The sequence below is a fragment of the Roseovarius sp. MBR-78 genome, from assembly GCF_040547535.1.
Taxonomy (GTDB): domain Bacteria; phylum Pseudomonadota; class Alphaproteobacteria; order Rhodobacterales; family Rhodobacteraceae; genus Roseovarius.
Genome location: NZ_JBEPPX010000025.1, coordinates 1 through 55,001, shown reverse-complemented (window position 1 = coordinate 55,001; position 55,001 = coordinate 1). Strand labels below are relative to the sequence as shown.

The 55,001-nt window shown below is 62.5% G+C and carries 58 protein-coding genes and 1 pseudogene (1 of these 59 running past the window's edge); 28 read left to right on the top strand and 31 right to left on the bottom strand.

What is annotated here, in order from left to right; all coding sequences use genetic code 11:
• The 4 genes in view from ABIE58_RS16780 to ABIE58_RS16765 are tightly spaced (at most 20 nt apart) and all read right to left on the bottom strand, a layout consistent with a single transcriptional unit that may run on beyond the window.
• Positions 1-720: the 5' portion of a xanthine dehydrogenase family protein molybdopterin-binding subunit gene (locus tag ABIE58_RS16780; RefSeq protein ID WP_354545854.1), read on the bottom strand. Its footprint begins 1,458 nt before the window's first position; 720 of the gene's 2,178 nt are visible here — the first part of the coding sequence; the start codon lies at positions 718-720; the stop codon falls past the left edge of the window.
• 1 nt (position 721) lies between these two features.
• Entirely contained in the window at positions 722-1,180 is a 459-nt protein-coding gene (locus ABIE58_RS16775) for a (2Fe-2S)-binding protein (protein WP_354545853.1), read from the bottom strand.
• 20 nt (positions 1,181-1,200) lie between these two features.
• Positions 1,201-1,836, bottom strand: a complete 636-nt coding sequence (locus tag ABIE58_RS16770) for a glutathione S-transferase family protein (RefSeq protein ID WP_354545852.1) — start codon at positions 1,834-1,836, stop codon at positions 1,201-1,203.
• A 7-nt stretch (positions 1,837-1,843) separates the two neighbouring features.
• Positions 1,844-2,380 carry a MarR family winged helix-turn-helix transcriptional regulator gene (locus ABIE58_RS16765; RefSeq protein ID WP_354545851.1) on the bottom strand — a complete coding sequence of 179 codons (537 nt, stop codon included), beginning with the start codon at positions 2,378-2,380 and terminating at the stop codon, positions 1,844-1,846.
• 256 nt (positions 2,381-2,636) lie between these two features.
• Between ABIE58_RS16765 and ABIE58_RS16760 the strand changes: the two genes are divergently transcribed.
• The 4 genes from ABIE58_RS16760 to ABIE58_RS16745 all read left to right on the top strand — a co-directional run bounded on the left by ABIE58_RS16760 (position 2,637) and on the right by ABIE58_RS16745 (position 6,789).
• Positions 2,637-3,305 (top strand): cupin domain-containing protein, encoded by a 669-nt coding sequence (locus ABIE58_RS16760; RefSeq protein ID WP_354545850.1) that lies wholly within the window; start codon positions 2,637-2,639, stop codon positions 3,303-3,305.
• 26 nt (positions 3,306-3,331) lie between these two features.
• Entirely contained in the window at positions 3,332-4,393 is a 1,062-nt protein-coding gene (locus tag ABIE58_RS16755; protein ID WP_354545849.1) for a flavin monoamine oxidase family protein, read from the top strand.
• Positions 4,394-4,398: 5 nt separating this feature from the next.
• Positions 4,399-4,965: a TetR/AcrR family transcriptional regulator gene (locus ABIE58_RS16750; protein ID WP_354545848.1), complete on the top strand. Its 567-nt coding sequence runs from the start codon at positions 4,399-4,401 to the stop codon at positions 4,963-4,965.
• Positions 4,966-5,172: 207 nt separating this feature from the next.
• The gene (locus ABIE58_RS16745) at positions 5,173-6,789 is read left to right on the top strand and encodes an ISL3 family transposase (RefSeq protein WP_502950113.1); all 1,617 of its coding nucleotides are present in this window, start codon (positions 5,173-5,175) and stop codon (positions 6,787-6,789) included.
• Here the strand turns inward: ABIE58_RS16745 and ABIE58_RS16740 are convergent.
• The 4 genes from ABIE58_RS16740 to ABIE58_RS16725 are packed head-to-tail and all read right to left on the bottom strand — an operon-like array spanning position 6,766 to position 11,214.
• Positions 6,766-7,623: a PCC domain-containing protein gene (locus ABIE58_RS16740; protein WP_354545847.1), complete on the bottom strand. Its 858-nt coding sequence runs from the start codon at positions 7,621-7,623 to the stop codon at positions 6,766-6,768. The genes ABIE58_RS16745 and ABIE58_RS16740 overlap by 24 nt on opposite strands.
• Positions 7,624-7,631: 8 nt before the next feature.
• Positions 7,632-9,215: an acyl-CoA synthetase gene (locus ABIE58_RS16735; protein ID WP_354545856.1), complete on the bottom strand. Its 1,584-nt coding sequence runs from the start codon at positions 9,213-9,215 to the stop codon at positions 7,632-7,634.
• A gap of 2 nt (positions 9,216-9,217) precedes the next feature.
• Positions 9,218-10,387: an acetyl-CoA acetyltransferase gene (locus ABIE58_RS16730; RefSeq protein ID WP_354545846.1), complete on the bottom strand. Its 1,170-nt coding sequence runs from the start codon at positions 10,385-10,387 to the stop codon at positions 9,218-9,220.
• Entirely contained in the window at positions 10,384-11,214 is an 831-nt protein-coding gene (locus tag ABIE58_RS16725) for an IclR family transcriptional regulator (protein WP_354545845.1), read from the bottom strand. Before ABIE58_RS16725 ends, ABIE58_RS16730 begins: the two co-directional genes overlap by 4 nt.
• 192 nt (positions 11,215-11,406) lie before the next feature.
• Here ABIE58_RS16725 and ABIE58_RS16720 point away from each other — a divergent pair, with 192 nt between their 5' ends.
• The 4 genes from ABIE58_RS16720 (at position 11,407) to ABIE58_RS16705 (ending at position 15,101) form a co-directional block, all read left to right on the top strand.
• Positions 11,407-12,411 (top strand): DctP family TRAP transporter solute-binding subunit, encoded by a 1,005-nt coding sequence (locus tag ABIE58_RS16720; protein ID WP_354545844.1) that lies wholly within the window; start codon positions 11,407-11,409, stop codon positions 12,409-12,411.
• 66 nt (positions 12,412-12,477) lie between these two features.
• Positions 12,478-12,978, top strand: a complete 501-nt coding sequence (locus tag ABIE58_RS16715; protein ID WP_354545843.1) for a TRAP transporter small permease — start codon at positions 12,478-12,480, stop codon at positions 12,976-12,978.
• Positions 12,971-14,317, top strand: a complete 1,347-nt coding sequence (locus ABIE58_RS16710) for a TRAP transporter large permease (RefSeq protein ID WP_354545842.1) — start codon at positions 12,971-12,973, stop codon at positions 14,315-14,317. Before ABIE58_RS16715 ends, ABIE58_RS16710 begins: the two co-directional genes overlap by 8 nt.
• 25 nt (positions 14,318-14,342) lie before the next feature.
• Positions 14,343-15,101 carry an SDR family NAD(P)-dependent oxidoreductase gene (locus tag ABIE58_RS16705; protein ID WP_354545841.1) on the top strand — a complete coding sequence of 253 codons (759 nt, stop codon included), beginning with the start codon at positions 14,343-14,345 and terminating at the stop codon, positions 15,099-15,101.
• A 32-nt stretch (positions 15,102-15,133) separates the two neighbouring features.
• Here ABIE58_RS16705 and ABIE58_RS16700 read toward each other — a convergent pair whose 3' ends face one another.
• Entirely contained in the window at positions 15,134-15,301 is a 168-nt protein-coding gene (locus tag ABIE58_RS16700; RefSeq protein ID WP_354545840.1) for a hypothetical protein, read from the bottom strand.
• Positions 15,302-15,433: 132 nt separating this feature from the next.
• On the opposite strand from ABIE58_RS16700, the gene ABIE58_RS16695 reads away from it, so the two are divergent.
• Positions 15,434-16,753, top strand: a complete 1,320-nt coding sequence (locus ABIE58_RS16695; protein ID WP_354545839.1) for a Fic family protein — start codon at positions 15,434-15,436, stop codon at positions 16,751-16,753.
• A 3-nt stretch (positions 16,754-16,756) separates the two neighbouring features.
• Positions 16,757-17,206 carry an AAA family ATPase gene (locus ABIE58_RS16690; protein WP_354545838.1) on the top strand — a complete coding sequence of 150 codons (450 nt, stop codon included), beginning with the start codon at positions 16,757-16,759 and terminating at the stop codon, positions 17,204-17,206.
• A gap of 365 nt (positions 17,207-17,571) precedes the next feature.
• Here ABIE58_RS16690 and ABIE58_RS16685 read toward each other — a convergent pair whose 3' ends face one another.
• From ABIE58_RS16685 to ABIE58_RS16665, 5 genes and pseudogenes are all read right to left on the bottom strand, one after another.
• Entirely contained in the window at positions 17,572-18,597 is a 1,026-nt protein-coding gene (locus tag ABIE58_RS16685; RefSeq protein WP_354545837.1) for an IS110 family RNA-guided transposase, read from the bottom strand.
• Between the two features lie 405 nt (positions 18,598-19,002).
• A pseudogene (locus ABIE58_RS16680) lies at positions 19,003-19,224 on the bottom strand (IS21 family transposase); the annotation flags it as partial.
• Positions 19,225-19,423: 199 nt separating this feature from the next.
• Positions 19,424-20,473, bottom strand: a complete 1,050-nt coding sequence (locus ABIE58_RS16675; protein ID WP_354545836.1) for a nucleotidyl transferase AbiEii/AbiGii toxin family protein — start codon at positions 20,471-20,473, stop codon at positions 19,424-19,426.
• Entirely contained in the window at positions 20,470-21,135 is a 666-nt protein-coding gene (locus ABIE58_RS16670; RefSeq protein ID WP_354545835.1) for a DUF6088 family protein, read from the bottom strand. The genes ABIE58_RS16675 and ABIE58_RS16670 overlap by 4 nt, the downstream gene beginning before the upstream one ends.
• A gap of 139 nt (positions 21,136-21,274) precedes the next feature.
• Positions 21,275-21,511, bottom strand: coding sequence for a hypothetical protein (locus ABIE58_RS16665; RefSeq protein ID WP_354545858.1), 237 nt, complete (start codon positions 21,509-21,511; stop codon positions 21,275-21,277).
• A 4-nt stretch (positions 21,512-21,515) separates the two neighbouring features.
• Here ABIE58_RS16665 and ABIE58_RS16660 point away from each other — a divergent pair, with 4 nt between their 5' ends.
• From ABIE58_RS16660 to ABIE58_RS16620, 9 genes are all read left to right on the top strand, one after another.
• Positions 21,516-21,875: a hypothetical protein gene (locus ABIE58_RS16660; protein ID WP_502950112.1), complete on the top strand. Its 360-nt coding sequence runs from the start codon at positions 21,516-21,518 to the stop codon at positions 21,873-21,875.
• A gap of 69 nt (positions 21,876-21,944) precedes the next feature.
• A complete protein-coding gene (locus ABIE58_RS16655) occupies positions 21,945-22,232 on the top strand; it encodes an ArsR/SmtB family transcription factor (RefSeq protein WP_354545834.1) in 288 nt (95 codons plus the stop codon).
• Positions 22,229-23,287 (top strand): permease, encoded by a 1,059-nt coding sequence (locus ABIE58_RS16650; RefSeq protein WP_354545833.1) that lies wholly within the window; start codon positions 22,229-22,231, stop codon positions 23,285-23,287. The genes ABIE58_RS16655 and ABIE58_RS16650 overlap by 4 nt, the downstream gene beginning before the upstream one ends.
• Before the next feature lie 11 nt (positions 23,288-23,298).
• Complete coding sequence (locus ABIE58_RS16645; RefSeq protein WP_354545832.1) at positions 23,299-23,931, top strand: class I SAM-dependent methyltransferase; 633 nt, start codon at positions 23,299-23,301, stop codon at positions 23,929-23,931.
• Positions 23,928-24,164 carry a thioredoxin family protein gene (locus tag ABIE58_RS16640; protein ID WP_354545831.1) on the top strand — a complete coding sequence of 79 codons (237 nt, stop codon included), beginning with the start codon at positions 23,928-23,930 and terminating at the stop codon, positions 24,162-24,164. The genes ABIE58_RS16645 and ABIE58_RS16640 overlap by 4 nt, the downstream gene beginning before the upstream one ends.
• 76 nt (positions 24,165-24,240) lie before the next feature.
• Entirely contained in the window at positions 24,241-25,074 is an 834-nt protein-coding gene (locus ABIE58_RS16635) for an MBL fold metallo-hydrolase (RefSeq protein WP_354545830.1), read from the top strand.
• The gene (locus ABIE58_RS16630; protein WP_354545829.1) at positions 25,065-25,478 is read left to right on the top strand and encodes an OsmC family protein; all 414 of its coding nucleotides are present in this window, start codon (positions 25,065-25,067) and stop codon (positions 25,476-25,478) included. The genes ABIE58_RS16635 and ABIE58_RS16630 overlap by 10 nt, the downstream gene beginning before the upstream one ends.
• A gap of 3 nt (positions 25,479-25,481) precedes the next feature.
• The gene (locus ABIE58_RS16625; protein ID WP_354545828.1) at positions 25,482-26,381 is read left to right on the top strand and encodes a cation diffusion facilitator family transporter; all 900 of its coding nucleotides are present in this window, start codon (positions 25,482-25,484) and stop codon (positions 26,379-26,381) included.
• Between the two features lie 83 nt (positions 26,382-26,464).
• A complete protein-coding gene (locus ABIE58_RS16620; protein WP_354545827.1) occupies positions 26,465-26,782 on the top strand; it encodes an ArsR/SmtB family transcription factor in 318 nt (105 codons plus the stop codon).
• Positions 26,783-26,900: 118 nt separating this feature from the next.
• On the opposite strand, the gene ABIE58_RS16615 is transcribed toward ABIE58_RS16620, so the two are convergent.
• Positions 26,901-27,902 carry an IS1595 family transposase gene (locus ABIE58_RS16615; protein WP_354545826.1) on the bottom strand — a complete coding sequence of 334 codons (1,002 nt, stop codon included), beginning with the start codon at positions 27,900-27,902 and terminating at the stop codon, positions 26,901-26,903.
• A gap of 42 nt (positions 27,903-27,944) precedes the next feature.
• Here ABIE58_RS16615 and ABIE58_RS16610 point away from each other — a divergent pair, with 42 nt between their 5' ends.
• Both ABIE58_RS16610 and ABIE58_RS16605 read left to right on the top strand, forming a co-directional pair.
• On the top strand, positions 27,945-28,967 hold the full coding sequence (locus ABIE58_RS16610) for a permease (protein WP_354545855.1): 1,023 nt from the start codon (positions 27,945-27,947) through the stop codon (positions 28,965-28,967).
• A 55-nt stretch (positions 28,968-29,022) separates the two neighbouring features.
• Complete coding sequence (locus ABIE58_RS16605) at positions 29,023-30,183, top strand: MFS transporter (protein WP_354545825.1); 1,161 nt, start codon at positions 29,023-29,025, stop codon at positions 30,181-30,183.
• 3 nt (positions 30,184-30,186) lie between these two features.
• Here ABIE58_RS16605 and ABIE58_RS16600 read toward each other — a convergent pair whose 3' ends face one another.
• The 14 genes from ABIE58_RS16600 to ABIE58_RS16535 all read right to left on the bottom strand — a co-directional run bounded on the left by ABIE58_RS16600 (position 30,187) and on the right by ABIE58_RS16535 (position 44,205).
• The gene (locus ABIE58_RS16600) at positions 30,187-30,774 is read right to left on the bottom strand and encodes a nitroreductase family protein (protein WP_354545824.1); all 588 of its coding nucleotides are present in this window, start codon (positions 30,772-30,774) and stop codon (positions 30,187-30,189) included.
• Entirely contained in the window at positions 30,771-32,027 is a 1,257-nt protein-coding gene (locus tag ABIE58_RS16595) for a molybdopterin molybdotransferase MoeA (RefSeq protein WP_354545823.1), read from the bottom strand. Before ABIE58_RS16595 ends, ABIE58_RS16600 begins: the two co-directional genes overlap by 4 nt.
• A gap of 66 nt (positions 32,028-32,093) precedes the next feature.
• Positions 32,094-34,559: an arsenate reductase (azurin) large subunit gene (locus ABIE58_RS16590; protein ID WP_354545822.1), complete on the bottom strand. Its 2,466-nt coding sequence runs from the start codon at positions 34,557-34,559 to the stop codon at positions 32,094-32,096.
• 13 nt (positions 34,560-34,572) lie between these two features.
• Positions 34,573-35,040, bottom strand: a complete 468-nt coding sequence (locus ABIE58_RS16585; protein ID WP_354545821.1) for an arsenate reductase (azurin) small subunit — start codon at positions 35,038-35,040, stop codon at positions 34,573-34,575.
• Between the two features lie 222 nt (positions 35,041-35,262).
• Complete coding sequence (locus tag ABIE58_RS16580; RefSeq protein ID WP_354545820.1) at positions 35,263-36,510, bottom strand: sigma-54-dependent transcriptional regulator; 1,248 nt, start codon at positions 36,508-36,510, stop codon at positions 35,263-35,265.
• Positions 36,497-37,927 (bottom strand): ATP-binding protein, encoded by a 1,431-nt coding sequence (locus ABIE58_RS16575; protein ID WP_354545819.1) that lies wholly within the window; start codon positions 37,925-37,927, stop codon positions 36,497-36,499. The genes ABIE58_RS16580 and ABIE58_RS16575 overlap by 14 nt, the downstream gene beginning before the upstream one ends.
• Before the next feature lie 3 nt (positions 37,928-37,930).
• Positions 37,931-38,674: a substrate-binding domain-containing protein gene (locus ABIE58_RS16570; protein WP_354545818.1), complete on the bottom strand. Its 744-nt coding sequence runs from the start codon at positions 38,672-38,674 to the stop codon at positions 37,931-37,933.
• Between the two features lie 151 nt (positions 38,675-38,825).
• Positions 38,826-39,575, bottom strand: coding sequence for an arsenical resistance protein ArsH (gene arsH, locus ABIE58_RS16565; protein ID WP_354545817.1), 750 nt, complete (start codon positions 39,573-39,575; stop codon positions 38,826-38,828).
• Entirely contained in the window at positions 39,550-39,972 is a 423-nt protein-coding gene (gene arsC / locus ABIE58_RS16560; RefSeq protein ID WP_354545816.1) for an arsenate reductase (glutaredoxin), read from the bottom strand. The genes arsH and arsC overlap by 26 nt, the downstream gene beginning before the upstream one ends.
• Entirely contained in the window at positions 39,969-40,988 is a 1,020-nt protein-coding gene (arsB, locus tag ABIE58_RS16555) for an ACR3 family arsenite efflux transporter (RefSeq protein ID WP_354545815.1), read from the bottom strand. The genes arsC and arsB overlap by 4 nt, the downstream gene beginning before the upstream one ends.
• A 3-nt stretch (positions 40,989-40,991) precedes the next feature.
• Positions 40,992-41,333, bottom strand: coding sequence for an ArsR/SmtB family transcription factor (locus tag ABIE58_RS16550; RefSeq protein WP_354545814.1), 342 nt, complete (start codon positions 41,331-41,333; stop codon positions 40,992-40,994).
• A gap of 263 nt (positions 41,334-41,596) precedes the next feature.
• The gene (locus tag ABIE58_RS16545; protein WP_354545813.1) at positions 41,597-42,583 is read right to left on the bottom strand and encodes a hypothetical protein; all 987 of its coding nucleotides are present in this window, start codon (positions 42,581-42,583) and stop codon (positions 41,597-41,599) included.
• Positions 42,584-42,963: 380 nt separating this feature from the next.
• The gene (locus tag ABIE58_RS16540) at positions 42,964-43,671 is read right to left on the bottom strand and encodes an anti-sigma factor family protein (RefSeq protein ID WP_354545812.1); all 708 of its coding nucleotides are present in this window, start codon (positions 43,669-43,671) and stop codon (positions 42,964-42,966) included.
• A gap of 27 nt (positions 43,672-43,698) precedes the next feature.
• Positions 43,699-44,205 carry an RNA polymerase sigma factor gene (locus ABIE58_RS16535; protein WP_354545811.1) on the bottom strand — a complete coding sequence of 169 codons (507 nt, stop codon included), beginning with the start codon at positions 44,203-44,205 and terminating at the stop codon, positions 43,699-43,701.
• Between the two features lie 101 nt (positions 44,206-44,306).
• Between ABIE58_RS16535 and ABIE58_RS16530 the strand changes: the two genes are divergently transcribed.
• The 7 genes from ABIE58_RS16530 (at position 44,307) to ABIE58_RS16500 (ending at position 53,262) form a co-directional block, all read left to right on the top strand.
• Positions 44,307-45,791, top strand: a complete 1,485-nt coding sequence (locus ABIE58_RS16530) for a S8 family serine peptidase (protein ID WP_354545810.1) — start codon at positions 44,307-44,309, stop codon at positions 45,789-45,791.
• A 99-nt stretch (positions 45,792-45,890) separates the two neighbouring features.
• Positions 45,891-46,712, top strand: a complete 822-nt coding sequence (locus ABIE58_RS16525) for an alpha/beta fold hydrolase (RefSeq protein ID WP_354545809.1) — start codon at positions 45,891-45,893, stop codon at positions 46,710-46,712.
• A gap of 39 nt (positions 46,713-46,751) precedes the next feature.
• Complete coding sequence (locus ABIE58_RS16520) at positions 46,752-47,798, top strand: hypothetical protein (RefSeq protein WP_354545808.1); 1,047 nt, start codon at positions 46,752-46,754, stop codon at positions 47,796-47,798.
• A complete protein-coding gene (locus tag ABIE58_RS16515; protein ID WP_354545807.1) occupies positions 47,798-49,363 on the top strand; it encodes an ABC transporter transmembrane domain-containing protein in 1,566 nt (521 codons plus the stop codon). The genes ABIE58_RS16520 and ABIE58_RS16515 overlap by 1 nt, the downstream gene beginning before the upstream one ends.
• Before the next feature lie 143 nt (positions 49,364-49,506).
• The gene (locus tag ABIE58_RS16510) at positions 49,507-51,372 is read left to right on the top strand and encodes a TnsB C-terminal domain-containing protein (RefSeq protein ID WP_354545806.1); all 1,866 of its coding nucleotides are present in this window, start codon (positions 49,507-49,509) and stop codon (positions 51,370-51,372) included.
• Between the two features lie 16 nt (positions 51,373-51,388).
• Positions 51,389-52,255, top strand: coding sequence for a TniB family NTP-binding protein (locus ABIE58_RS16505; protein ID WP_354545805.1), 867 nt, complete (start codon positions 51,389-51,391; stop codon positions 52,253-52,255).
• Complete coding sequence (locus ABIE58_RS16500) at positions 52,252-53,262, top strand: TniQ family protein (protein WP_354545804.1); 1,011 nt, start codon at positions 52,252-52,254, stop codon at positions 53,260-53,262. The genes ABIE58_RS16505 and ABIE58_RS16500 overlap by 4 nt, the downstream gene beginning before the upstream one ends.
• Before the next feature lie 16 nt (positions 53,263-53,278).
• Here the strand turns inward: ABIE58_RS16500 and scpB are convergent, their stop codons facing one another.
• Together scpB and ABIE58_RS16490 are read right to left on the bottom strand one after the other, a co-directional pair.
• Entirely contained in the window at positions 53,279-53,887 is a 609-nt protein-coding gene (gene scpB / locus ABIE58_RS16495) for an SMC-Scp complex subunit ScpB (RefSeq protein ID WP_354545803.1), read from the bottom strand.
• A gap of 2 nt (positions 53,888-53,889) precedes the next feature.
• Positions 53,890-54,774: a DUF1403 family protein gene (locus tag ABIE58_RS16490; RefSeq protein WP_354545802.1), complete on the bottom strand. Its 885-nt coding sequence runs from the start codon at positions 54,772-54,774 to the stop codon at positions 53,890-53,892.
• Positions 54,775-55,001: the final 227 nt, after the last annotated feature.

Genomic DNA, 55,001 nt, shown 5'->3' with positions numbered 1-55,001 from the left:
GCGCGGGCTGCGCAGGCTGACGGCATAGGCCATGTTTTCAAGCTGCACATCCATGCCGAACATGCCGACCGCGCCTTCTGTCTTGCGCGCCATATCGACGCGCGGGAAAGATTTGCCGATATGGACCCATTGATCCGGCGTCTTTAGCGTCACGCTTTCGGGCACCGCCTGTGTGGCGGCAACCTCGGCCATCTCGCCAAAGCTGGCGCTGCGATCCCCGGCGCTGATCCGGCCGCCCGAGATGCTGACATTGGCGGGATCGACGCCCCAGGTTTTGGCTGCGGCGGCGACCAGCATCGCACGCGCGGTGGCCCCGGCCTCGCGGTATTGCTGCCACGAATTGGCCATCGCGGTGGACCCGCCAGTGCCCTGCACGCCCAGAAGCGTGTTGACGTAAAGTTCGGCATTGGCGGGCGCGAATTCGGTCGTGACCTGGGCGGCATCGGCGTCCAGCTCGTCTGCCATCAGCGTGGCAAGGCCGGTGGCAGACCCCTGCCCCATGTCGAGGTGCTTGACGATCACCACCACGGTGTTGTCGGGGCGGATATGGACGAAGGGCATGGCAAGCACGCCATCAGCGCCGCCCTGTGCGTGGGCCAGTTTGGGCTGCAATGCAGCGCCCAGCATCAGGCCGCCCGTGGCCCCGGCAGAGAGTTTCAGAAAGCCCCGGCGCGACAGGGGCGCGGACGGGGCAGCGTTAGCAAGCAATCGGTCCAGCATCTCAGCCCTCCATGATTTCGGATGCGCGATGGATCGCCTTGCGGATGCGCACATAGGTGGCGCAGCGGCACAGGTTGCCATCCATCGCCGCGTCGATGTCGTCATCGGTTGGTTTCGGCGTCTCGCGCAGCAACGAGGCCGCTGAGATGATTTGCCCCGACTGGCAATAACCGCATTGCGGCACCTCGAGCTCGCCCCAAGCCTTGCGGATCGCCTGCGCGGCGGCATCCTGCGCGCCCTCGATCGTCGTCACCTCGGCCCCGTCAAGATCGCCTACAAAGGTCTGGCACGAACGCACCGGCGTCCCGTCCAGAAGCACCGTGCAGGCCCCGCAGGATGCGACCCCGCAGCCAAACTTGGTGCCGGTCAGGCCCAGCTCGTCGCGCAGCGCCCACAAAAGCGGCGTGCCCGCATCCGCCGCGATCTCGCGCGGGGTTCCGTTCACTGTCAATTTGATCATCGCTCTGGTCTCCTTTTCCGTCAGCCCAGATCCGGCGCGGTCGCCGCGAAGGTCTCATCCGCGCTCAGCCGGTCCCACCAGGATTGCATCCCGTCCACCGACAACAGCGCCGGGCCATCCTCGGTCATGGTCGCGTAGGCCACAAGCGGCCCCAACAGGTAATCCGCATAACCGGGCGCATCGCCGCCACCGATGAAGGGGGCATCGCCCTTGTTCTCGATCACGAGCTTCGCCATCGTCTGGGCAGCCTCGATGCTGGCCTTTCGCGCCTCTTCATCCTTGCCCCCGACCAGATCGGGGAACAGGTGATAGGCGACGAAACCGATAATCGCCCCATAGCCATAGCTGTTGATGAGGGCTGCGTTTTCATCGGCCTTGGCGCGCGCCCTGGCGTCAGCCGGGAACATCGCCGGTTCGGGAGTGCGCGCCTCGAGATAGCGCACGATGGCATCAGTCTCGCGCAGGCGCATCCCGTCGATGTCCAGCACCGGCACCTTGCCGAAAGGGTGGCGGGCCAGATGCTCGGGCTGGCGCGTCTCGCCTGCCAGCACGTTGACCGGCACTTGGTTATAGGCAATGCCCTTGCGCGCCAAGACGCAGCGCAGCGTCCGCACATAGGTCGATCCGTCGAAGCCGTAGAGTGTCGTATCCGTCATGATTGCCTCATTTTTTTGGAAGTGTTGAAGAAGGTGTGTCTGCCAGCGCGCAGGACTCCGACGATGGGCCATCAACCAGATCCGAAAGGATCACAAGAAGCCGCCGCGTCTCCGTGCGCAGGTTTTCCGCCGCATCGGCGCCGAAACGTTGAAGGATCCGATCGGCAAGCGCTTCGGGCACCTGTGCGGCGCGTTCCCGCAAGGCCTCGCCCCGGGGCGTCGGCCGCACGACAACGCGCCGTTCGTCATCCGTGTCGCGGGTGCGGGTCAGAAAGCCAAGTTTTTCCATGCGTTGAAGAAGGGGGGTGATCGTGCCGCTGTCGAGGTGGAGCCGCCTTGCCAGATCGCCAACATGGACCGGAGCCGCCTGCCACAGCGCCAGCATCACCAGATACTGCGAATAGGTCAGCCCGAGCGGCTCGAGAAGCGGGCGATAGGCGCGCCCCAGCAGGTTGGTCGCGGCATAAAGCGGAAAACAGATCTGTGCGTCAAGGCACAGCATGTCGGGGCCGGTCGTCCCGTTATCAGACTGCGTGGCAAACATGCCATCCCCTTGCCCGTTTTTGCGTTCTCTGCACTTACATAATCCGCAATTTTTATCTGGCAAGCATATTTCTTGTTAGCCAGATATATTTCCGGCGGCTGGTATGGATCCAATCGAAAGCCGTGCGCGATGATTGATGGCTTGCCTTTCGGCACAAACACCTATCTACTGGTAGGTAAGATCAATCACAAGACCCATTTGCATCTCGTGCTGCCGGGTCATGGCAAGAAAATGGCAAGAAACAGGAGAAGATTTTATGGAAATCAACGCGGATTTTTCCCAACCTATAGTGGTGCATTCGGACCGGCTTGACTGGCAGCCTTCGCCGATGACGGGCGTGGACCGGCGGATGCTGGACCGGATCGGCAACGAGGTGGCGCGCGCCACGACGATCGTGCGCTATGCGCCGGGCAGCAATTTTTCGGCGCATACCCATGGCGGCGGCGAGGAATTCATCGTGCTGGACGGCGTGTTCCAGGACGAGCACGGCGATTACCCGGTTGGCACCTATGTGCGCAATCCGCCGACCACTTCGCACACGCCGCGCTCGGACCAAGGCTGCACCATTTTCGTCAAGTTGTGGCAGTTCGACATGGCCGACCGCACCCAAATCCGCAAGGACATGGAGGCCGGGCTTGGCGCCCCGGTCGATGGCGTGGCCAGCGCGAGGCTGCATGAGGATGATCGTGAGGTCGTGACTTTTCACAGGCTCGATCCCGGCGCAACGCTGACATCCAAGGTGCCCGGCGGGATAGAGATGCTGGTCATCGACGGCGGCGTCGTGGTGCAGGGCGAGAATATGGAAAGAAACGGCTGGCTGCGCCTGCCTGATGGCGCGACGCTGTCCGCGACGGCGGGCGCAGCAGGGGCGAAGCTCTGGATCAAAACCGGCCATCTGCGCCATGCCCGGGCGCCGCAACAATGACCCGCGCCGGGACGGTGGTCTGAGACATGCAGACCGACACCCTCATCATCGGCGGCGGGCTGTCCGGGCTGAGCCTTGCCGCACGCCTTGCCGCCGAAGGGCACGATTTTCTTCTGGCGGAGGCCAGGGATCGCCTGGGCGGGCGTATTCTGACCGAACGGCTCGACGCGGCGTCTTTCGATCTTGGCCCGGCCTGGTTCTGGCCCGGACAGCCGCGCATCGCGGCGCTGATCGAGCAGTTGAACCTATCCCGGTTCGAACAGTTTTCCAACGGGGAACTGACCTATGAGGACGAGCAGCGTCAAGTTCTTCGCGGGCGAGGCCACGCCTCGATGGAAGGGTCGTGGCGGCTTCACGGCGGGCTGGCGGCGCTGATCGACGCGCTTGCACAGGGCATCCCGGCCGAGCGGATACACATGGCGACCCCGGTCAAGGCCCTCGCCCGAAGCGGCGGACACATCACCGCAAGCACACGGGACGGCACGCAGATCCGCGCGCGCCGCGTTGTGCTGGCCCTGCCGCCCCGGGTGGCGGCAGGGCTTTCGTTTTTGCCCGATCTGCCCGGCGAGGCGCGCACGGCGATGCAGGGCATTGCCACCTGGATGGCCGGGCAGGCCAAGGCGCTCGCCGTCTATGATCGTCCCTTCTGGCGCGAGGCGGGCCTGTCGGGCGACGCGATGAGCCGGGTTGGCCCGATAGTGGAGATCCACGATGCCAGCCCCGCCGAGGGCGGGCCATATGCCCTGTTCGGATTCATCGGCGTGCCACCCCTTGCCCGGTCCGATGCGCAATTGCTGCGCCAGCAGGTGCGGGCGCAGCTGGGCCGCCTGTTCGGGCCTGCCGCCACCGCGCCCCGGCAGCTTTTTCTAAAGGACTGGGCCTTTGACCCCTTCACCGCAACCGATCAGGACCAGCAACCGCTTTACGCGCATCCCCGATATGGCCTGCCCCGCGCGCTGTCACGGCTTTGGGACGGGAGGCTGATCCTCGCCGGAACCGAGGTCGCCCCGCAATTCGGCGGCTATCTGGAAGGGGCGCTGGAAGCGGCCGAGCTTGCCCACCTACATCTCAACGCCGTGGAGAGTTGAGCCCGATGGTCAGTGACACCAAAACCGCCCTGATGGATATCGCCGAGCACGCGGCTCGGTCGCGAGGAGTCGACGGGTTCAGCTATGCCGACCTCGCAGGGGCCATCGGTATTCGCAAGGCCTCGGTTCATTACCATTTTCCCACCAAGGACGATCTGGTCAAGGCTCTCGTTACTCGATACGAGGCCATGCTTTGCGCTGAATGCAACGCCATCGATGCTGTCCATACAACCGGCGGCGCGCGCCTTCGGGCAGTGATCGCGTTTTACCGCTCGGCCCTGGCGGACGGCAAAGAGGTCTGCCTGTGCGTGGCCCTTTCCACCAGCCGCGAAAGCCTGTCCGAGCCTGTGACCGAAAGGATCGGTGACATAAGGGCCATGATGGTCAGCTGGCTCAAGACAGTTTATCTGCGCGGGGCAGACGATCATACCATCGAGTGTGTGCAGGACCCGCTGGCTGAAGCGTACGCGACGCTTGCGCTGCTTGAAGGGGCGCATCTCGCCGCACGAACGGACGGAACCATCCTCACATTTGATGTCGTAACCGAACTGATAAGTAACCGGTGCCGATAGGAGACATGTCGCCTTTGCTATGCATTTGACCCTGAGGTTGATCTTACCCCCGGAATACGGACCGGCGCGATTTAGAAGGTCGAGGCATCGAACACCTGATCCGTCAGCCGCAGAGGTGGTCCTGCTGTCACGTTGTCCTTAAATCGACTCTGCCTCAATTTGTGTGGCGGAACTATCCTGAAACTGGAAAATTCAGGAGGGATAGTTGTGAGTTCGAAGAAGCACTGGTCGCCTGGGGGCGAAGTTTCGATTCAAAGCGTCGAGCGAAGTGATTCCGGCGGGTGGATTGTATCGGGCAGTCTGACACCAAACGGCATCTGCCCAGACTGTGGATTGCATTCACGCCGACGTCACGGCTGGCGACGTCGGCGGCTGCAGGATTATCCCGCCCATGGAGACGAGGTGACGGTTGATCTCGCGGTTTGCCGTTGGCGATGTCAGGCACCCGCTTGCCCACGTCGGACTTTTTCGGACCAGATCGCATGGATTGCGCGTCCTTTTGCGCGGCGGACCTCGCGTGTCGGGGAGATTGTCAGCCATCTTGGGCATGCGACCGGCGGACGGCCTGCCGAGCGGCTCTTGCACCGTTTGGGCCTTGGGATCAGCGATGACACGGTGCTCAGGCAGTTAAAGAAGCGTGCTCAAGGCACCGCCGAGGCGCCGACGGTCATCGGGATCGACGACTGGAGCTGGCGGAAGTCGCAAACCTACGGCACGATCATTGTGGATCTGGAGCGTCGTGTGGTGATCGACATTCTTGAGGATCGAGATGTCGTCACCTGTACCAACTGGCTGAAGCGACACCCCGAGGTGGAAGTGATCAGCAGAGATCGGTGCGGTCTCTACGCCCAGGCTGCCCGGCAAGGGGCACCGCAGGCAAAGCAGGTCGCCGACCGGTTCCATATCGTGCAGGACCTGCGGCAGGCCATCGAGGAGCAAATGAACCTTCACGGCCGTGCGACCGGCAGGGCGCTGCTGTCCGACGCCGACAACATCACCGCAGCCGGAAGCCTTCTGAAGTCCCGCCTTGCGCACAGGACGTCTCGGGAAGAGATTTTCACCACCATCCATGCGCTCCGAAATCAGGGGCTTTCCTGCAGCGAGATCGGGCGGCGAACAGGGTTCCCGCGTCGTAGCATCGCGAAATGGCTGCAGTTCGAGACACCCCCGGACCGCAGGCGGGCCGCTTTGAAGCCGACATCGCCGTGGTATTTTGAAGAGTTCCTGAGCCAAAGTTGGAAGGACGGCATTCGAACTGGAAGCGCTCTGTTCCGTATGCTCCAAGAGCGGGGTTACGAGGGGAGTCAAACGCATCTGCAGCGGTTGCTGGCGGGGTGGCGCAGAGCCGAAAAGCAAACGAAGAGCCCCACCGTCGAGCACCAGATCCTGGAGCCGGTCCGGGACCCGGAAACGGGGCACGCGATCTCCCCGGTCATTGCGGGTGCGCTGTGCATCAAACCCCGCGGAAAGCTCACCTCGGATCAGGCGCAGAAAGTCGACGCTCTCAAGGCCGGTTCTCCCGCCTTCGCAACGATGCGCAGCCTCGCCATGCGATTCAACGGTATCCTGCGTGGCCGCCAAGCAGACCCGCTCCCTGCATGGATCGACGACGCGATCGAAACTGACCTGGCGCCCATCGTGCGCTTCGCCCGCACCTTGAACCGGGACTTCGATGCGGTCAAAAACGCCATCGAGATGCCCTGGAGCAACGGCCAGGCGGAAGGTCAGATCAACCGACTGAAGACCTTGAAGCGCGCCATGTACGGTCGGGCCGGTCCAGAATTGTTGCGAGCGAGAATGCTACCGTTCCGCCACACACAGTGAGGCAGAGCCTGTAATCACAAGAATTTCGGCCGTGACGCAGATGGCATTCGCGTCACGCGCCAAGCGACCGGTACAGCTCCGCCCATCGAAACCGACCGAGGTAATCCGCAGATCAATCCCGCTGTCCTGCAACTGTCCATTGAGGATCAGGATTTCGGTCGCATAGCTCTCGATTTTTTGGCCATCGTGGAAGGCGGTTCCTACAAGACTTCCAATGCCCTCCAGCCGGGCGGAGGCGATGCCATGGCGATGCCCAAAGGTAAGCAAGGCAGACCCGATGTCCTGATTAGGTCGTAATGTCACCAGAAAGGCATTCGTTTTGACCGGAGCATCCGTGGCCTGCGGCTGGAAAAGGATGAAATTCGTCTCGGGATCGTGGCAGGACACAAGTCCCGCGCCTTTCAGACCCCATCCCGACGCCTCGATATCCTGCGACAAGATACTGTCGTCGCACAGCATGTGCCCGGCGTCCGGCAGAGCTGTCGCCTCGTCCCACAGCCCGTGACAATGCAGGAACGCCAGCCCCTCACGCTGGCCCAGATGCACGCCCGCATGTCTGGCTCGCACCGGTGCGGTCCTTTCATGTGTCGCGCTATACCACGCGGCATGGTCATCGCCGGGCGAGGGGGCGGGGGTGACAAAGCGCAAGGGGGCGAAGCTGGCCCCATCAAGCCGCAGATAGCCGAAGTCAAACCCCAGCTTGGCAAAAGCTGACTGCACCGCCTGTGTCAGGCTTTGCCCGGCGACCAGCGTGACGCGCACAGGGACAGCCTCGCAGGGCACGGCGCGCAAACGCTCCTCGGCGACCTTGCCGGGATGCTGTATCCGTCGCATCTTTTCCGTCACGCCACCGGGTCCGGCAACTGACCACGGGCCAGAAGTTCGTCGCGGATCATTTTCTTGGTGATCTTGCCATAGGCCGATTTGGGCAAGGCATCCCACATCACGACGTAGCGCGGCAGCTTGTAGCGTGCCACCTGCGGGGAAAGCCATGCCAGTATGTCACCGGGACTTGGTGCCGACTGTGGGTTCGGCACGCACACGGCCATGCCCACCTCGCCCCAGACCGGATCGGGGACACCCAGCACCGCGACTTCGGACAGGTCGGGATGCAGAAGCAGTTTTTCCTCGATCTCACGGGGATAGATGTTCGAGCCGCCGGAGATGTACATGTCCGACGCGCGCCCGGTCAGATAGACAAAGCCCTGCGGGTCCATATGGCCCAGATCGCCGGTCAGGAACCAACCGTCGCGGAAATTTTTCTCATTGGCCGTGGGATTGTCGAAGTAGCCCGCAAACACGGCAGGACCGATCACCGCGATCTCGCCGGTTTCGCCGAAGCCAACCTCCTCGCCCTGCGGGTTCTGGATCTGCACCTGCATCCCCGTACGGGCAAAGCCGCAGGTGCCGATGCGCATCCTGTCATCATCGGCGTGATGATGCGCGGGTGGCAGGACGGTGATGTTCCCTGTCACTTCACCAAGGCCGAAATATTGCACCAGCACCGGCCCCAGTTTGTCCAGCGCGCGGCGTTGGTCGGCGCGATACATCGGAGCCCCCGCATAGATGACATAGCGCAGGCTGGAGTGGTCGTGCTGATCGACGCTTGGGTCCTCGACCAGCAGTTTCACGATCGTCGGCACGGTGAACATATTGGTCACGCGCCAGCGCGCGACCAGCGCCCATATCTGAGTGGGGTCGAACTTTTCGCCCGCAGGAAGGATGGTTTTCACCCCATGCGCCACCTGCGCCAATTGGTGAATGCCTGCGCCATGCGACAAGGGGGCCACCACGAGCGAGGCGTCTTCGGGTCCTGTCGCAGGCATCAGATCGCACAGGTGGTTGGTGATCACAAAGGCCAGTTGGCCATGGGTCAGCACGGCAGCCTTGGGTTTGCCCGTGGTGCCGGAGGTGAAGAAGAACCACGCTGGATCATCACGCTGCACCGCCACGGCGGCTGGCGCCGCTCCGCGATGGCGGGCGATCAGCGCCTCATACTCTGGCCCGATGCAGATCATCGCATCCACATGTGGCGCGCATGCGGCGGCGTGGTCGGGAAACTGCGCCCCGCAGAGCAAGAGCCTTGCACCGGACGAGCCTGCCAGCCATGCCAGATCGTCAGGCGAGAGGCGGAAGTTCGCGGGTACCCAGACGGCTCCCACACGCCAGCAGGCGAACATCGCCTCGAACATCTGGTTGCAATTGGACGATTGCACCAGAACGCGGTCTCCCTTGGCGATGCCGTAGTCCTGCACCAAAGCCTGCGCGAAGGCCGAGGCGCGGGCCTCGATTTCGGCCCAGCTCCAGGTTTGGTCGCCCCAAACAAAGCCGATGTCGTCCCCCAGCCGCCGCGCGCTTTCGGTCAGAAAATGCGACAGGTTCATGACCCGCGTGGAAAAGGGTGTGACACCCTGCGACAGATCCATTCTCATTTGACGCGTTCCAGGATCGAGACATAATTGGCCACGGCAGCGCCGCCCATGTTGAACACGCCTGCGAGCGTGGCACCGGGGATCTGCATCCCTTCGGCCTGACCTGCCAGTTGCATCGCTGCCATGACATGCATCGACACACCCGTGGCCCCGATGGGGTGGCCTTTGGATTTCAGCCCACCAGAGGCGTTGACCGGCAGTCGCCCGTCCTTTTGCGTGATCCCCTCGCGGATGATGCGGTGCCCTTGGCCGGGTTCAGCCAGTCCCATCGCTTCGTATTCCAGCATCTCGGCGATGGTGAAACAGTCATGCGTCTCGACAAGGCTTAGGTCGTCCAGCGTCAGGCCGGATTCTGCCAAAGCCTTTGACCAGGCCATGCGCGCGCCGCGAAACTCCAGCACATCGCGCCGCGACAGGGCCATGATGTCATTGGCCTGTACCCGCGCCCGAAAGCCGATGGCGCGCTGCATGGTTGCCGCTGTCTCGGCATCCGCTAAGACCAGCACCGCCGCACCATCCGAGACAAGCGAGCAATCGGTGCGCCGCAAGGGACCCGCCACGCGGGGGTTCTTGTCCGAGACGGTGTTGCAGAAGGCCAGACCGAAATCCTTGCGCATATGGGCGTAAGGATTGGCCATTCCATTGGCATGGTTCTTGGCGGCGATCATGGCTAGCTCTTCCGAACGGTCGCCGTAACGCTGGAAATAGCTTTGCGCGATCTGTCCGAACAGGCCGGCAAAGCCGCCGTCAACAGCCGCTTCCTCTGCGCGGTAACTGGCACCCGACAGGATGTCGCCCACTTCGGCCGTGGGGGTGGCGGTCATCTTTTCTGCTCCGACGACTAAGGCGATGCGCCCGCGTCCTGCCTGGATAAAATCCATCGCGCCGAACAGTGCAGCCGATCCGGTGGCACAGGCATTCTCGAACCGGGTCGCTGGTGTATGGTCCAAGCCATCGGTCCCCATGGCGACCAAGGCACCCTGAAAATCCTGCTTGGAAAACCCGTTATTGAAGACGCCCACGAAAATGCCGTCCACATCCTGCGCGCCGATCTGCGCGTGAACCAGTGCCTGTGACACGGCCTCGGCCATCAGGCTCTCCGTATCGGAGTGTTCAGATTTGCCGAAGGCCGTATGGCCCCAGCCGACGATCTGTGCGTGTGTCATGGTGTGTTTCCTTTCCGTGGCCTGCTGTTTTGCCGACCGATGTTCGGGGCTGTGGCGAGGCGTGTTTCAATCAGGCGCGCTTCGGCTTGCAGTTTCTGCGCAAGCTCGCTGCGGCGGGGTTCCTTCATCCGGCTTTCGATGGCGGCCAGCGACACGGCGCCGACAAGCTGGCCCTGCTGTCCGCGCAAGGCGACGCCAAGGCCCCATGAGTCCTCGAAGATCAGACCGGGGTTCAGGGCCACGCCACTCACCCGCGTCTGCTCGAGATAGGCGCGCAATGTCTCGGGGGGCAGGCGGGGATAGTTACTGATTAACTCTGCATGGTTGGAGGCCAACACAGCCTCGGCCTCGGCCGCGGGCAGAGCGGCCAGCAAGGCCAGCGATCCCGCCCCCACGCCCAGCGGATGATGCCCGCCGGGCATCAGCGCATAGGTGCGGATCGGATGGGTGCCTTCCTCGCGGTGCAGGCAGACCGAATATCGCCCGCGCCGCACAGACAGAAAGGCGGCATCCCCTGTCGCGCGTGCAAGACGTTGCAGACTGTCGATGGTCTGGGACAAAAGTCCGTGACGATCCTGCGCCAGAAGGCCCAGAAGATAGGCTTCTTCCCCCAGATGATAGGTGCGGGTGGTTTCTGACTGTTCGACCAGCCGCGCCCGCATTAGGGCCAGCACGAGGCGTCGGACGGTGGCCTTGTTCAGCCCGGTTTCCGCAACAAGGCCCGATAACGTGATGCCGGCTGCCGAGTGCTGTCCGATCAGGGATAGCAGTGCAAGCGCCCGGTCCACGCTTTGTGCGCCGCCAAGCGGCGAATCTTGTTCATCCATTTTCACAATATGAACCAAAAACAAGGGGTCTTTCTTGCTGTAGTTTGTGTATTTCCTGATATTCTGATTTTATCTTGGGCGCTTTGCAAGTTTTTGTTGCAATTCGGAAAACCAGAGGTCCACTATTTGAGCAGCCCGGCGGCGGCGTGAGGACGGTGCCGGTGAGCGAAGGATATTCCAAGGGAGGGACGAATGAAATTTTTTAACATCACAGGCGCGGCACTGGCGGCAAGCCTTGCGGTCGCACTCAATATCGGTGCGGCAAGCGCGCAGGAACTGCGACTGTCGCACAACACGGGCGACACGACGACGTGGCACAAGGGAGCCGAACGTTTTGCGGAACTTTTGGCCGAACGATCAGGCGGCGATGTGACGGTGCGCGTCTTCCCCAACGCGCAGCTTTCGGGCGGCGATCAGATGCGTCAGGCCGAAATGGTCGGCCGCGGCGCGCTTGATCTGGTGGTGACATCGGCCATCAACGTAACGCCGCTGGTGCCCGAGATGGCGGTTTTCTCGCTGCCCTATCTCTACTCCAATTATGAGCAGGTCGATGCGACCACACAGGGCGCGCCCGGGCAGATATTGTCCGATATTCTGCTGGAAAAAGGCATTGTCGTACTGGCGTGGGGCGAAAACGGTTTCCGGGAAGTGACCAACAATACACGCCCGATCCGCACCCCTGATGACATGCGCGGTCTGAACATGCGCGTGGCAGGCCCGATGTATATCGACGTGATGAACGCCCTGGGCGCCAACCCCCAGCAGATGCAGTGGGGCGAGACGATGTCGGCGCTGCAGCAAGGCGTTGTGGACGGGCAGGAAAACCCCATTGGTGCAGTGATCATTCCGCAGCAGGTCTATGAGGTGCAGAAATATCTGACCGCGTGGCACTATTCCTATGACCCGATCTTCCTTGGTGTTTCCAAGGATGTCTGGGACAAGTTCGACGCCGACAAGCAGACAATGCTGCGTGAGGCAGCCCAGGAGGCGATGGACTACCAGCGTGAGATCACCCGCGAGGGGACGGCCAAGGGGATCGACTTCCTGCGTGAGAAGGGCATGGAGGTCTATGAACCGACCGACGCGGAACTGGCTGCCTTCCGAACGGCCACGCAACCCGCCTTCGACCAGTGGGCTGCGAAGGTGGGCCCCGAGATCGTGGGTGCGTTCCAGGACGCTATTGCCGCCGCCAACTGAGGCGTAACCTCGGCGCCCGTGGCCACCGGACAGGGTCACGGGCGTTTGCTGTCAGGGTTTCCATTGATGATACGTCTGCTGTTGCGCGACTTTGAAAAAATCGTCTGCGCCATTCTGTTTGTTGTCATGACGGGCATCGGCTTTGTGAATGTCGTTGTCCGCTATGGCACCAACTTCTCCTTCGCCGCGAATGAGGAACTGCTGGTTAACGGCTTTCTGCTGCTGACGGTGTTTGGTGCCGCCATCGCCGCACGGCGCGGAGAGCATCTGGCCGTGACGATGGCGCATGACATGTTACCGCGTTGGCTGTGGTCGCCGGTGTTCCTGATGTCCGTCGCCTTGTCTGTGGCCTTACTGGCGTTCTCGGCCTGGTTTTCCTGGGAAGCGATGATGAATATCAAGCGGGTTGGCATGCGCTCTTACGGTCTGGGGTTGCCTGCATGGTATTATCAGGCCGCTTTGCCCTTGGGGTTCGCGCTGATCATCGTGCGTTACCTTCAGCATGCTTGGACCGTCCTGCGCGCGGGGCCTGATGGCAAAGCGGTAGACGAGGGCGGCCATGTTTGAGCTGCTCGGCATCTCATCGGCCGGAACGCAGATGATCATCGTCTTTTTCCTGCTGCTGGCGCTGCGGGTGCCTGTGGCCTTCGCGCTTGGCCTGTCGGCGCTTTATGCAATGTGGATCATCGGTTTTGGTCTGGAGCTTGCCGGAGATCTGATCGCCACTGGCATCACCAAATTTTCGCTTCTGGCGATCCCGTTTTTCATTCTGGCAGGCACCCTGATGGGCAGTCTTGGTATTGCCGAACGGATGATCCGTTTCTTCCGGGTTGCCGTAGGCGATCTTCCGGGGGGAATGGGCACGGTGGGCACCATCGTCTGCCTGTTCTGGGGCGCGGTCAGCGGATCGGGTCCCGCATCCGTCGCGGCCATCGGCCCCATGATCATCAAGGGCATGGAGGAGGACGGCTATGACCGCGCCTTTGCAGCCGGACTGGTGGTGACCGGAGCGGCCTTCTCGATCGTGATCCCGCCGTCGATCGGGTTGGTGATCTATGGTGTCATCGCCGAAACCTCGATCTCGCAACTGTTCATCGCGGCCATCATACCGGGTATTTTCATGGCGCTGATCATGGTTCTGGTGTTGCCGTTCGCGCCGCGCCGTATCGGGACGGATGGAGGGGTCGGAACTAGCAATGCTTTGCATGCCCTTAGCCCGCATCCCTACGCCGATGTGCCGCGGCGGGTGGCTCTGTGGCAGTCATTCCGGGACAGTTTTTGGGGGCTGATGACACCGGTGGTCATCCTGGGCGGCATCTATTCCGGCATATTCACCCCGACCGAGGCCGCCATCGTCGCCACAGTCTACGCGCTTGCGGTGGGTGCTTTCGCCTATCGCACCCTGAACGCGAAGGCGCTTTTTGATGCGCTGGGGGATGCGGCGGCATCCTCCGCAGTCGTAATGCTGATCGTTGCCTATGCCAGCCTGTTTGGCTGGGTGGTGACGGTCGATGATCTGGTGGGCAGCTATTCCAGCGCGCTTTTGGGACTGAGCGAGAATGGCTGGGTGATCTTGATGGTGGTCATGGTGATCCTTCTGATTGCGGGCATGTTCATGGACCCAGTCACCGTCATGTTTATCGCCCTGCCGATTTTCCTGCCGGTGGCACGTGAAATGGGATGGGATCCGGTCTGGTTCGGGGTGCTGGTTATGGTCAATCTGGCCATCGGACTTATCACCCCGCCGGTGGGGATAAACCTCTATGTGGCGGCCAATGTGACAAAACTCAGCATCGAGCAGGTGGCGCGGGGCACAATGCCGTTCCTGCTGGCAAGTCTGGTCGGTTTGATCGTGGTGGCGACAGTGCCGCAAATGTCGCTGATACTGGTGGAATGGTTGCGGTAAGCGACCGCAAGGCAAGGGTTTGGACATGCAGACAGCAATCGTAACGGGTTCCGCGCGCGGCATCGGACTTGCCACAACGCAGCTGATGTTGGCTGAGGGCTGGCAGGTCGCCATGATCGACCGCGATGTGGAGGCACTGAAGGCCGCGGCCGAAGGGTTGGAGAACGTAATTCCCGTGGTCTGCGATGTTTCTCACCCGGAACAGGTCAGCGCCATGACAGCCAAGGTGGTCGAACGCTTCGGACGCATCGACGCCTTGGTTAACAACGCAGGTGTGGCCGACTTCCGACCATTGGCGGATACCGATCTCACGATCTGGCGTGAGGTGATGGCCACAAATCTGGACGGCGTGTTTATGACCAGCCAAGCGGTCTTGCCCCATCTCAAAGCTACACAGGGCGCGATCGTCAATATCGCCTCGATCTCCGGGCTGCGGGCCAGCACCTTGCGGGTCGCTTATGGAACCTCGAAAGCCGCCGTGATCCATCTAACGCGTCAACAGGCGGCCGAGTTGGGGGAATGGGGCGTGCGGGCCAATTGCGTGGCGCCAGGCCCTGTGGATACCAAACTGGCACTTTCTGTTCATTCGCCTGCTATTCGCGCCGCCTATCACGACGCCATTCCATTGAACCGCTATGGCCGTGAACACGAGATTGCTGAGGCGATCGTTTTTCCATGCTCGAAACGGTCCAGCTATGTCACCGGGCAGGTGATCGCCGTTGACGGCGGGTTCGATGCGGTAGGCGTCGGGCTGCCGGCGCTCCGGGACCACCAGCCGACCTGAAAGTGACGTCTCCATACGGTCGTTTTTATGGATTATATCGCGCGGACAGATGTACTGACGCCAACGCGCATCGCATGATCATCCATAATCCGGTCCGTCAGGCGATCAGCAAGGAAAAGCTGATCGCCTGTTGAGCTTGGCGTCGCCGGGTCGGCTGTTCGGGCTCCGTTGATCTGTGCCCTCCTGAATTTATCCTTCATTCATTCAGGAACGGATGTCTGGAGAAGAATGATTTTATTACAGTGCCTTGAGAGACGTGATAGTTTCACGGGCCTTGTATGGATGTCGGAACTGCGCTACATGAATAAATAATGAATATATGAGTTAGCCCCATGCATGCCATCCTCGAGATCCGAATTCTGACCCCGCAGGAACGCGCCGTCATGGACGCTCTACTGCGCAGCCCGGGCCCTGTCAGCCAGCGCGAGCTGATGTCCCGCATGCGCGACGCCCCCAGTCAGGCGACGATGTCCCGCGTGATGTCAGGGCTGATCGGCAGGGGACTCCTCATCAAGGAGGGGGAGACCCGGGGTGCCCGGTTCTCACTCACCCCGGACGCGCGACGCGTGGCGATGGACCCTCGGCGGCGCACTCCGATCCCCTACGACCCCGACCGGATCAGCGGCTATGTGCCAAACCATTCACATTGGCTCCCCGAGGAGGCAGCCGCCCGGATGCGGGACGCCGTGGAACAGGCAGGGGGACAGCGACTTGATGCTTCCACATACAGTCGGGCGATCGCGGAGAGATTTCTGATCGACCTATCGTGGGCGTCCTCGAACCTGGAGGGGAACACCTATGATCACCTCGCGACGGAGATGCTGATCAAGTACGGCGAAAGCGCCTCCGGTCGGGACCGTTTGGAGACGGCGATGATCCTCAACCACAAGGCGGCCATCTCCTTGATGATGGAGGGACTCGATGTCGCGTTCCCGGACGCCGGGTCCGTTCAGCGCCGACACGTCCTCATGATGCGGGACCTGCTGGACCCTGCTGACCTCGGCACGGTCCGGAGAAATGCGGTGCAGATCTCTGCGACCAGCTACCGCCCCTCCTCCGACTATGTTCTGCTCACAGCCGGCCTCAGCGACCTTCTGGCCAAGGCCGGTCAGGTGGAGGACCCGTTCGAGGCGTCGTTCCTCCTGCTCGCGGGCCTCTCCTACCTGCAAGCGTTCGGGGACGGGAACAAACGGATGGGGCGGCTCCTTTCGAACGAGCCGCTGCTCCGGGCGGGTCTGCCCCCGCTCTCCTTCATCGGGATCGACAAGACCCCCTACATCCTTGGGTTGATCGAGTTCTATGAGGTCGGTTCAACCGGTCTACTCGGGGAGGCGATCGCAGCGTCCTATGAGATGACGACGCCGGACTACATCCAGGCGGTGACCGTCCAGCGGGTTCCGCATGGGTTGGAGTTGCGTGAACGGGGCCGTATCGCGGACGCGTTGGGGCGGCTGTTTCGCGACAGGACCCCGGATGCGGGGATCGCGGACCTGGTCAACGAGATTTTCGGGGACCTGAACGAAGCGGATAGGGGCAAGATGGCGGAGATCGTCACCGTTACGGCGGATCGGGCCTCTCCCGCCTCCGCCTTCCTTTATGGGGTGACTGAGGAGGACATCCGGGAGCGAAACGCTGCCAACCGAGGCGCCTGATTGATGACGCTTGCGTGTCTGGAGCACATCCGGGCACCGTCGACAGGAAAGAGGTGTCAAACATGTGTCGGTCCGAAAGGGTGCGGGAAGTCGACCTACGCGGCAAAACTGGCGCATTTGGCCGGCGTGCCGTTCCTGCGCATCGACGCGGCGTCGGGCCTCGCCTCTTTCGCTGTCGCAGGCGTCGAGGCCGGGTGGCGTTCCGCGAAACTCGGCTCGCCGATCAGCCTGATGGCGGAGGAGCGGGTCGGGAACCCGATCATCCTCATCGACGAGGTGGACAAATGCGCGCAGCCCGACAGCGCCGCGACGCTTGATCAGGCGCTCTTGCCGCTTCTGAAGCCCGGAACGGCCGAGACCTGGGTCTGTCCGTTCCTCGGCGTCCAGCGAAATCGCTCGTCAGCTACCAGACCTATCGACAACTATCTGGGTGGATCCTTCCTCCACTGGTGAAACGCGCCATCGGGGCGCACTGAATTATCCGGGCTAATTGGCCTAGCTGGCCCGAAGCTGTGTGTGGACGCCTCCGGGAACGCAAGCAGAATCTTTTGGCGGTTTGGGAAATGCGGTCGAGTTCCTACGTGTGTCCGGCCTCTGGTTGCAGCGCATGTGGCCGCGGGCCCTTATGGATAGTTCGAAGATCGGGTCCAAATCATATTTGCGGGGTTTTTACTCCACACAGCTTCCCTGGTTTTCCCATATTTGCGGGGTTTTTACTCCACACAGCTTCCCTGGTTTTCCCAATCCCGTCATTCTCGACTGTTCGCCCATAATCCTCCGCTGAGATCTACCGCATTCCGGCTTACAACTGGCCTCCCTCAGGCCGCCAGCTGAACTCGATACACATCCTCATTCTTCATAACTGCCCACGCCATTCGGGCCATTTTGTTTGCCAGGGCAATGGCTATAAGTAGTTTGGGTTTGCGTTTCAACATCCGGTCAAGCCATGAACCATCAGGTGCCCCGCCTTTCCGTTCTGCCGACTGGATGACGGACATTGCGCCCAGGATGAGCAATCTTCTGATATCCTTCTGTCCCATTTTCGAGGTTCGCCCCAGTCGGGTTTTCCCGCCCGTCGAATTCTGTTTCGGGGTCAGCCCTGCCCAGGCAGAAAAATCACGCCCCTTCCGAAAACTCTCGCGTGGAGGTGCCAGCGTCGCGATCGCCATGGCGCACATTGGGCCAATACCAGGTATCGTCATCAGTCGACGTGCCGTCTCATTTTGCTGGGCGGCTGCCTCGATCCGCGATGTCAGGTTATCAATCTGCCAATCCAGAACGTGGATGTGGTCAAAGAGACGGATGCACATATTGCGCGTGGTCAAGGGAAGAATGCTGGTCTCACCATCGGCAACAATGGCTTCAAGCTTTCTGATATGGGATGGACCCTGAGGTGCCACGATCCCATACTCGGCCAAGTGGCCGCGCAACATGTTGATGACCTGCGTTCGTTGGTCGATGAATAGCTCTCGCGTTTTCAGCAGCATAGACTGAGATTGCTGTTCGGCTGACTTCACGGCAACAAACCGCATTTCGGGGCGGGCTGCAGCCTCAGTGATCGCTTCAGCATCGGCAGCATCGTTCTTCTGCCGTTTCACGAACGGTTTGACATACTGCGGTGGGATCAACCTGACATCATGCCCAAGCCGCTCAATCTCCCGGCCCCAATGGTGCGAACTTGCACAAGCTTCCATCGCGACAAGGCATCGTGGTTGACCTGCTAGAAAATCCAGTACGCCCGCGCGACGGATCTTGCGGCGAAATACCACCGATCCATCTACAGATGCCCCATGAAGCTGGAACACATTCTTGGCAATATCGATCCCGATTATGCTAACTTCCATCGTGGTCGTCTCCTCTGTAGCTACGTTCAACACCGCTACCTTGGCACAAAGCGATGCCGCGAGGAGGCGTCCACTCCATCATATATGAGCACCAAGAAGAACAAAACCTGATCACATCAACATCGCGGCATGTCGAAAAGCTAAGAACATCAGGCAGTGACCTATCCAAACGCGTCACTATAGGTGAACCCATAATGACGTTGGGCGTGAACACTCAAACCTACCGATTTGGTGTTCATTTTGGATTGGATTCGGGTTAATGTACACGTTATGCTACAGGCACACCCAAAATGAACAAATCATTCAAATTCACACCGTCTGTCAGAGACTTACCCAACCAAGGCTGCCAACTCGGGTCTGTTATGTGCTTGGCGAAGCCCAATTGTGCAGCTTCGGGCCGGTTGGGCCGTAATGGGTGCATAGCCCTTCCATGCTGTCCGTCAGATCTTTCTCGGCCGACGGCTCCAGATTCTTGAACGCTGCCGAGAGGCTATCGGTGCGATGCTCTGCGGGCACGCCGCCGAGCGACCACAGGGCATTCTGCAGGCCTTCCGCTAGCGCGACAAAGCTCTCGCCACCCAAGACAACATGGGCATGCTGGAACCCCGAATAGGCCAGCCGGAAGTGAGACCGGGCGACCCCGGGATAGCGCTCTGACGGACCAGCAGGTCAACTGAAAGGAGTGAACGAGGCAGGAGCGTGAAACATCGTCACCCGGTGCAAAGCCCTGGCCATGGGCTTCGCTCCTTGACCAAGCGAAGAGATGCGGTCACCCAAACATCGTTGCCAGACCGGCCTCACGGCAAGGGTGTCGCACCAAGTTGACTCAGCTTTGCTCGGGGCGGTTCAGCTGAACTTCTATGGCGGCAATCGACTTCAGTATGTCCTGAAAGGTCGGTGCCTCACCGAAGATCATGGCTTCTGTATTCTTGTAGTCGGCGATTAGTCGCACGGCCATTTCGCCCGATGGCACGAGTGAAAAACTTCCCGGGTTTGCAATGTCGAGATTGAAATCAGGCCGGTTAAAGAACATCTTCGCATGAGCTACACAATCATCACCGAGCGCAAGATCCGCCATTGCAGCCCTTCCGGTTTCTGTCTCAAGCATGCAATGCAAATCGTAGTAATGGCGCGATATGCGCTGCCCATCTTGCTTCAGTTCGCCGCGCATATCGAACCAGTTTCGCAATCCGTGCAAGATGACGACTTTGTCCCAAAACGTGCGTTCGGCATCTATCGTTCGTACGTCAGGAATGTCCAAATCCACATCAGCCAACTCGTCTGAGATGTAGGGACGGATCAGTCGAGGACTGTTGGGGTCGAGGGCGGATTTCGCGCCGGATTCAATTTTTACCGCAGCTTGAACATACCCGGTGTCGGAACCATCGACCCTCGGATACCAGACAAGGAGCGTCTGCCCGGTGCCATCAGCGGGGTCAACTTCGATCCGTCCTTCGCCACCCGTGTCATCGGCGATGAGCTGAGAAAGCGCCTCGAGAAGCGGGCCCGTAATGTAGGCTTGGCAGTCGTTCTGGATCGCTTCAATTTCGGCTTTACGTTTCTTGCCCGAGAGCGCGGCCAACGCCTCTGGCGTTGCCGCGTGACCGAGGTCATCACGGAAGACGGTGACGTCGATGTCTTCGGAAAACCGATTGATCAGGCCATAGGCTTTTGACAGAGAGGTGCCACCTTTGAACAAAAGCCGGGGCCCGCCAGCGGGGAGGCGGTGGTAAAGGGCATTCAGGGTCCAACAGACCCAGAAGTCTTTCTCGACGTTGATCAGCGGCGCACCGAGCCGGCTCGCTGTCGAAAGAAAGAGATCAGACCGATCCGCAACGCTGGCCGTAATGATCGTCTGGAAACCTTCCGTGCTCATCCCTGATCTCCCTCGACCGCTTCAAACAGTGGCTTTCGCAAAATGTCCTGCATCCAGATCGGCATGGCCGACAGGCCTGCCTTCAAATCATCTGCGAGGCGCGGACCCGTCTTCTCGTCGCGAAGCATGCGACGCAGTGTTTTTCGAACAGCGTCACCTTCGATGTCGTTCGATATGACATCATGGAGCCAGTGCAAGGCCTGAACGAGATACATGCCAGGTCGCCCGGCCCAGTAGAGTCGGCTGGGAGCCGCATGTTTGAAGACAATCTTTTGATTGCCCAGAGTGATGGGCTTGAGCCGCGCATCGACCAGTACCTCGATTTTGGCCGGCACCGCGTTGGTGAGACCAAGGGTGTTTGCTGCAGTCATGCCATCAATCAACCATCGGACCTGATCACGGCGGGCGATCGCGTCGATGATGGACCGATAGTCTGGCACTGTAGGCTTGCCTGTGAGAGCGTTCTGAGACGGCTTGTCGTAGAGCCCACGCTCAATACGCCGCAGTTGACCCGATTCAACCATGCGCTGCAGAGCCTTGTCGACCGCATCGCGGCCGCCGATGTCGGCAAAATCTGCGGGCGTCCAGACCTGTCGCGGCGCATCATTGATGCGCGCGCGGACGCGGTCTGGCAGCGTTTTGGTTTGAGTGACGGCTGTCATGTCCGAAATATGCCACAAGTTTCGGACAAACGCGAGTCCGAAGATTACTACATATTTCGGACATCCATACTTCATGCGAGGTCGAAATCTCGCCTCGGAACGAAGTAAGCCAGACCACGGAAGCGGTCTGGCTTGTTTGTCAGGCGGCGTCCTTCGGACCCCAGGGGATGATGGCCTGCAGGGAAATGTCATCCTGGTTCGCGGCCTTGCCGAGGTTGGCGTTGAAGCCGTGGTCGCGGATGGTCAGCGTGTAGTAGTCGGTGCCGGTATTCTCCGGACATATCAACATTAATGCAGTTTCGAACGTGTTCCAGACTTGCTGGGCCGACTTGATTAATGCTGCGAAGACCGTGCTTCCATGCTGGAATGTCGACACGCAAGTGATCTGGGATCGCTTCCTTGCGTTCAACCGCGCGCGCGGCAACGAGAAGGTTCCGGCGGGTTTCTTGCTCGGATTCATGCGCAGGTGGCGCACCGCGCCGGGCACGGCAGCTCAGCCGAAAGAAGCGCCAACGCCACAGCGCACGCCTGATCCAAAAGAGCGCGAACTGCACGATCAGATCAAGGCTGCACCGAGTTCGAACCGGCAGTTTCACGCGTCTGACCTGTGTCGGCTCATCGGGCAGGCTGCCTACAACGCGCGGGTCCTAGATGTCATCCGGCAGTTCGGCTGTCCAAGGTTTACGGCCACCCTTGCGGTGCATGGTCAGGCCGTGATGGCTGGAGAAATTCAGCGATGAACGAAAATGCACTGGATGGATTGACATGGATCAAGGCGCATATGCGCTGTGACGCATAATCATTTGACCATGCAGGATGTACTGACCGCCATTTGCGACCCGACCCGCCGCGCAGCACTCGCCCTTCTCTGGGATGGGGGCGAGCATTGCGTCTGCGAATTGATGGCGAGGCTCGACGCGAGCCAGAGCCGGATGTCACGGCACATGAAGGTGCTGCGCGAGGCCGGTCTCGTGCTGGACAGGCGCGACGCGCAATGGGTGCGCTACCGCCGGAACCCCGACCTCGCGCCGGAATTCGCAGCCGTGATCGACGCTGTGCTGACCGCCGAACTCAAATTTGAAAGGAAGGTCGCATGACGGCTCAAACGCATGACCCCGCACCGCATCGCGACGCTCCCAACTGGCTCTGGTATGTCGGTGTGCCCGTCGTGGGTGTGGTCCTTTACCTGCTCTACGGTCAGCTGATCCCGATCTCGGAATGGGTGACGGCGCTGTTTCCAGTGGCGCGCGACAGCCATACCGGCGAGGCCATCGCCTTTTTCGTCTACGACGTACCCAAGGTGCTGTTGCTGCTGACGGGTATCGTCTTCGTCACCGGCGTGCTGCGCAGCTGGTTCAGCCCGGAAAAGACCCGGGCGATCTTGGCGGGCAAGCGGCAGATCTGGGGCTATCCGCTGGCCTCGCTTCTGGGCGTGCTGACGCCGTTCTGCTCGTGCTCCTCGGTGCCGCTCTTCATCGGCTTTGTCTCGGCAGGCATTCCGCTGGGCGTGACGTTTTCCTTCCTGATCGCCGGGCCGATGGTCGGGCCGGTGGGCCTCGGGTTGCTCTACGGCCTCGTCGGCTGGCAGATCGCCACGATCTATCTCGTCTTCGGGTTCACCATCGGAACGGTCGCAGGGTTCGTCCTCGCGCGCATGCGGCTGGAGCGCTACCTGCAGGACTGGGTGCGCGAGCTGAACGCGGGCCCAGTGGGCGATCTGCCCGAGGAACGGCTGACGCTCGTGGACCGGCTGAAAGTCGGTGTCGAACAGGTGCGCGAGATCGTCGGCAAGGTTTGGATCTGGGTGCTGGTCGGCATCGGTATCGGCGCCCTGATCCACGGATACGTCCCCGAGACGGTGATGCTGCGGATCATGGGCGGCGAGGCGTGGTGGTCAGTGCCCGCCGCCGTCGTCGTGGGCGTGCCGATGTACACCAACGCAGCGGGCGTAATCCCGATCGTCGAGGCGCTGCTGGGCAAGGGCGCGGCGCTTGGCACGACACTGGCCTTCATGATGTCGGTGATCGCGCTGTCGCTGCCCGAGATGATAATCCTCAAGCAGGTGCTGAAACTGCGCCTGATCGCAATCTTCATCGCGGTCGTGGCGGCGGGCATTCTAGCCACCGGCTATCTCTTCAACGTTCTGCTGTGAGAGGCGAAGGCATGGATGTTCCGCAGCATTGGGACAAGGCCTATCAGGCGCGCAACGAGGACGAACTGACCTGGTTCGAGGACGTGCCGGAGGTCTCGCTGCGGCTCGTTCGCCGTCACCTGCCGCGCGGCGGGGCGGTGATCGATGTCGGCGGCGGTGCGTCCCGTCTGGTCGATCATTTGCTGGGCGAGGAACCGGCCGCGATCACAGTGCTGGACCTGTCGGCTGAAGCGCTGGGGATCACGCGCGCGCGGTTGGGCGCGCGCGCCGCCGATGTGGCGTTGATCGTGGCGGATGTCTGCGTCTGGACGCCCGACAGGGCATATGACGTCTGGCATGACCGGGCGGTGTTCCATTTCCTGACCGATCCCGCCGACCAGCGGCGCTACCTCGAAACTCTGCGCGCCAGCCTGCGCCCGGGCGGCGTGGCGATCATCGCCACGTTCGATCTTGCTGGCCCCGAGCGGTGTTCCAATCTTCCGGTGCAGCGGTATTCACCCGAAACGCTCTCGGCGCGGCTTGAAGGGCTGATGCCGGGTGTACTGGCCCCGGTCCATGCAGAGCATCACGCCCACCGGACGCCCAAGGGCAACGTCCAGAATTTTCAGATTTCGATCTTCCAGAAAAGGGAAACACCGGCATGAAAACGATCAAGGTCTACGGCCCCGGCTGCGCACGCTGTGCCACCACAGAAAAAATGGTCAAGGACGTCGCCGCAAAGCTGGGCGTCGCGGTCGAGGTCGAAAAGGTGACTGATGCGAAATCCATCGCGATGGCGGGCGTCATGTCCACGCCGGGCATCTCTGTCGACGGCAAGCTCGTTCATGCCGGCGGACTGCCGGATGCAGCGAAACTCGAAGGCTGGCTCCGAGCATGATCCGCGCCATCATCGCTGGAGTCATCCTCGCCGCGCCGTCCTTCGCGGCAGCCGAAGTCCTGGACGTGCGGCCCCCGTGGCCGAGGGCGTGTGGGCCATCGTTGGCGAGAAGGAACAGCGCAGCCCCGAAAACCTCGGCAACAACGCGACTTTCGGACTGGTCGTTACCGAGGCGGGCGCGGTGCTGATCGATCCAGGCGGCTCGTGGCGCGGCGCGGAGACGCTGCACGATGCAATCCGCAGCGTGACCGACCAGCCGGTGGTCCATGTCATCAACACCGGCGGGCAGGATCACCGCTGGCTCGGCAACGGCTACTGGCAGGCGCAGGGCGCCACGGCGATCGCATCCGACGCGGCGGTGGAAGACCAGCAGGCCCGCGCCTCGATGCAAATGACGGCGCTGTCGCAGCTCATCGGCGCGGCGCTGGAGGGCACCGAGCCGAGCTTCGCGGACGTGACCTTCGCCGATGCCTATTCGCTGGACGTCGGCGGGCTGACCTTCGAGATCGTGCATCCGGGCCCCGCGCACACGCCCGGCGACAGCTTTGTCTGGGTGCCAGCGCGCGACACGGTGTTCACCGGCGACATCGTCTATGTCGAGCGCATCCTTGGCGTGGGCGATCAGAGTTCGATCACCCGCTGGCCCAATGCCTATCTCGCGGTGGAGGCGACGGGCGCTGCCCATATCGTGCCGGGCCACGGCGGGCCGACGACGATGGCGCGCGCCCGCGCCGACACCTACGACTACCTGATGAACCTGCGCGCGCAAATCGAGGCGCTGCTGGACGAGGGCGGCGACATCATGGCCGCGCCGCAGGTGAACCAGGCGGCCTTCTCGTATCTCGAGCAGTTCGACAGCCTTGCCGGTCGCAACGCCCAGACCGCCTTTCAGCAGATGGAATGGGAATGATGCTGGAGTATCGCGTCACCGCCCGCCGCATCGACAGCCACGGCGCGCAAGCCGAGACGAAGGCGGCGCGTCTCATGCTCGACACCGACATGGCCGGTCGTGACGATGCGTTCAACCCGGCCGAGATGCTGCTGGCCAGCCTTGCCGCATGCCTACTCAAGGGCGCCGAGCGGGTGACGCCGATGCTCAACTTCGACCTGCGCGGCATCGAGGTCAGCCTGCATGGGGTCCGGCAGGACAGCCCGCCGAAGATGGTCCGCATCGACTACGAGATCGTGGTCGATACCGACGAAACCGACCAGCGGCTGGATCTTCTGCACCGCAACCTGCGCAAATACGGCACCATCTCGAACACGCTGGCCGAGGCGACCGAGCTTGTCGGCACGATCCGGCGGAAAGTCTGATCCGTGCCCGAGACCCACGCCCACCATCACGCGCCGCCTGCTGATCTTGGCCCGGCCTTTCGTTGGGCCGTTGGGCTCAACACCGCCTATGTGATCGTCGAGGCCATCGCGGGGTTCCTGACCGGATCGCTGGCGCTGCTGGCGGATGCCGCGCACAACCTGACCGACGTGGCGGGGCTGCTGATCGCATGGGCGGCGGCGGTTCTGGCGAACCGTGTGGCGACGCGAGCCCACAGCTGGGGGCTGGGCCGCGCCACGATCATGGCGGCGATGCTGAACGCGTTCGCCATCCTGATCGGCGTCGTCTGGGTGATCTGGGAGGCGGCGCAGCGCTTCCAGACGCCGGTCGAAGTGCCGGGGCTGACGATCCTTATCGTGGCGCTGGTGGGGATCGGCGTGAACACCGGCTCGGCACTGTTGTTCATGCGGGCGCAGAAGGACGACCTGAACGCCAAGGGGGCGTTTCTGCACATGGCGGCCGATGCGGCGGTTTCGGGCGCCGTGGTGCTTGCCGCCATCGGGATCATGCTGACCGGCTGGACATGGCTCGATCCGGCCGTCGCCATGGCTGTCAGCCTGCTGATCGCCGTGACGGCGGCGGGCCTGTTCCGCGAAGCGCTGCACCTCAGCCTCGATGGCGTCCCCGACCGGGTGGACCTGGGCGAGGTCACCGCGTGGCTTGCCCGGCAGGAGGGCATTCGCGACGTGCATGACATGCATATCTGGCCGCTCTCGACCACCCGCACGGCGCTCGCGGTGCATGTGGTCACAGAGATGCAGGACACCGATGCGATGCTGCAAGACCTTGCCGAGGGGTTGGAGCACGGGTTCGGGATCGCGCACAGCACGATTCAGGTCGAGCGCGAGCCCTGCGGCGCGAGCTGCCTTCGGGCCCACGCGTAACGCTGGGCGTCCATTCCGGGCGCAGCACCAAGTCCGTCCAGAAGAATCATTTACAAAACTAGGATTATGGTTATTTTGACGTCATGACCACGACCAGTCCTAACGCCCGCGCCCTTGCCGCCCTTGGCCATGATGCCCGCCTGTCGATCTTTCGCCTGCTGGTGAAGGCCGGGGACGACGGGCTGCGGGTCAGTGATATCGGCGAGCACCTCGGACTCGCCCCGTCGACCTTGGCGCATCACCTCTCGACACTGGTCGATGCGGGATTGGTGCTCCAGGACAAGCAGGGACGCGAAGTGTTCAACCGGGTCGATTTCCCCGCGATGCACCGGGTGGTCGGCTTCTTGACGTCCGAATGTTGCGCTGGCGTTGCGGTCGGCCGGTCGGAGGATGCGGCGTGAGATATGTGCCACGTTTTTCATGTTCCAAAACAACTGCAATTCCGGAAATTTGGTGATGACTGATACAACACTTCCTGTGCCCGGCCTCCGGTCGACGCTGCGCAGTTTATGGAAGGCTCTATTCGCGATTCGTATTGATACTCATGCCGCCCATGGCGGCGGCGAGGCAGTAGCGCGGGGCGGGGTCGGGGTGGAGGCCGATGAGGTGGAACCAGCGCAGGTAACTGTCGAGGTAGCGAGTGGCGATGCCGCGGCGGGCGCGAAGGAAATCCTTGAGGCGGGAATGGCGGTTGTTGACGGTCTGGATGTGGAGTTCGCCACGGACACGCTCACCGGCCGACTGGTTGAGCACCTCGTGGCTGACGCCCAGGGCGGCTGCACACGGCGGATAACCGGTGCCGCCGTCGGTGACCAACAGCGCGTCCTTGTCCAGCACCGGCGCCAGGATCGCGCGGATGGCGTCGGCGGTGACCGCCGGCAACACCGCGCTGACGGTGGCGCCGGACCGATCCGCCGCCACTAGGACCGGCACCTGCTCGTCGGACAGGCCGCGCTTCTTCGCCTTGCCGCCCCGCTTGCGCGCCTTGCGATCCGGCAGACCGGGGGCGGATTTGCCGTCCCTGGCCCGCGTCCACACCCGATCGCCCTTGCGGCTGGCCAGGACGAAGGTCTCGTCGGCCTCGACGATGCCCCGCAGCTTGCCGGCGCTGGCCTCGATCGCTGCAAGGAAGCGATGCCGCCAGCGGAAGGCGGTGCTCACGGCGACGCCGCACCGTTCCGCCGACGCCTTCACTGTGTCGCCATCGGCCAGGCACGCGCCGAACGTCAGCCACGCTTGCTTGTGGTGCAGGCCGGACAACCGCGTGCCGGTCAACGCGCCGAAGGTCCGCTTGCACGCCCGGCACAGGTAGCGCTGCATCCCCCGCGCCTTGCCGTTGGCCACCGCCCCGGGCGTACCGCAGTGAGGGCAGCACCGGTCATCGCCGATGCCCAACTCGATCGCGGCCAATGAGGCTTCGCCGGCCGGACGACCGGCCAGGATCTCCCCGGCCTCCGCCTTCTGCGCCTCGCTCAGCGTGTCCACCGCCGACAGCCACGCTTGAAATTCTTTCCGCTCCATCGCGCAATACCTCCAGCGTTTCCGCCATCCTACACCAGATCAATACGAATCGCGAATAGAGCCTTATGGAAAGATCAACGGGTCTGGCTCGCCTCGGCGCTGATCCTTGGCGCGCTGGCGGTCTTCGACACGCCCCAGGCCGCCGATTCTGCGCTCTTCGCGGGCACCGCGCTCTTGAACACGGCGCCGTTCCTGATCCTGTCGATCGCCATCGCTGCGTGGGCCAACGCTACCGGCGCCGACAACCTGATCGCCAAGGCCTTCACCGGCGCCCCGGTCCTGATGATCGGGCTGGGCGCACTTGCGGGGGGCATCTCCCCCTTCTGCTCCTGCGGGGTGATCCCGCTGATCGCGGCGCTGCTGGCGATGGGGGTGCCGCTTTCAGCCGTCATGGCTTTCTGGCTGGCCTCGCCGATCATGGACCCGTCGATGTTCGTGCTGACGGCGGGCGTGCTCGACCTCGAGTTCGCTGTGGCCAAGACTCTTGCCGCCATCGGGCTGGGCGTGTTCGGCGGGACGGTGGTGCACCTGATGATGAAGGGCGGCGCCTTCGCTGATCCGCTGCGCGACGGGATCGGGAACGGCGGCTGCGGCGGCGCGAAGATCCGCGCGCCGAAGCCGGTGGTGTGGCGCTTCTGGACCGATGCGGACCGCCGGGCGAAGTTCGGCAAGACGGCGCTGACCACGACGCTATTCCTCGCCAAGTGGCTGACGCTGGCCTTCATCCTCGAGAGTCTCATGCTGGCGTGGATCCCGGCGGAAACCGTCACCGCCGCACTCGGGGGCGAGGGGCTGCTGCCCATCGTGACCGCCACTCTGGTGGGTGTGCCCGCCTATCTGAACGGCTACGCGGCCCTGCCGCTGGTCGGCGGGCTGATCGAACACGGCATGGCGCCGGGGGCAGGAATGGCCTTTCTCGTCGCGGGGGGCGTCACCTCGACCCCGGCGGCGATGGCGGTCTGGGCGCTGGCGCGGCCGCAGGTCTTTGCGCTCTACATCGGGCTGTCGCTGTCCGGCGCCTTCGCATCGGGGTTGCTGTTCCAGCTGTGGACGCAGATGGCATGAACACCTGCGGCGGGGCGAATTGCCTCGCCGCCTTCTTCCTGATCGAAGCCCCATCATGATCCCAAGACTATCCCCGGCACGACGCGGGCTGATCGTCGCCGCGCTCGGCTCGTCCCTCACCGTGAGCTGGGCCTCCAGCTACTACATCCCCGCCGTTCTGGCGGTGCCCATGGCAGAAGACCTCGGACTGTCGCCGGTCTGGGTGTTCGGCGCGTTTTCCATGGCGATGGTGGTTTCGGCAATGGTCGGGCCCTGGGCCGGGGCGCGGATCGACGGCTTTGGCGGCCGGGGCGTGCTGATGCTGTCGAACCTCGTCTTCGCGGCGGGCCTTGGGCTGCTCGCCGTGGCGCCGTCGCCCCTCGTCCTCGTCGCGGGCTGGGCTGTCATCGGGCTCGGCATGGGGATCGGGCTTTACGAGGCTGGGTTCGCCACGCTGGCCGGGATCTATGGCAAGGAAGCGCGTGGCCCGATCACCGGCATCACACTCATCGCCGGGTTCGCGAGCACTGTCGGCTGGCCCCTCTCCGGATTGATGCTGGCGACGTGGGGCTGGCGGGAAGCCTGTATCGGATGGGCGCTGATCCATCTGGCCGTGGCCTTGCCGCTGAATGCGTGGCTGCCAAAGGGCACCAAGGCGGTAACCACACCGGAGACGCCGGTCGAGGACGGTCCGCCACCATCCCGCCTTGCGCTCTGGCTGCTGGCTTTCGTCTTTGCCGCCACCTGGTTCAACTCGACCGCCATGGCCGCGCATCTGCCGGGGCTGCTGCAAGCCGCAGGGGCAAGCACGGCGGTCGCAATCGCGGCGGGCGCGCTCATCGGTCCGGCGCAGGTCGCGGCACGGGTGCTGGAGTTCGGCCTGCTGCGCCGGTTCCATCCGCTTGTCTCGACACGCGTGGCGGCTGCGGCGCATCCCATGGCCGCCGTGGCGTTGGTGGGTTTCGGGGGACCGGCTGCCTATGCCTTCGCCCTCCTGCACGGGGCGGGAAACGGCATCCTCACCATCGCCAAGGGCACCCTGCCGCTGGCGCTGTTCGGCGCGGCCGGATACGGGCGGCGGATAGGCTGGCTCAATGCTCCGGCGCGCATCCTGCAAGCGGCGGCCCCACTCATCTTCGGTGCGGCGCTCACGGCATGGGGGCTTTCCGCTATCTGGCTGACCGCAGGCATCGGTGTCGCTTCGCTCATCGCACTGCTTCTCCTGAGGCGAAGCTGATTTCTAGTCAAGGCACCATGTCTGCAAGATTTCCGAAGCATTGCGCCTAGGCCTCTCAGCTCGTGGGCCATTATGGCGACCGAGAACAACAAAGGCGGCCAGATGCTTGTCGGCAGACAAGTAAGCAGACAAGTAAAAGGCGTCCCGGAGTGCTCTGGAACGCATTCTCTTGCCGCTCAACGGCTTGGCATGCAGGTCGAGTGACAAAGCGGCCAGCAGCAGGTTCTGCAGCCCCGCCCCGACGCTGATCCATTGCTCCTCTACGGGGACAACGGGGTGGTCTGGCGTCAGACTCGCCAGAATCGCGATAAGACACGGCCCCGCCATTGCGCGATCCCGCGCGGATTGCAGTGTCGCAGCATCGGCGGCAGGATCAGTCTCAAGTGCCGCATTCGCAAAAACCTCGCCCAAGGCCGCCCGCTGATGGGCGGGGACATGAACGAGTTGCAAAGGGTATAGACCACCATGATCGGGCGCTGCGGCCGCAGCACTCGCCAAGACTGCAAGTTCTTCAGGCGAAAGGTCCGGTCCGGTCAGATGCCGTGGCCCGACGGATCGGCGGGACAGGATTTGCCCCAGTATATCCGTCATTCGCACAATGGCTCGACAGTCAGCGACTGGCCAGGTCTGACCACTTCGATTTCCGGAGGGATGACGGCGATCCCCATGGCCAGTGCAATGGGCGACATCGAGGCTGAGGCACCCTGTCCAAGCCGAACTAAGACCGGGCGCCCGAAGGCGTCGCGGGAATCCCACCTGACGGGCACATATTCCCGCCGTCCCGTCGCCCGAACATAGTTGAAGCCTGCGACGGCGGGTAGCCAGGTGTCCGGTTCTTCCGTCAGCCCTGCAGCCCGGCGCAAGGCAGGCTTGGCGATCTGGGAAAAGGTGATGGCGGCAGCGTAAGGGTTGCCGGGCAGTCCGAAATACAGCGCCTGACCAAGCCGACCGACGGTCAGCGGCTTGCCGGGGCGGATCGCGACCTTGAGCACGTCAAGCTCGGCGGCCTCGAGACGTAACGCGTCAAGGATGTGATCTTCTTCACCCGCCGATACGCCGCCCGAGGAAATTACCACGTCATTGGTCTGCGCGGCATGACGGATGGCTGATCGGATGCTGGCGGGATCGTCCGGCACGATGCCGAGATCCGTCAGGTCGACCCACGGAAAACGCGACAGGGTTGCGCGCAGAAGCACCCGGTTGGAGTTGTAGATCTGCCCTGGCCCAAGGGTGCTGCCAGGCTCGGACAGCTCATCTCCGGTGGACAAAATGGCCACACGTACACGTGGGCGCACGGCGACAGAGGCCACGCCACAACCTGCCATCAGCGCCAGACGCGGCGGGGTCAGCGCAAGCCCGGCGGCCAAAGCCTGCGCTCCTTGCGCCATATCCTCACCCCGGCGGCGGATGTTCCGCCCAGGGCGGGGGCGCTCTGTCAGTGATATCTTGTCGCCGATCCGCGTGACCTGTTCCTGCATCACGACCGCATCGGCCCCGAAAGGCACCGGCGCGCCGGTGAAGATTCGGGCAGCTGCACCTTCGGCAAGAGTTAGAGCGCGGGCGTCGCCCGCCGCGATGCGGGCGGACACGGGCAGGTGCCATGGGCCGTCACCGGTCAGATCCGACAGGCGCAAGGCATAACCATCCATGGCGGAATTGTCGAAAGGCGGCAGAGCGTGGACGGCCATGATCGGGGCAGCTATTACACGACCGACCGCCTGATCTATGGGCAGCAACTCTTGCCCGGCAACTGGGCAGGCCGCAGCGATGGCACGTAGGCGTGCAGCGTCGACGGAAAGCGTTGGCCCGGATTTGCCCGTTGAACAGACCGTAAGACTCGACATGGCTTTTCCCCCTCCCAAAGGAAAAAGGCCCGCCCCGAGTGTCGGGGGCGGGCCGGTATTGTCAGGTCAGAGCATGATCTCGTGCGACTTGAACGAAATGCCCCGGGTCTGGGCAGTCGCATCCGAGATCTTGCGGATGTCGCCCCAGCAGTGCTTGTAATCCGGCAGCACCAACTCATTCACGCCCGGATTCACCACGTTGCCCTGGCTGCCCGCGGGCGAGCCGAAGACCATCGCCACCGTGTTCCGCTTCAGTGTCGGCATGGGATAGGCCATGCCCTGCGTCACCCCATTGTCGTTGATGATTTCGAGCAGGTCGCCGGGGTTCAGTCCCAGGTCGACCATGTCATCGGGATGCATCTCGACGAACGGGTGCGGGTAGCGATCCTGGACGAAATCGTTGTCCTGGTCGAGGGACTGGTTCTGCCAGAAGATGTTGGCGCGGACGTTGTTGATCCAGAACCGGTGCGCGGCCTGTTCGCGGGCCTTGCCCGGGGCCTGCCAGCCTCGCCAGCCCGCCGCACAAAACAGCGCCTTGCCGTCCTCGCGCCCGTGCCGGGTGAACACGCCATCGGTGTAAAGGCGCGTTGTACCGACAAGCTGGCCGTTCTCGTAACCAACGACCGGTTCCTGCACACCGTTGTTGCCCGCAGCGCGCAGACGATCGTAGGTCACTGCCGTATGAGCGGCGCCGTAGCCATCCATGAAGGCGTCTTCCTCGGTTTCCCAGTCGTAGCCCTGGAACTGGTCGGCATAGGCATCTTCACCCATCTCGCGCAGAACGCGTTCCATGTGCTGGGCGATCCGTGCTGCAATCAGCGCATCGGGCAGGGAGTTGCCGAACGGGTCCATGTACTTCTCGGACAACCGCAAGCGCCGTTCGCCGTTCATCGAGGTGAGGTTCATCTCGTTGGCTTCGCAGGCGGGCAAAATGACATGGGCATTCTGGCCGATCTGGCTGTGAATGATGTCGACGTCCACAACGAAGAGGCCACCGGCGTTGATCGCCGAGACGATGGCATCGACCACCTGCTCGCGCGTGCCGCCAGCGGCCATGTCGATCGCATCCTTGACCATGTCCGAGCGCCGCTTGTGGACCCGCTTGAACTCGGACGCGTTGAGCGTGGTCTTGTAGTGATCGCAGGCCCAGATGTGGTGCACGCCGCCAAGCCCTCGGATCAGGAACTGGTCCACATATTCTGAGGGGCGCCCGACATGCGCTTCGGACGGACGGAAGTAGCCTTCCTGATGGCCGCCCAGACGGCAGACTCCACCGCCTTCGCGGCCCACATTTCCTGTCGCCAGCGCGATGTTCACCAGAGCGCCGATGGTGCGGTAGTTGTCGTTGCCCCAGATGATGCCCTTTTCGTAAGCCGTCACGCATTTGCGGCGGCTGCCGTCGTCATGGGGCTGGGCGATCCACTCGGCAGCCTTTTGAATGTCGGCCGCCGATACACCGCAGATTTCCGCCGCCTCGTCCAGAGTGGTGCGGCAGGTCTGCATTGCGTAGTCGAGGCTACCAAGGCCCGCCGGATGGGCGGAACCCTGCGCCACCGCTTCGCCGCCCTGAAAGGTCGATGCGGCGATGAAGTCGGCATCGACCCAGCCCTGATCGACGATATGGGTGAGCAGCGCATTGAACAGCACCATGTCCGTGCCTTCGGCAATCGCCAAGTGAAGCACGTTTTCCGGCCCGGCATATTGTTCGGACGAGGCGATGGTCAGCGTGCGGCGCGGATCGACCACGATCATCTTTGCGCCACCCTGCAGGCCCGGGACCATGTGGTTCAGGTAGAGATTGGTCTGGGTCTCCATCGAGTTGGCGCCGACCATGAAGATCGTGTCGGTCAGCGTGTAGTCCTCGTAGGCGTAGTTCAACTCGTCCACGCCCATGTCGCGGGTGGAATGGACTTCGGAATTATAGGCTGGGCGGTTGTGGATGCGGCAGTTCTTGATCTTCATGCTCTCGAAGTAGAGCTTTCCGGTGCCCCATGTGTTCTCGTAGCCGCCGGCACTGCCGCCGTGGTCGAACATCGACACCACGATGTCGTCCTCGGACCCCTCCACGGCTACTTTCGCCGTCACCCGTGCCACGAGGTCAAGTGCATCGTCCCAAGACGTCGGTTGCCAGACACCGTTGCGCCAGACCATCGGATCAGAGAGACGTTGCTGCTGTGTGCCGGTCACCTTGGAGGGCCGGTTTTCGGCCATGCGTGCTCCGCGGATTGACCCCAGGCCCGAGTTGACGACGCAATTGGCATCAGGCTTGACCACCAGATGCACGTCGCGGCCGTTCTGGCGGACGACGTTGTACATCGAGGGGGCGTACCACGCCTCCGTCTCCATGAACTGCTGTTCGCTCAGGTCGACGCCGAACTTGTTCTGGCTCGGAGCCGTACCGCCCTGCCGGTTCATCGGCCAAGTGTAAGCCTTGTAGCCGCAACCCACGATGCAGTAGTGGCAGGTGACGTTGAATTCCTCTGCATCTGCGGGGATGATCGGCAGCCGGTCGATCTGTCTCTTGTATGCCATTGCTCTCTCTCCCTTATGCCAGAACGTTCGACAGGCGACCGTAAATCAGCTCGTCCACACCTTCGGCATGGATGTCGCCCTGATCGCCGACCCGCAGCAGAAATTGCGCGAGATTGCTGGTCGCATGGCCCCAGATCTGCTGGCCTCCGGCTTCGCAATCGAAGCGGGAATGATGGCCGGGGCAGTTGAGCGTCATGTCCTCGGCGGAATAGCTCATCAGCCAGCCCTTATGCGGACAGAGAACGGAAAACGCCACGATATCGCCATCCGGGCCGACGCCGCCCTCGACCGCCTGGCCGAGCTTGAGCAGCACACCCGGGCTATCCGCATCGGGATAGGAGATGTCCATCGGTTCGTTCACCACCAGATCAGCGATGTTGGCAAGGCGGTTCGCAGGATAATCGACGCGTGCCAGTGCCTGCGCTTTGGCCTGTTCCGGTGTCATGACGGTGGCAGCGACGGCCCCCGCTGTGGCGGCCATGCCGCCCCTCAGAAACTGTCGACGTCCCGCGTCGACCAATTTATTGCACTTCATTGGCTGGACTCCTCCCTGGCTCATCAAGTGATGGATGATTGCGGTCAGCCTAGTCCTTGCATCTGGCGCGCGCGATAGCACAACCAGGGATGCTGCACTGCGGCTATCCTATGATTTCAAAAGGGGAAATTTGATGTTCGGAAATCCGAACATGGGTAGTGGGGGTAATCAGTGCCCCGACAGGCCGAGTTTTTGCATTTTTTCCCAAAGCGTCGTGCGGGCGACCCGCAAGAGCTTGGCCGCCGCGCCAATCTGCCCATCTGTCCGGTCGAGGGCAGCGATGATCTGCGCCTTTTCTGCTACCTCACGGGCCTCGGCGAGCGACATCATGTCGTCGGGCTCAGCGAGACGTTCGGGAAAGAGATCGGATGGCTGCAACAGCGGCCCTGTCGCCATCGCCAGCCCGCGCAGCAGTCTTGCCCGCAGGTCGCGGCCGCCGCCCGGCCAGTCATGGGTGCGCACAGCCTCTTCGCAAAGCGCGCCAATCCCGGTGAGCCCCGGTGCATGGAGCGGCGCCAGCTTACGAAAAAGCTGCTGAAGCAGCCAGACGGCATCTTCGGGTCGTGTGCCGAGCGGCGGTATTGGGATTTCGATCCGTGCTAACCTGTAGAAAAGTTCAGAATTGAAAGTGCGTTGCTTGATGAGCGCCTCAAGGTCATTGCCACAGGCCGCTATGAGCCGGCCGTCGAAGTCTTGATCCAGCCGCTCCAACAGGCGAGTCTGGACCTGTGTCGTCATCTTGCTGATAGAGTTGATGAACAAGGTTCCTTCGCCCACAGTATCAACTCCGCCGCCGGGGCTGAACAAGGCCGCCTCCGCGTCGGCTTCGCGCGCGAGATTAACCGAAACGAATGGCGCAGCTGACCGGTCCGACAGGTCATGGATACGTCGGGCCACAAGGTCCTTGCCAGTTCCCGGCCCGCCCCGGATCAGCACGGGATCGCTTGCCTGTGCAGCTTTGACGATCAGCGCTTCAACACGGTGCGCCGTGACCGAGACCCCCATCAATGGTGGAAAGTCATCATCCTGAAACGGCTTCTCGCGGTTTCCGACGAGCAGGCTGAGGCGTTCGAGGAAGACAGACATTTCGAACGGTTTGGTCACGTAGTCCGCGGCCCCCGATTTGATCAGCCGGACCGCCTGACCGATCCCACCTTGCCCGGTGATGAACAGGAAAGGCGGGGGTGTCCCGGTGCGCAGAAGCGTTGAAAACAGCTCCTCTCCCGACCCGTCCGGCAGGCCGATATCACAGATTACTGCGTCGATTGGCTTCTTGGGGGTGCGGATTGCGCCGAGCGCCCGCACCATCTGCTTCAGCCAGAGAACCTTCGCCCCTTCCAGTTCCAACCGCTGCAGCAGCGACCCGCCCATGATCTCGTCGTCCTCGACAAGAACGATGTATCTATCTTTTAGCATCGCGCGCCTCCCATGACACAGGCAGGGTGACAGTCACGCTCGTTACGCCATTTTCTTGCGCATGGCAGACAGCGCCACCCATTGTTTTCGCGAGATCACGGACCAGCCGCAGCCCGACGCCGCCACCGGGCAAGAGCGGACCGTCCCCGAGCAAGCGATCCAACGCGGCCTGCGGCATGGACGCGCCCGTGTTCGTGATCTGAAGGCTGAGGTTGCCGTCCGTTGTACGGGCCATCAGGCCGACGCAGCCGTTTTGGCCAGCAGCCGCGCAGGCGTTCAGCAGCAGGTTGAGCGCGATCTGCCGCACGGGCCCGGCGGACAGGCTGCACTCCGTGACTGCCGCCGGATCGACAGACCACTCCAGATCCAATGCCAATCGCGAGACCTCGGGTTGGATCAACAGCTTGATGTCCTCGAAGTCATCGGGTGTCAGCGCGCGGGTCTCGGGGTCCATTCGGTTCTGGTCAAGCGTTGCCCGGGTCACATCACGCAAATGGCGCAATCCCCGGTCGAGCAGATCGGCGGACTGCCGCACCACCTCGGGGCGATCGGGATAGCTGCGGATCGTATCCGTCGCGTTCAGCAAGCCGCCGAGCGGGTTGTTGATCTCGTGGGCCAGCGACGAAGACAGGCGGCCAAGGGCTACGAACCGTTCCCGTTCCGCCAACCGCCGCTCGGCTTCGGCCTTGGCGGCCACGGCGCCGACCATCGAATTATACGTACGTGCCAGCTGTGCCAGCTCGCCATCGCCGCGCGGGATGTCCGCGGCCGGGATGGGATGCGGCTCGCCTTTCGTTTCGGTCATCTGGCGTTCGAGCGTCGTGACCGGCTGCAGCATCTTCCGGATCGCCAGAAACCCCGCCAGCGACAGAAGGCCGATGGCAAACGCGTTGCCCACGATCAGGTAGATCAGCGCCTGCCTGCGCTCCGACAGCAGGTCCGACACGTCCAGCTCCGTCGCGATCTGCCCGACGGTGCGTCCTTGGTAGGTCAAGGGCGCAAGCAGGCTGAGGATGTTTGACGCGCCATCCACTGACAGGTCATCCAGCGCCACCGCATCACTGGCAAGGGCTGCGATATCGCTGTCCATGGGAACTCGTCTGGGGTCAGTCGCCGCCAGAACCCTTCCGCGCTCGTCCGCCACGGCGGTCAGGACCATCCGCCGCCCCTCGCTCCCTTGGGCGGCCCGGTCGAGAGTGTCGTAGACCTCCCAGATATCATGACGCAGGACCAGTGGGCCAAGGGCCACGGACAATCCCTCGACATGCATCCGTGCCAGTTCCTGAATCCGCGCGTCCTGAACCTGCGCCAGCGACCGCAGGACCTGTTGGGATGCCACCGTGCCCACAAGGACCATCATCGCCGCCGCAAGAAGCGGGAGCTTGATCGACAGGGGGATGGGGGCAAACCACTTCATGCCTCAGGGGTCCAGATCGGCCATGCGGTCGGCGATCCCGTCGAACAGCGCAGGGGTCGCCTGCTGGAACCCGTCCAGTTGCAGCGACGCCAGCGCCTGTTGGCCTTCCTCCGTCTCGGCGAGGTTCATCAAAGCGGTTTGCAGAGCCTGAACCGGCTCAGAAGCCAGGCTGTCGCGCCGCGCGCAAACAGGGGGAAACCCCAGCCATTCCGACCGGGCGATCACGCGTGTACGCGCGGTCAGACCCGGCTCGATCACCGCCAGCGCTTCCCAGACATAGCCATCGACGCTGCCGGATCGCACCAGGCCATCCGCGACCGCGCGCACCACGTTACGGTGGCCAAAGGTGAAAATGGATCTACTGAAGAAGCCGTCGACCTGTTCCCCCATCCGGCGCAGATCGGTCGCGGTCACAAGGTAGCCAGAGTTCGAATCCGGGTCGGAAAATGCATGCGTGCCACCGCGTAGGTCAGACAGTGCTTCCGCTCCGTCTTCAGCCCCGACAATGAGGTAGGACTGGTATCGCGGGCTGCCTCGCCACTGAGGCACGGCGACAAGATCCAGCAAATCGGCGTGCTGGAGATAGGGATAGCCGCAAAGCCAAGCCGCATCGACACTGCGTTCCAGCAGAAGGCCAGTGATTTCCTGATAGGTGCGGCGCTGAACCAGTTCGATCTCACGCCCCATCCCGCGCGACAAGGCGCGCCGCAGGCCGTCAATCACCGCAGCATCGTTGTCGAGAAACACCGGCGTCAGTCCAAGGCGAAAGACAGGCTGCGCCGCTGCACGACTAGCAATGAAGGCTGCAAATCCCGCTCCGACAAAAGTGCGTCGCCTGATTGAATACTCCATGATCTCAGGCCCCTCCCCTGGCCGGGATCCAGTCCTTTGCTACCGATCACAGACCGGATTGATTGACCCGCGCCGACAGTTGAGCCGCGCTTTCGCGGCGTTCGGAATAGCGATCCACAAGATAGTCCGCAGAGTCACGCGTCAGAAGCGTGAACTTCATAAGCTCCTCCATCACATCGACGATGCGGTCGTAATAAGCTGACGGCTTCATGCGGCCCGCCTCGTCAAATTCGAGAAATGCCTTTGCGACCGAGGATTGGTTGGGGATGGTCAGCATCCGCATCCAACGCCCAAGCAGCCGCATCTGGTTCACAGCGTTGAAGCTTTGCGATCCGCCCGACACCTGCATCACCGCCAGCGTCTTTCCCTGCGTCGGGCGCACGGCGCCCTCGGACAGCGGGATCCAGTCGATCTGCGTCTTCATCAACCCGGTCATGGCGCCGTGACGTTCGGGGCTTGACCAGACCATGCCTTCGCACCAGGCCACCAGATCTCGCAGCTCGCGGACTTTCGGGTGGCTGGCATCGACCCCGTCATCAACCAGCGGCAGGCCGGACGGATGGAAAAACCGCACTTCCGCCCCCAGCCGCGTCAGGATGCGCCCGGCCTCTTCCGCGGACAGCCGGCTGAATGAGCGGGCCCGCAGCGAGCCATAGAGGATCAGAATACGCGGCGGATGCGTTCGGACGGTTGTAGGCCGCAGCCGTTCGCAGTCGATTGAAGCGAAGTGCTGCTCATCAAGCTGAGGGGTGGTCAGGTTCGTCAGGTCGTCAGGCAATTCGTTTTCCCCGATCATCAATAATGAGCTGACCGTCTTCCTTCGCAAGCGGCCCCGGCGGCAGCGTATCAAGCAGGTCTAGAACGGTTTCAGATGGGCGGCAGAGCCGAACGCCCTTATGCGTGCAGACGAAAGGGCGGTTGACCAGGATCGGATGTTCCACCATCGCAGAGAGGAGAACCTCGTCCGACACACCGGGCACGGTAAGCCCCATTGCTTCTGCCGGGCTTCGCGCAACGCGCAGTGCCTCCCGTGGGGTTACGCCGGCCGCAGCGAACAGACCTAAGAGCTGCGCACGCGTCCAACCCGTTTCCAAGTAGTTGATCACCGTTGGCAGGGTGCCCGCAGCGTGCAGGATCGCCAAAGTGTTGCGCGATGTCCCGCAGTCCGGATTGTGGTAGATGACGACACTCATGCCGGAAAGCGCTCCCTTGTGCGGTTGGCGAACCAGACGAGTGAAAGCATCACGGGAACCTCCACCAGAACGCCGACCACCGTCACAAGCGCAGCCCCGGAATTGAGACCGAACAGGCCAATGGCCACAGCAACGGCCAGCTCGAAGAAATTCGATGTGCCGATCAGCGCGCAGGGGGCGGCCACCTTGTGCGGCACTTTCCAGCGCCACGCCCAGAAATAGGCGATGGCAAAGATCCCGTAGGACTGGATCAGGATCGGCGTGGCCAGCAGGACGATCAGGAACGGGTTTTCGGTGATGACGCTGCCCTGAAACCCGAACAACAGCACCACTGTCAGGAGCAACCCCAGAACCGAGGCGGGCTTGATCCGCGCGGTGAAAGCAGAAACTGCTGCTTCTCCACCCCGGGTCATCAGTCTGGACCGGGTGAAGATGCCGGCAGCAAGCGGCAGAACGACATACAGAACAACGGAAAGAACCAGCGTTTCCCAAGGAACGGCGATATCTGTCACGCCAAGCAGCAGAGCCACGATGGGCGCAAAGGCGAAAACCATGATCACATCGTTCAGTGACACCTGGACCAGCGTGTAATTCGGATCCCCTTTGGTCAGTTGCGACCAGACGAACACCATCGCCGTACAGGGTGCCGCGCCTAGCAGGATCAGCCCGGCGATGTACTGGCCTGCATCCGCCGGGTCGATCAGGTCCGCAAAGACGTACTCGAAGAACAGGACGCCGAGGGCGGCCATGGTGAAGGGCTTGATCAGCCAATTCACGACCACGGTGATGATCAGGCCTTTGAGGCGCTTGCCCACGCCTTTCAGCGCGCTCAGATCCACGGCGACCATCATCGGGTAGACCATCGCCCAGATCAGGACGGCGACAACGAAATTTACCGAGGCGTACTCGAGCGCTGCCAGTGCTGCAAACAGGCCGGGCAGTAACGAGGCCAGCACGATGCCCGCGACGATGCACAACAGCACCCAGACAGACAGATAGCGTTCAAAAAGGGACATTGATCAACCTTGGGCTCTAGCAGGGTTTACGCAGCAGGCAGACTCGCTGCGAATGACGTCGAGTTCTTCAATCAGCGCCGAGAGGGGCTGCAAGGCCCCAGGGCTGAGTGAATAGCAGACCCGCGGCGGGTCGATCTGCCCTTCGATCACGCCCGCCTCCTTCAGGATGCGGAGATGCTCGGACACCGTGGACTGCGCGAGGCCAACGGCCTCGACGATATCGCCGCCGATACAACCCGGTGTGTGCGCCAGCAGCCGCAAGATCCGCAATCGCGCCGGATGGCCCAGGGCCTTGGCAGTCGCCGCCATTCTCATGTCCTCAAGGTCTTGCTGGACTTCCGTCATCTTGGCCTCATCTAAAATCGGCTATCGTCGTTTACCGATATGATTTCGTAGCTGCCGACGCAAGCGAATTCATTGGCGAGTGGCTTGGGGGGCTCGGTACGCGGATAGTCAATCACCGCGGTTTCCGTAGAATAGTGCCGCGCCCGGCACCTGATCCTCTACCGCAACGGTGCTATCCGGATCACCATCTTCCACAGCTTGAGCAAAGCCATGAATGTCGGGGCGATCCTGTTCCCCGACGGGTGAAGGACCGTTCATTGCCGTCAGTTCGTGGCGCGCCACATCCTGTACCGCCCCTGCCCTGTCACTTCGCGGATTAGCCCATGCGCTTCCATCCAGGCAAGGTTTCGCTGGACTGCAGCGCGACTGGCGCCGGTTAAGGCCTCGGCCATCGGAGCGGATACAAGGGGCCATTCGGTCAATACGGCGCGTAAGGCGCGCGGGGTCTTGCCCGAGAGCGAGGTCATGTCGGCTTCAGCCCTTGCTGACCATGCCTCGATATCGTCTAGGTGGCGCACGGCGGTCAGGCAGGCGGTCTCCATCCCGTCAAGCCATCGCGCCAGACGGTCAGCGGGTGGGCCGCCGGCGCGCAGTCCCCCTGCCCCGCCCATGGCCAGAGGTGCAAAGACTGCTCCCTTGCCCTCGCTGGCCGCGATCCGCGCAGCTGTGACGGCCGCCTCCATTCGATCGCCTTGCTGCCCGAGTCCCGCGAGGCTCCAGAGGTGAAAGCCCAAGCAAGCACGGGTGATCGGGTGCAACTCGGAAGCTTGCGCCGTAAGGTCCAGCCAACCGCCTGCGCGATCCGCAAAAGGTTCGGCCTCATCCGCGAGGTTCTCGGGGTCGCGGCGGTCAAGGAAGGCGGAAAGGTCTACCTCCGGTCCTGGCCCACCGGATAGCCGCCGCACCGCCCAACCGACACGCGCGAGCGCGGCAGTGTCGTCCTGTACGCCGGACAAGCGCATGGAGATCCAGAGCGTCAGCCTATCCGGTCCAATGCGGTCGCCCGCGAACCAACTCAGATCGGCAGCCTCGATCAGGGCCAGCCTGTGGCGCCAACCCTCCGGGCCGCGCCGCAGCCTATCATCAAGCGCGCCGAGCCGACCTGCGGCGCGGGCGAGACGCGCGGCATGACCCGCCTCTGCTTTCCGCCATTCCTCGAGGACTTCGGTTTCACACGGTTCGGCCCGTGGTCCGGGCGGCAAATAATCCGGTTCCTCTTCCATCGGACCGGGCAGAAACCACTGTCGCATTTTCTTCGCCATTTCATCACATGATTATTACGTGATTTCTAGAAGATGCCGCGATATCGCACATCATTTTTCAGCTAAGGACTTCAATTTTGGTTCCGTATTTCAGTGAGTGGCAGCACAGGTGGTATATGGCCGAACAGAGTTCCGAAATTTGCATATTGATGACGTCCGACGGCTTGGGCCTGGGCAACAAGGATCGCGTGTGAGTTGGACCGGTGGCGCGTTGCCCTTAAATCTATGGCTCGTCGGGATAGAGCAAGCATGTCATCAACAGAGACATGGCTCTCACAAAGGCTCCTCCCATTGTCCTGTTGTTCTATAACCGAAAGATACCGGTGCCGCTGGGTCCGCTTCTGTGAGGCGGCGTGCGGCGTGCGCAGTCAGTTCAGATAATCTCGCTCTGCCTCTGCGGACAGCGGCTCTGATGCGCCAGTTGCCGCATAGAATGCGTCGAGTGTCTCGAGCGACGAGGCAGGCGCATAACCTTCGTTTGCGCGGGCCGTTGCCATTGCAAACCGAAGCGACCAGTTGTCTCCATTCCTACAGGCCACACCGACATGCCTACCTCTTCCCTCGATAGCGGCTTCGTATTCGCGGCAGAACGAGCCCGCGCCATCGGTGAAGGACGCGACGACATTGATGCGCCGTCCGTCTGGCAGCTCGGTCTCTGCGCCCGAAGGCAACGTGCCCAGCTGCTCTTGCATCGCGGCATTAAGTAGGGGCGTACCCGTCTCCGGCGTGCCGGGCGCAAGCAAAAGCCCTGCTGACAGACCGACCGCCAGCGCAAGTGAAGCGGCGATTGCCATAGGCTGCCATCGAGGTATTGAGCGGCGCAGTGGCACCACGTTCTCGGGCTCAGACGGTGTGGTCGCACCCATCTCGCGAATGCGAGCCTCCAAATCAGGCGAAACTACTGCGTGCGGATCGGCGATTGCGGCCGCTCTGGCCCAGTCTGATGTCTGCTTGAACAAAGCGTAGCGTGCGGCAAGGTCGGGATCAGCCTCGATTTTCGCATGCAGGCGCGCGGCTTTTTGGCTGTCGATCTCGCCATCGGCGAGTTGCATCAGTGTTTCATCCTCAATCGTCATCTTTGCGATCCCTTGCGTTGCATGACGTCAACGGCCCGCCGCGCCATTTATTCCCACTTTTTCGGCAAGTGCCCGCCGGGCACGGCTTAACCGGCTCATCACAGTGCCCTGCGGGATACCCAGCGTCTGCGCGGCTTCGGCATAGCTCAGACCTTCGACGCAGACGAGGTGCAGCACCGCGCGCTGATCTTCGGGCAATGTCGCCATCGCCGCCCGTACCGATTGCAGCATCAGCCGGTCATCGGTCTGCGCCGCACTGTCTACCGGATCAGCCTGTGGAGTGTCGTGGATATCAACCGTCTCGCCCCGCGTCGCATCGCGCCGGACCATGTCGATCCAGGCATTGCGCAGAATGCGAAACAGCCACGCCTCCAGCCGGGTCGCCGGATCAAATTGATGACGCGCGCGAAAGGCACGCTCTGCAGTGATTTGCACAAGGTCGTCCGCCAGATCCGGCCGGCGGCACAGCGAAAGTGCAAACCGTTTGAGGTTCGGCAACAGCACGACGATGTCCTCGACAAAAGAATCTTGCATGCGGCCCACTTACTCTATGTGTGCAATTTCAGGAATAAGTCTTGGACTGGAACGTTGAAACCCAGATGACTCTGTCTTGGCGATAATTGAAAGGGGAACGCATGATGCGCGTGTTGGCGGCGCAGGCTTTGGTCGTGATTACATGGCTGTTCGTGGTCGGTGTGACGTCAGCGGTGTCAACCGGCCTTGCGACCACTGTGGCCCTCGCTGACGATGGCGATGGTGATGGCGGCGATGACGGAGACGATGGTGGAGACGATGACAGTGACGACGACGACAGCGATGACGACGGATCTCCGTCTGCCCGAAGCAGCGATGGACGCCATGGCGGCACCGGGGCAGTAAACAGCCCGGGTGATTTCTTGCGCAATCTGTTTGGCGGGCAAACCGCGCAGGAGCGGCGCGTGCAAAGACCGCCTGCACCCCAACCCATCCCCCGCCCGGCCTTCGCACCCGATGAAATCGTGACCCGCGGTTTGACGGATGATCAGACGGCCCAGCTCGAGGCACAGGGCTTCGTTGTTCTGGAACGGGCGGACCTCGCCGTTCTTGGGACCACCGTGCGTCGTTTCCAGGTGCCGAACGGTGTGTCGTTGCAAGAGGCCCGCGACACCATCCGCGCCCTTCCGAATGGCGAGACGGCGGACTTCAATCATTTCTACCGCACCGGGCAGGACGACCCGGCGAACGTGGCGGTGCCGGATGGCGCACCGGCTTGCGACGGTCTGCATTGTCCGGCCCGAAAACTCATCGACTGGCCCGCTGGTCTGGCTCCGAACGGATGTGGCGCCCCCGTCACAATGGGGATTGTCGATACAGGCTTGAATATCGATCACGAAGTTCTGGCAGGGGCCGAGATCAACCTGACCCGTATTGCACCTGAAGACTATTCGGCTTCCGGCGCAGTCCACGGCACGGCGGTGGCCGCCATTCTCGTGGGCGATCCGGAAAGCCGCGTACCAGGCCTTTTGCCCGGCTTGCCGCTGGTGGCCGTGGATGCGTTTCACAAGAGTGCAGGCGACGAGCGAGCCGACGCCTTTACCCTCGTCCGCGCCGTCGATTATCTTGCTGAAAACGGTGCTCAGGTGATCAATCTCAGCCTTGCGGGGCCGCCCAACACGGTGCTCGAAGACACGCTGTTGCAACTGACCCGCGACCGTCGGATCCCCGTAATCGCTGCCGTGGGCAACGATGGCCCTCGCGCCGAGGCGGCTTACCCGGCGGCCTATGACAATGTGATCGCCGTCACGGCGGTCGATCGCAGCGGCATGGTCTACCGCCGGGCCATTCGCGGGCCGCACGTCGAGCTGGCTGCCCAAGGTGTCGAGGTCTGGACCGCTGCGTCGGTCGAAGGGGCGCGCTGGAAGACCGGCACATCCTTTGCCGCGCCTTACGTAACGGCGGCGGCAGTGCTTTTGCTGCAACAAGACCCCACGCTCACACCAGAGGAGATCCGCGCGAGGCTGGCAACCTCTGCTCGTGATCTTGGCACCGAAGGGTTTGACGGCACCTACGGCCACGGTCTTTTGGATCTTGGTGGCGTTTGCACGGGTGAAGCTATGGTGACGCCTGTTTCCCTGGAGTGACGTCCTTTCATCCCCGGCAAAGAAAAAATCGACGCGCCGGGAATAAGTCCCGGCGCGTTCCGTTTTCCAGAGAACGGATTGGAAATCGGGAGAGAAAAGATGAAAGACACCTTGATCGCAGATCGGCCCGCAACATCGACCTTGGTGACCGCATGCAGTGCGGCAGGTCGGTTGAGCGCACGCATTATAAGGCCTGCCGCAGTCTCGGACGCGCCGCCGCTGGTGGTGCTGCACGGCATTTCACGCAATGCAGGTACGCTCGCCGGGCTCTTCGCCCCAGAGGCCGAACGCACAGGACGTACGGTCATCGTCCCGCATTTCTCGTCAGAGAAATGGCCCAATTTTCAGCGCCCAAGCAAGGCCGCTCGCCCCGATCTGGCGCTTCTTGCCCTGCTTGACCTGATGGCGGCCGAATATCCGGATGTCTCGGGGCCAGTGGATATCTTCGGCCATTCTGGCGGCGCACAACTCGCTCACCGTCTGGCCATGCTTTATCCGCACCGTGTCGCCGCTCTCCATCTGGCGGCAGCGGGGTGGTATTGCCTGCCCGAAAGCAGCATGCCCTATCCCTACGGTCTCGCGCCCGGCAAGGATACGTTTTCCGCCAAACTGCTCCGTCAGAACAGGACCGCGTTGCGCGATTTTCTCCATATCCCGGCATGGATCTATGTCGGCACCGAAGACGTCACGCGCGACGACGCGCTGCGCAAGACTCCCGAACTCGACGCAGGTCAAGGTCTGCACCGCCGCGCCCGCGCTCGTACCTATGTTGATGCACTAAACGCCGCCGCGAGTTCCGCGGGCTTTTCGCCCCGCGCCAGTCTGATCGAACTTCCGGGCTGCGACCACGACGTGGTGTGCGCGATTACCCGGAACAACCTTGCCGCCCGCGTTCTTGAAGCGCGCGAACCCCGCATCTGAACCCCTTTGAAAATTGCCCAAGACCTATGGAGACTTGAAATGACACTTTCCGACACACTCGATCAGGCCAAATGGACCTTTTCCACACGCCGCGTGGACCGCGCGCGCGTAGCTGCGACAGACACTGATTTTGCCGCCGCCAAGCCAGGCGACCTTATCCTTGCCCATGTGGAAAAGCTGGGACAGCACCAGCGCGTTCAATTGACTTCGGGGCGCCCCTCGTTGATCTTTCCGGGCGATGCGGTGGTGATGGCCTGCGGCGCGCGCTATGCCCCCGATCAGTTCGAAGGGATTGCCGAGATCGACCATGCAGGCGCTGACCTGCTTGCCGGGGGTGGCTGCATCGGACGCATGGTTGCGCGCAACAGCCGGATCAAATCGGCCACACGTTTGGTGCCGGCGGCCCGCTTGCTGGATGCAAGCGGATATGCGGTCAACCTTTCGCAATTCGCGCTCAGCCCCCGCCCGGCAGCCCCGCGCCCGCCGGTGATCGGTGTTCTTGGCACCTCGATGAATTCCGGCAAGACGCTGGCCACCGCGCGGCTTGTGCTGGGCCTGCGGCGCGCGGGCTTCCGCGTCGGAGCGATCAAGGCCACCGGAACCGGCGCGTTTGGTGATTTCAACGAATACAGTGACAGCGGCGCGTATTACGTGGGCGACTTCACTGATGCGGGCATGGTCACCACCTACCTGGAGCCTCTGGACCGGATCAAGGCTGCGATCGAGACGCTCATCGCCGAGGCCGGGCATCGCGGCTGCGATATCGTGGTGATGGAAGTGGCCGATGGCCTTTTGCAACGAGAAACGGCTGCGATCATCGCCGACCCGTGGTTTGCTGGGTTGATCTCTGGGCTTGTCTTCGCCTGTGGTGACGCAGTGGCGGCGGCGGGCGGCGTGGCGCATCTGGCGCGGCTGGGTCTCGTGCCCGATGCGCTGACCGGTCTGGTAAGTTGCTCGCCCATGGCGTCCGCCGAGGCGCAGGCGGCCACTGGCCTGACGGTGCTGACCAAGGAGGATCTGAGCGACCCGGCCGAGGCAACCGGCTTTGCCCTGCGTGCGGGCCTTGGCCGGAGGGAGGCCGCGTAATGCCCATGCCGCACCTGACGGAGAACGGCCGCCGGCGCGGACTGTTCGCCGTCAGCCTTGTGACGCTGGTGCAAGGGGTGGCTGCCGGGGTGGCTGCCCTCGCCACCCGCGGTCTCTTTGAGGCTATGCAAGCGGGATCACCCTTGCCCCCCGGTCTGCTCGCTGCGCTGATCGGATCGGGCCTTGTTATCGCCGGGGCGCGGGTTCTGTCGCGTCTGATGGGCGAACGGCTGGGACAGAGCTATGCACTCGACATCCGTCTGGCCCTGTTCGATCACGCCTCGGGCATGCCCGCGAGCGCTGTTGCCAAGCGGCGCAGTGGCTACATGAGCTTGCGGTTCGTTGGCGACATGACGGCCTTTCGCAACTGGCTCGGCAAAGGGCTGCCTCGGCTGATTGCGGCGGTGGTAATGATCCCCACCGCCTGTACAGTCCTCTGGCTGCTCGAGCCACGCTTTGCACTTGTCGTCGCGCCGTTATTCGCGGTCATGCTCGTCACTCTGGCCATCGCCGGGCCAAAGCTCGAGCCGTTGCACCGCCGCTTGCGGGCGCGCCGCGCGCGGATCGCCGCCGAAATGGCTGAACGTATGCCACTTGCACCCGAGCTTGACCGCATAGGACGTCGTCCGACCGAACTGCGTCAATTGCGCAAGCGCACCGAGAAGATGATCCATGCTGCCCTGCATCGATTGTTTTGGGCGGAAATGCTCAAGGCGTTGCCTGATGCCGTGGCGGGCGTCGCCGCCTGCGCCGTGATCGTCACGGGCGCGCAAACCGGCACCAGTTCTGGCACCATCGCAGGCGCGCTTGCGGCCATCGGCCTCGTGCTGACCCCGCTGCGCGATCTTGCCAGTGTTTGGAATTTCCGCGCGGCCTATCTCGCGGCGCGCAAGAAATGCCTGGCAGCCTTGGCGCGTGAACAGCGCGAGACCGGACAGGGCGACACCCGCCTGCCGCACAGCCCGCTGAGCGTGGTGATCCAGAATTTGCCGACATCAGAGGGGACCACGATCTCGCTCAACATTCCGGCAGGCGAGACATGCGCCCTGCCCTGCGCACCAGGGGACGCCGACGTCCTATTTGCCGCACTTTGCGGGTTGGAGCCGGTGCCTCGCGATCATATTACCCTGTCGGGCCTGTGCCTTACCGACCTCTCGCGCGGCAGCCTGCGGCGCGGTGTGCATCGCTTGACCAGCACACCCGTAGTGCTGAAGGGATCGTTGCGGCGCAACCTTACCCTCGGCCTTCTGAATCGGCCGTCAGAGGCCAAGCTCGAAAAAGCTGCCCAGACCGCCGGGCTGAGCGCTCTGATGGACCGGATCGGCGGCCTCGATGGAGCCTTGTCCGAAGGTGGCCGCGATTTGTCCGCAGCAAATCGCAGCGCGCTTTCGCTTGCACGTATCCTGTTGGGCAAACCGCAGCTTGTCTTGCTGGAAGATGGCGTTTGGCATCTCGAACAAACAGCCCACGACGCCCTTGCTGCGCATCTCGGCACAGCGGGTGCGACGATCCTGCGCCATCCCGTCTTGGCGAAAGCAGACACGGAGGGGCCCCGGGCTGCATGATCGTCGCCGATGAGATGGGAAGAAACTAATTCGCCAGCATAACGGTGGTATCTTCTCGGGCGTTCGCAATGGCGTTGCGCACCACTTAGTGACTGATGGCTGGTACCGGTAGGATCAAGGATATGTCTGGTTAGAGAAGTCCGATGTCTTCCGTCTTGGTATCGTTGGTGCTTGGCGATTACCCTCACCTAAAACCCGACGATTGTCGTCGCATTTATTTCACCATTTCAGCACATGATCATCATGTGATTTCTGGAAGATACCGCGACATCGCACATCATTTTTCAGTTAAGGGCTTCAATTTTGTTTCCGTTCTTCAGCAAGTGACCGCCCTGTTGGCGCATGACACAGCCGGTCTCGAAAGTTTCATATCGATGACGTCCGGCGGAGGGCATGCCTCGGATGCAGCGTGGGCCAAAGCAACGCGGATCGCGCGTGAGCTGGACCGAGTTCTTGACGGAGCGGCGCCAGTGCGTGAGGCCGTGATGCGCGCGGCATCCGAGCTGCGGCTCTCGACACGCCAAGTCTACAACTATCTGGCGCGGTATCGGGAAGAGCGCAGGGTATCGGCCCTTCTGCCGCGAAGGAGTGGAACAAGAAAACCAAGGATCAACCCCGCAGTCGAGAACATCATCGCGGTGACCCTGCAGGAGATGTGGTTGCGCCCTGAGCAGCCGGACCTTGCACCGATCGTCGAAGAGATCCGCGCCCGCTGCGCAGAGGAAGGGCACACTCCACCCGCCTATGTCACTGTCGCCCGGCGCATTCCCATCCTGTTTGCCCCGGAAGAAATTGCCCGCCGCCGCCTGTCAAATGGTAAACACCTGCACCGGCTGAAGCCGCGACCGGGCTACATCCGGGCTAACCACGCGCTCGACGTTGTCCAGATCGATCACACGCCGGCAGACATCCAATTTGTCGAGGTGATTGATGACTACGGTGTTTTCGTTGGTCGTCCCTATCTGACCATCGCTGCAGATGTGGCCACGAGCGCGATCATCGGCTTCTGCCTGACCCTCGAGCGGCCGTCACGACTGTCTGTCGCGCTTTGTCTGGCGCACGCGATGTGCTGCAAGATTGACTGGCTGGCAGAACGCGGTATCGATCATGCTTGGCCGATGCACGGTCGCCCGAAGCAAATCGTCGTCGATTCCGCCAAGGAGTTCCAGAGCAGCACCTTCAGCAGAGGATGCGCGGACTATGGCATTTCCATTCGCATGCGGAACAAGGGCACCGTGCATCGGGGCGGAGTCGTCGAACGCCTGCTGGGGAAAGTGAACACGGCGCTACGCGCCTTGCCGGGCAAGACGGGGCGTTCCATCGCGGATCGGGGCGACTATGCCTCGGAAGCGCGGGCACGGCTCAGCTTCGCGGATCTTGAACGCTGCATCGCGCTCGCGATCATCGACCACAACCTGAGCCAGAATGCGCGCAAGCTGACCGTTCCGGCGAAAGAGTGGGAAGATCGGTTCCAGCCGAAAGACCAGCCGATCGATGCACCTGTCGATGTGCTGCTAAATTTCCTGCCGCGCAAGACGCGAAAAATTTCACCTCAGGGCATCAGTCTCTTCGCAATCGACTATTTCGAGCCTTGGCTTGGCCCGCTGGTTGCGCGCCGTGACCGGCTGGAGCCGCTGGATCTGTGCTATGATCCTCGCGACATCAGCCATGTCTACGTCAAGGATCCGGATACCCAGGCTTGGCGGCCGGTCAGGCGACGGGACGGACTGGCCGAGCCGATCACGCTCTGGCAGCACCAGGCGGATCGACAGCGGCGGCGCGAAATCCAGCGGCGCCCTGTGCAGGAGGCGTCAGCCATCCGACGCGAAATCGCCGCAACTGTTGCCGCCGCCAAAACCCCCAAAAGCAGGTTGAAGGAGATGACCCGCGCCCGGCATGCCACCGAGGCAAAGAAGCCTTATGCCGACTTCGCCGCGCCTTCCGTCCCGACCCAAGAAAAGCTCGATCCGGATCGTCCGCGGCGGGTCTTCCCGGTCGAGGATTGGTAAGGTGCCGGACCACCTCATGTCCGCCACCGTCCCACTCTTGCAGGCCGATGACGCAGTGCGGATCGCCCATGTGCGCGCGCCGCGCTGGATCAGCCATCCGGCGGCCGGCGCGGCGCATGACGCGATGCGACTGCTGCTCGAGCGACCGCGATCCCTGCGCCCACGCGGTTTGCTGCTTGCCGGTCCCTACCACAACGGCAAGACCATGATCGCCGAACGCTTCGCCGTCGAACATCTGCGTGCCGCCGACCAACAAAAGGTGTGGGTGATCCAGACCCGGGAAGGTGCAGGGCTGTCGCATTTCTATGCCAGCATCCTGTCCGGATTGCGCGCGCCACAAGCCGCGGGCTGGCGCAGCCTGTCCCGCGCCGGCGATCAGGTCGATCATCTTCTGGAGCGCCTGAAGCCGCGCCTTTTGATATTCGACGAGTTCCACAGCGCGTTGCGCGGGCGGCGCCAGGATGTGAAGGCCATCTTCTCGTTCTTGCGGCGGATCGCACGAGTGCATGACATCTCACCCGTTCTTGTCGGCGAAATCGCGATCTACGATGCGGTGCATGACACGGACGAAATGGGCTCACGTTTTGATACGATCCCCATTCCACGATGGGCGTATGACGAGGAGTTCGCGACGCTTCTCGACAGCCTGGAAGCCAGTCTGCCGCTCGCCGATGCCTCCGATCTGTCGCGCGAACCCTTGGCAAAGATCATCCACGATCTGTCGGAGGGGCTGATCGGCGAGGTTGTCGAGATCGTCACCCGGGCAGCAGTTGCGGCCATCTCGCGCGGTGAGGACCGGATTACGGGCGCAACCCTGTCGGACCTTGGCTATGTGCCTCTCTCGAGGCGCCGCAATTCCACTTTGCGTCACGAGATGACATGAGGTTTGTGCCGACCGAGATCTCCATCATGCCTGCAGAGCGGTATGCAAGTGCGGCGGGAAGCCGTTGGCCGATGGGCATTATGCCCGCACCTGGTGAACTTCTGTCGAGTTGGCTGCACCGTCTCGCTTACGCCAACGGCGTACCTCCGCGCTATTTTGGTGCGCTTCTCGGAGCGCCGGGTGAGAACTGGTCGGCACGGCTTGATCGGGCGTTGCCCGATCGCATCCTGCGGCTTTTGGGGGAGCATACCCACATACCCTTGGAAGACATCGCGGCTCTGACCGTTGCTCCCGACCCTTTGGCCGTGCTGCGTTTGCCCCTGCGGCCAGGGTCTCAGCAGACCTGCGCACCCGGGAGGCAGGTTACCTGGCTGCAGTTCTGTCCCGCTTGTCTGGCGGAAGACGAAACGCCCTATTTTCGCCGAGGCTGGAGCCTGGCGACACGCGTTTCTTGCTTTCGTCACGGTTGTCGGCTTCGAGACAGGTGCCCGTCCTGCGGACAAGGATTGGCTCCGTTCGGCCAGAAGCGTCTTGTGCCGCATCAGATCTGCGCCTGGTGCGGCGCGGCCCTCTGCAAACGCACCCGTCCTGCCACCAATGGGATTCGGCGTCTTGAGCGCCTGATCGACGATCTGCTTTGTCTACAGGCAGCAGGGCATCGAATAGCAGAGGGGCGATCACTCCCGGACCTTCTTGGATCAGCCTGCTTTCAATTTGGCAAACAGCGTGTATCCATTGCGCGCCTCCCCCATCGGGATCGCTATCATCTGTTCCGGCAATTGACGGAAGGGCGGTCGACGCCTTTCGGAACGCGAAGAAGTCCCGCGATCTCTTATTGGAAACGCGTCGCTCAGACTGCGCCAGCCTGGCGCGGACTGGTCACATCATTCAGCGATGCCGTCCTGCCTCGGCCAAAAGCTGGGCCTTGCCCCACCACCGCTGGCCCGTATTTGGCAGATCTCATTCAAGCGGCCGCGCGGCTCCATCAGAAGCGGCAAGCGTTTTGAGGGTCAGAGGCGGGTTTCAGGGGCGCGCGGCCAGCCCGGCGTCATTCAGCTGTTCAGCGTCTGGCAGGTCGCGCAAGCTCTCCATCCCGAAGGCCGCAAGGAACGCGTCTGTGGTCACAAAGGTATAGGGGGCACCACGACGCGGCGCGCGTGGGCCAGTCCCAATAAGACCGTGTGCATGCAGCCGCCCGATCAGGTCCCGGCTGATCTCTTTGCCAAAGACATCCTTCAGCCCGTCGCGGGTGATCGGCTGGTGGTAGGCGATGGCCGCCAAAATCGCCACGTCGAAGTCGTTCAGGTCAAGCAACTGGTCCCCGACGTCCGCAGCGGCGCGGATCGCAGGCGCGTAGGCGGGTCGCGTCCGGAACATCCACCCCCCTGCGACCATGGCAATCTCGAACGCCCGCCCTTCCAGATCGGCGGCCAAGTCCTCTACCAGCAGATCGACCGAGGCCCCCTGCCCCACCACACGCGCCAGGTCTTCGCGCGGCACAGGTGAGGCGGAGGCAAAAAGTACAGCCTCGATCCGACGCATCCATTCGCGCCAACGCAGTTCGGCTGGCAGGTCGGTCAGCTCCCGATCCAGTTCCGGCTCGGATCGATCCCTAGCGCGGTTCTTGCTCATACTTACACCCCGTAAAGGCGGAAGGTGTCGCGTCCGGTCATCTCACGGATTGCACCTAGGTCGACCAGCCGGTCGCAGAGCCTCCGCGCTGCGCGATCTGGTAGGGGCAAGGCCGAAGGCGCGATCACATCGCGGGTCAGAAACATCTCGACCGCGTCGCCGGCCCCCTTTGCCCGCAGCTTTGGTGCGACGGCTTTCAGATGTGCGGCGCGCCGCGTCAGATCAGCGGCGACGCGCATGGTCTCGATCGCCGATGTGACGACCGCGCGATAAAAGGCCAAGCGAAGGTCTTCCCCGCGCTTGCGCAGGTCAGCACGTTTTAAACTCGTGGCCAGCAGCGGCACGACATGATCCCACCCAAGCGCCTCGGCGAGGGCGGCGTCCGCGAGGATCAACGCCGGGACTTCGGCACGGGGTGCCTCGGTCAGCGTTGCCTCCAGTACCATCGCGGCGCGGCTCACCGGCGCCCCACTCCCCGCATCAAACCACTCGGCAATCTGGCGCGGGTCGAGGCTCGGCAAGGCCCGCCCCAGAGCCTTGACCGACACCGGTCGTTCAGCGGCGCGACGCCAAGATAGATATGTCTCCCCTGCTGGGCCGGGCAGGTCGCCGGGGCGCAAGAGATGTACGGCGTCGCGCAATTCTCCTACCCTCTCAGGTCGCCCGGAAAACGCAACACAAGCCTCAGCCGCGCGCAGGGCCAGCCGCTCCCGCAACAAGGCGTGGGGGACATCGTCTCGCGCAAACAAAAGATGCAGGTGAGCAAGCGCTGCGCCCGACAAAAACGCAACATCTTCAAGGTTTTCAACCCGTGCCGAGGTGACCCAGGCGGGCACCCGAGGTAGCGTGTCTAGGTCGTCGCAGTGGTCGTGCCGAGCAAATGTCATGCTTGAAGCCTACATCGTCACGGCGCTTTCTGCCAGTTAATAGCGTATAAACCGCCTCACTCTATCTGCTGCATTCATGTCCGATAAGTTTGCGTTATCGGACGCAAAAAGATATGCTCAACGACATGTCAGTGTCGTTTTAGTTTCATGGGTGGATTCGGCCGAAATCGCCTCTCTCGTCGAGGAAATTTCCATTTAATCGGTGGACCGGCCTCTTGCTCAATCTG

What these genes read in the sequence shown, in the direction of transcription:
- ABIE58_RS16775 (WP_354545853.1), bottom strand. Translation starts at nt 1,180, where the DNA reads ATGATCAAATTGACAGTGAACGGAACCCCGCGCGAGATCGCGGCGGAT.
- ABIE58_RS16770 (WP_354545852.1), bottom strand. Translation starts at nt 1,836, where the DNA reads ATGACGGATACGACACTCTACGGCTTCGACGGATCGACCTATGTGCGG.
- ABIE58_RS16765 (WP_354545851.1), bottom strand. Translation starts at nt 2,380, where the DNA reads ATGTTTGCCACGCAGTCTGATAACGGGACGACCGGCCCCGACATGCTG.
- ABIE58_RS16760 (WP_354545850.1), top strand. Translation starts at nt 2,637, where the DNA reads ATGGAAATCAACGCGGATTTTTCCCAACCTATAGTGGTGCATTCGGAC.
- ABIE58_RS16755 (WP_354545849.1), top strand. Translation starts at nt 3,332, where the DNA reads ATGCAGACCGACACCCTCATCATCGGCGGCGGGCTGTCCGGGCTGAGC.
- ABIE58_RS16750 (WP_354545848.1), top strand. Translation starts at nt 4,399, where the DNA reads ATGGTCAGTGACACCAAAACCGCCCTGATGGATATCGCCGAGCACGCG.
- ABIE58_RS16740 (WP_354545847.1), bottom strand. Translation starts at nt 7,623, where the DNA reads ATGCGACGGATACAGCATCCCGGCAAGGTCGCCGAGGAGCGTTTGCGC.
- ABIE58_RS16735 (WP_354545856.1), bottom strand. Translation starts at nt 9,215, where the DNA reads ATGGATCTGTCGCAGGGTGTCACACCCTTTTCCACGCGGGTCATGAAC.
- ABIE58_RS16730 (WP_354545846.1), bottom strand. Translation starts at nt 10,387, where the DNA reads ATGACACACGCACAGATCGTCGGCTGGGGCCATACGGCCTTCGGCAAA.
- ABIE58_RS16725 (WP_354545845.1), bottom strand. Translation starts at nt 11,214, where the DNA reads ATGGATGAACAAGATTCGCCGCTTGGCGGCGCACAAAGCGTGGACCGG.
- ABIE58_RS16720 (WP_354545844.1), top strand. Translation starts at nt 11,407, where the DNA reads ATGAAATTTTTTAACATCACAGGCGCGGCACTGGCGGCAAGCCTTGCG.
- ABIE58_RS16715 (WP_354545843.1), top strand. Translation starts at nt 12,478, where the DNA reads ATGATACGTCTGCTGTTGCGCGACTTTGAAAAAATCGTCTGCGCCATT.
- ABIE58_RS16710 (WP_354545842.1), top strand. Translation starts at nt 12,971, where the DNA reads ATGTTTGAGCTGCTCGGCATCTCATCGGCCGGAACGCAGATGATCATC.
- ABIE58_RS16705 (WP_354545841.1), top strand. Translation starts at nt 14,343, where the DNA reads ATGCAGACAGCAATCGTAACGGGTTCCGCGCGCGGCATCGGACTTGCC.
- ABIE58_RS16700 (WP_354545840.1), bottom strand. Translation starts at nt 15,301, where the DNA reads ATGAAGGATAAATTCAGGAGGGCACAGATCAACGGAGCCCGAACAGCC.
- ABIE58_RS16695 (WP_354545839.1), top strand. Translation starts at nt 15,434, where the DNA reads ATGCATGCCATCCTCGAGATCCGAATTCTGACCCCGCAGGAACGCGCC.
- ABIE58_RS16690 (WP_354545838.1), top strand. Translation starts at nt 16,757, where the DNA reads ATGACGCTTGCGTGTCTGGAGCACATCCGGGCACCGTCGACAGGAAAG.
- ABIE58_RS16685 (WP_354545837.1), bottom strand. Translation starts at nt 18,597, where the DNA reads ATGGAAGTTAGCATAATCGGGATCGATATTGCCAAGAATGTGTTCCAG.
- ABIE58_RS16675 (WP_354545836.1), bottom strand. Translation starts at nt 20,473, where the DNA reads ATGAGCACGGAAGGTTTCCAGACGATCATTACGGCCAGCGTTGCGGAT.
- ABIE58_RS16670 (WP_354545835.1), bottom strand. Translation starts at nt 21,135, where the DNA reads ATGACAGCCGTCACTCAAACCAAAACGCTGCCAGACCGCGTCCGCGCG.
- ABIE58_RS16655 (WP_354545834.1), top strand. Translation starts at nt 21,945, where the DNA reads ATGCAGGATGTACTGACCGCCATTTGCGACCCGACCCGCCGCGCAGCA.
- ABIE58_RS16650 (WP_354545833.1), top strand. Translation starts at nt 22,229, where the DNA reads ATGACGGCTCAAACGCATGACCCCGCACCGCATCGCGACGCTCCCAAC.
- ABIE58_RS16645 (WP_354545832.1), top strand. Translation starts at nt 23,299, where the DNA reads ATGGATGTTCCGCAGCATTGGGACAAGGCCTATCAGGCGCGCAACGAG.
- ABIE58_RS16640 (WP_354545831.1), top strand. Translation starts at nt 23,928, where the DNA reads ATGAAAACGATCAAGGTCTACGGCCCCGGCTGCGCACGCTGTGCCACC.
- ABIE58_RS16630 (WP_354545829.1), top strand. Translation starts at nt 25,065, where the DNA reads ATGGGAATGATGCTGGAGTATCGCGTCACCGCCCGCCGCATCGACAGC.
- ABIE58_RS16620 (WP_354545827.1), top strand. Translation starts at nt 26,465, where the DNA reads ATGACCACGACCAGTCCTAACGCCCGCGCCCTTGCCGCCCTTGGCCAT.
- ABIE58_RS16615 (WP_354545826.1), bottom strand. Translation starts at nt 27,902, where the DNA reads ATGGAGCGGAAAGAATTTCAAGCGTGGCTGTCGGCGGTGGACACGCTG.
- ABIE58_RS16605 (WP_354545825.1), top strand. Translation starts at nt 29,023, where the DNA reads ATGATCCCAAGACTATCCCCGGCACGACGCGGGCTGATCGTCGCCGCG.
- ABIE58_RS16600 (WP_354545824.1), bottom strand. Translation starts at nt 30,774, where the DNA reads ATGACGGATATACTGGGGCAAATCCTGTCCCGCCGATCCGTCGGGCCA.
- ABIE58_RS16595 (WP_354545823.1), bottom strand. Translation starts at nt 32,027, where the DNA reads ATGTCGAGTCTTACGGTCTGTTCAACGGGCAAATCCGGGCCAACGCTT.
- ABIE58_RS16590 (WP_354545822.1), bottom strand. Translation starts at nt 34,559, where the DNA reads ATGGCATACAAGAGACAGATCGACCGGCTGCCGATCATCCCCGCAGAT.
- ABIE58_RS16585 (WP_354545821.1), bottom strand. Translation starts at nt 35,040, where the DNA reads ATGGCCGCCACAGCGGGGGCCGTCGCTGCCACCGTCATGACACCGGAA.
- ABIE58_RS16580 (WP_354545820.1), bottom strand. Translation starts at nt 36,510, where the DNA reads ATGCTAAAAGATAGATACATCGTTCTTGTCGAGGACGACGAGATCATG.
- ABIE58_RS16575 (WP_354545819.1), bottom strand. Translation starts at nt 37,927, where the DNA reads ATGAAGTGGTTTGCCCCCATCCCCCTGTCGATCAAGCTCCCGCTTCTT.
- arsH (WP_354545817.1), bottom strand. Translation starts at nt 39,575, where the DNA reads ATGATCGGGGAAAACGAATTGCCTGACGACCTGACGAACCTGACCACC.
- arsC (WP_354545816.1), bottom strand. Translation starts at nt 39,972, where the DNA reads ATGAGTGTCGTCATCTACCACAATCCGGACTGCGGGACATCGCGCAAC.
- arsB (WP_354545815.1), bottom strand. Translation starts at nt 40,988, where the DNA reads ATGTCCCTTTTTGAACGCTATCTGTCTGTCTGGGTGCTGTTGTGCATC.
- ABIE58_RS16550 (WP_354545814.1), bottom strand. Translation starts at nt 41,333, where the DNA reads ATGACGGAAGTCCAGCAAGACCTTGAGGACATGAGAATGGCGGCGACT.
- ABIE58_RS16545 (WP_354545813.1), bottom strand. Translation starts at nt 42,583, where the DNA reads ATGCGACAGTGGTTTCTGCCCGGTCCGATGGAAGAGGAACCGGATTAT.
- ABIE58_RS16540 (WP_354545812.1), bottom strand. Translation starts at nt 43,671, where the DNA reads ATGACGATTGAGGATGAAACACTGATGCAACTCGCCGATGGCGAGATC.
- ABIE58_RS16535 (WP_354545811.1), bottom strand. Translation starts at nt 44,205, where the DNA reads ATGCAAGATTCTTTTGTCGAGGACATCGTCGTGCTGTTGCCGAACCTC.
- ABIE58_RS16530 (WP_354545810.1), top strand. Translation starts at nt 44,307, where the DNA reads ATGATGCGCGTGTTGGCGGCGCAGGCTTTGGTCGTGATTACATGGCTG.
- ABIE58_RS16525 (WP_354545809.1), top strand. Translation starts at nt 45,891, where the DNA reads ATGAAAGACACCTTGATCGCAGATCGGCCCGCAACATCGACCTTGGTG.
- ABIE58_RS16520 (WP_354545808.1), top strand. Translation starts at nt 46,752, where the DNA reads ATGACACTTTCCGACACACTCGATCAGGCCAAATGGACCTTTTCCACA.
- ABIE58_RS16515 (WP_354545807.1), top strand. Translation starts at nt 47,798, where the DNA reads ATGCCCATGCCGCACCTGACGGAGAACGGCCGCCGGCGCGGACTGTTC.
- ABIE58_RS16510 (WP_354545806.1), top strand. Translation starts at nt 49,507, where the DNA reads ATGTCTTCCGTCTTGGTATCGTTGGTGCTTGGCGATTACCCTCACCTA.
- ABIE58_RS16505 (WP_354545805.1), top strand. Translation starts at nt 51,389, where the DNA reads ATGTCCGCCACCGTCCCACTCTTGCAGGCCGATGACGCAGTGCGGATC.
- ABIE58_RS16500 (WP_354545804.1), top strand. Translation starts at nt 52,252, where the DNA reads ATGAGGTTTGTGCCGACCGAGATCTCCATCATGCCTGCAGAGCGGTAT.
- scpB (WP_354545803.1), bottom strand. Translation starts at nt 53,887, where the DNA reads ATGAGCAAGAACCGCGCTAGGGATCGATCCGAGCCGGAACTGGATCGG.
- ABIE58_RS16490 (WP_354545802.1), bottom strand. Translation starts at nt 54,774, where the DNA reads ATGACATTTGCTCGGCACGACCACTGCGACGACCTAGACACGCTACCT.